Below are 57,671 nucleotides of genomic sequence, written 5' to 3' on the forward strand. Positions count from 1 at the left end.
GGTGTCTGGTTGAGGGTGTCGATGAGGTGCCAGTCGGTGAAGGGTGCCAGGGCGTGGTGGCAGGCCTCGATGTGCTCGGCGAAGACCGGGTTCGTACGCAGCAGCTCCACGGCCATGCCCGGCCACTGCGAGCCCTGGCCGGGAAAGACCAGCACCGTCTTGGGGGCGTCCGTCGGCGCCACGGCCTCGTAGACGTCGGAGGCGGGGTCGTCGCTGGCGAAGCGGTCCAGCGCGGTCGTCAACTCCCCGCGGGTGGAGGCGATGACCGCCGCACGGTGCTCGAAGTGCGTGCGCGTCGTGGCCGAAGCCAGCGCGATCTCCGCCAGTGCCGCCGCCGGCCGGGCCGCCACATGCTCGCGCAGCCGCCGGGCCTGCTCCCTGAGAGCCGCCCCGCTCCGCGCGGACAGCAGCACCGGAACTGCGGCGGCCGCTGCCGTGTCGCCCGCGTCCGTACCGCCCTCGGACTCCGCCGTCTCCACCGGCTCGGGGGCCTGTTCGAGGATGAGGTGCGCGTTGGTGCCACTGATGCCGAAGGACGAGACCGCGGCTCGGCGGGGGCGGGCGGGGGAGTCGGTGGACCACGGCAGGGGGTCGGTGAGCAGGGCGACCGTGCCGGAGGACCAGTCGACGTGGTGGGAGGGGGCGTCGACGTGCAGCGTGCGGGGGAGGACGCCGTGGCGCATGGCCTGGACCATCTTGATGACGCCGCCGACGCCCGCGGCGGCCTGGGTGTGGCCGATGTTGGACTTCAGGGAGCCAAGGCGCAGCGGGCGGTCGGCGGGCCGCTCGCGGCCGTACGTGCCGAGGACGGCCTGCGCCTCGATGGGGTCGCCCAGCGCGGTGCCCGTGCCGTGCGCCTCGACGGCGTCGACGTCCTGCGGGCCGAGCCGAGCGTCGGCCAACGCCGCACGGATCACCCGCTGTTGGGCCGGGCCGCTGGGGGCGGCGAGGCCGTTGCTCGCACCGTCCTGGTTGACCGCGCTGCCGCGGACGACGGCGAGCACGCGGTGCCCGTTGCGCTCGGCGTCCGACAGCCGCTCCAGCAGGAGCATGCCGACGCCCTCGGCCCACGCGGTGCCGTCGGCTCCGTCGGCGAACGCCTTGCAGCGCGCGTCCGCGGCGAGCCCGTGCTGCCTGCTGAACTCGATGAACATGCCGGGCCCCGCCATGACGGTGGCGCCCCCGGCCAGCGCGAGCGTGCACTCGCCGCGGCGCAGCGCCTGCACCGCGAGGTGGACGGCGACCAGGGAGGACGAGCACGCGGTGTCCACGGTGAGGGCCGGGCCCTCAAGGCCGAGGGTGTACGCGATCCGGCCGGACGCGACCGACGTGGTCGTGCCGGTGAAGATGTGGCCGTCGTGGCCGGCCGCGGACTCGTACAGCCGCGGGCCGTACTCCTGCGCGGTGGCGCCGACGAACACGCCGGTGTGGGTGCCGTGCAGCGTCGTCGGGTCGAGGCGGGCGTGCTCCAGGGTCTCCCAGGCGCTGGTCAGCAGCAGCCGTTGCTGCGGGTCCATGGCCGCTGCCTCGCGCGGGCTGATGCCGAAGAACGCCGGGTCGAACTCGCCCGCGTCGTGCAGGAACCCGCCGGACTTGACGTAGGTGGTGCCGGGCCGGTCCGGGTCCGGGTCGTACAACTCCGCCAGATTCCAGCCGCGGTTGGTCGGCATGGCGCCGATCGCGTCGCGGCCGTCGGCCACCAACTGCCAGAGCGCGTCCGGGGTGTCGGCGCCGCCGGGGTAGCGGCAGGCCATGCCGACGATGGCGATCGGCTCGTCGGCAACGGTGCCTGTACGGGTGCCGGGTACGTCGTCGTCGGGTCGGCCGCCCGCGCCGCCGTGCAACTCGGTGTGCAGGTGGGCCGCGAGGACGGTCGGGTTGGCGTAGTCGTAGGTGAGGGTCGAGGGCAGGGCGAGGCCCGTCTCGGCAGCGAGGCGGTCGCGCAGTTCCACCGCGCCCTGCGAGTCCAGGCCGAGATCGTTGAAGCTGCGGTCGGCGCGTACCTCCGCACCCGAGGCGTGACCGAGGACGACGGCCGCGTTGGCCCTGACCACGTCGAGCAGCGCATCCAGGCCGGAACGGTCCCCGGCCTGTGCCGATGCCGATGCCGCGGCGGGCTCCGGCTCGACTGCCACCGCCACGGGACCGTCCGCCGCCACGGGACCGTCCGCCGCCTCGGGAGCGGCCGCTGCCACCGGGCCTGCGGCCGCCGTCCCCTCGGCAGGACCTTGCCGCGTGATCTCCGCCAGCCAGTGCCGGCGCCGCTGGAAGGCATACGTCGGCAGGGCCACGTACGACGCGGCGGCCGCCGGCTCCCCGCCCAGGGCCGCCGGCCAGTCGAGGCCGACGCCGTGCGTGTGCAGGCGGGCGAGCGCGGTCAGCACCGTCTCCGTCTCGTCCTGGCCGCGCCGCAGCGTCGGCGTGGACACGGTCTCGGCGACCGGTCGGGGCTGCCCGGTCAGGCTGTCGCGCGCCAGCCCGGGCAGCGCCGCGTCCGGCCCGATGCCGACGAAGGCCGACGCGCCCGCCGCCTCGGCGGCCCGCACGCCGTCCAGGAACCGGACGGTCCGCCGGGCGTGCGCCACCCAGTAGTCCGCGGACGCGGTCTCCTCCGGAGCAGCCAGGGCGCCGGTCACGGTGGAGACGATCGGGATGCGGGCGGGTGCGTACGACAGTGACGCGGCGATCCGGCGGAATTCGTCGAGCATCGGCTCCATGCGCGGGGAGTGGAAGGCGTGGCTGACCCGTAGCCGCCGGGTGCGGCGGCCCCTGGCCTCGAAATCGCCGGCCAGCTCCAACACCTGGTCGGTGTCCCCGGCGATGACGACCGCCCGCGGTCCGTTGACGGCGGCGAGGTCCACCGCGGCGGCCAAGTCCGCCCGCTCGGCGAGGAGCTCGGCGACCTCGTCGGGGGACGCCTCGACGGAGGCCATCGCACCGCCGGCCGGCAGCGCCCGCATCAGCCGGCCGCGCGCCGCGACCAGCGTGCACGCGTCGGCGAGCGACAGCACCCCGGCGACGTGCGCGGCCGCCAGTTCGCCGACGGAGTGCCCCAGCAGCAGCCCCGGCCGCACCCCCCACGACTCCAGCAGCCGGTAGGTCGCGACCTCGACCGCGAAGAGGGCGGGCTGGGTCAGGTCGGTGCTGTCCAGGAGAGCCGCCTCGGCCGCCTCGACGCTCTCGGGGGAACCGAGCAGCAGGTCGCCGATCGGCCGCGGCAGCAACGGCGACAGCTCGGCGAGCGTGGCGTCCAGCGAGCGGGCGTAGGCCGGGTGGGCCGCGTAGAGCCCCGCCCCCATGCCGACCCGCTGGCTCCCCTGCCCGCTGAAGACGTACGCCACCTCGCCGGCCGGACCTGCCACCCCGTCGACCACCTGCGCCGCCCGCTCCCCGGCGGCGATCGCGGCCAGCCCGTCGAGCAGTGCCTCCCGCCCCTGCCCGACGACGACCGCCCGATGGGGGAAGGGCGTACGCGTACGGTGCAGCGCGACGGCGATCGCACGGTCGGTGGGGTGCGCCGTCCCGGCGGAGCCGGGAAGATCCGCGAACCGGTCGTGCAGCCGCTGTGCCTGGTCACGCAGCGCGGCCGCGTTCCGCCCTGACACGGCCCACGCCGTCCACCCGTCCTCCGCGCCGCCGTCCGGCGCGTCCTGGCCGCGTGACTGGTCGAGTGACTGGTCGAGCGCCCGGTCATCAGTGGGAGCGCCGAGTGCTTGCGCGGAGGCGCCCGGCGCCTCCGTCAGCACCACGTGGCAGTTCGTGCCGCCCACGCCGAAGGAGCTGACGCCGGCCGCGAGCGGGCCGTCGGTGGCGGGCCAGGGGCCGGCGGCGGTCGGGACGGTGAGGCCGAGGGCCGCCAGCGGGATGCGGGGGTTAGGGGTGGTGTGGTTGAGGGTGGGCGGGAGGATGCGGTGGTGCAGGGCGAGGATGGTCTTGAGGAGGCCGACGATGCCGGCGGCGCCCTCCAGATGGCCGACGTTGGTCTTCGCGGAGCCGACCGGCAGCGGGTGGCCGGGCGGGCGGAGGGCGCCCAGGGCCGCGCCGAGGGCGCCCGCCTCGATCGGGTCGCCGACGCGGGTGGCGGTGCCGTGCAGCTCCACGTAGCCGGCGGTCGCCGGGTCGAGCCGGGCGGCGAACCAGGCACGGCGGATGACGTCGGTCTGGGTGGGCCCGCCGGGGACGGTGAGCCCGTTCGTGGTGCCGTCGTTGTTGGTGGCGCTGCCGCGGATCACGCACACCACCCGGTCGCCGTCGGCCAGCGCCCGCGCGAGCGGCTTGAGCAGGACCATGCCGCCTCCCTCGCCGCGTACGTAGCCGTTGGCGCGGGCGTCGAGGGTGAAGCAGCGGCCGTCGGGGGACAGCGCGCCGAAGCGCGCGGTGCCCAGCGCGCTCTCGGGTGCCAGGGCAAGGCTCACCCCGGCCGCCAGTGCCAGGTCGGACTCGCCGCGGCGCAGGCTCTCGCAGGCCAGGTGGACCGCCACCAGCGAGGACGACTGGGCGGTGTCCACCGTGAGGCTCGGCCCGTGCAGGTCGAAGGTGTAGGAGACGCGGTTGGCGATGATGCCGCGGTTGAGCCCGGTCAGGGTGTAGCGGCCCAGCGACCGCGGGGCCGCGGCCCGGGTGAGGGCGGCATAGTCGTCGGCCATGGTGCCCACGAAGACGCCGGTACGGCTGCCGCGCAGCTCCGCGGGGCGGACCGCGGCGTCCTCCATGGCCTCCCAGGCCAGCTCAAGCACCAGCCGCTGCTGCGGGTCGGCCGCGGCGGCCTCGCGCGGCGACATGCCGAAGAACTCCGCGTCGAAACCGCTGACGTCGTCGAGGAACGCCCCGAAGCGGGCGGCCGCGTCCGGGCCGGTCTCCGCGATCAGCGCCGTGGTGAAGCCGCGCTCGGCCGGTGCGGTGGCCACGGCGCTGCGCCCGTCGCGCAGCAGGCGCCAGAAATCCTCGGGGCCGGGGGCGCCGGGCAGCCGGCAGGCCAGGCCGATCACGGCGATCGCGTCAGCTGCGTCGGCGGCCTGGGTGTCGCCGGCGTCATCGGGGGTCGCGTGTGCTGCGGTGTGGCCAAGTGACATCAGGTGTCGTCGCCCTTCTCCAGCGCGCCCGCGATGGGGCCGGCGGTGGCGGGACCACCGTCGATCTCACAGGGTTCGGGCGGTCCCTTAGGCGGGGCTTTCCGCACTCTTAAGCGCAGGCGCCCCCCGCGCCGCCCCGGGCGGTCCGCCGCGCGGGAATGCCACGTGTTGAGAAAACGGGGGCTGTCCCCGTATAATCGGTGAGGAGTCAACGGGACACGTCCGTAGGCCGATTGACGCCCCCATCTCGACTGCTTCCCGGCGTGCCTCCCCGGTGATCCGCCGGAGCCGAAGGAGAGCCATGAGCGACCAGACCAACTCCTCGCGGACGGCGGTGGCCGAGCCGCCCCCGGCCGACAACGGACCCAGCGGCCACCCCGGGATCACCCTCGCGCTCATCGCGACCGCCTATCTGATGGTGGGCCTGGACGCGACGGTGGTGAACATCGCGCTGCCCAAGATCCAGGGCGCGCTGGGGTTCTCCCCGATCGGCCTGTCCTGGGTGGTCAACTCCTACACCCTCGCGTTCGGCGGGCTGCTGCTGCTCGGCGGCCGGCTCGGCGACATCCTCGGCCGGCGGCGGATGCTGGTCGCCGGCACCGCGCTGTTCACCATCGCCTCCCTGGTCGGCGGCTTCGCCAACAGCCCGGGGCTGCTGGTGGCCGCCCGTATCGGGCAGGGAATCGGTGCGGCGATGGCCTCGCCGAACACGCTGGCGCTGATCGCCACCAACTTCGAGGAGGGCGCGGCGCGCAACCGCGCGCTCGCCGTCTACTCCGCCACCGCCGGCGCGGGCGCCTCGGTCGGCCTCATCCTCGGCGGCGTGCTGACCGACTGGGTCAGCTGGCGCGCGGTGATGTTCGTCAACGTGCCGCTCGGCCTCGCCGTCGTGCTCGGCGCCCCCCGCTTCATCCGCGAGCCCGAGCGCCACCAGGCCCGTATCGACTACGGCGGCACGATCACCGTCACCGCCGGCATGGTCGCGCTGGTCTACGCCTTCATCCGGGTGCCCACCGACGGCTGGGGCGACACCCTGACGGTGCTGTGCTTCGTCGCCGCGGCGTTGCTGCTCGCCGCGTTCGTCGTCATCGAGACCAAAATCCAGCAGCCGATCGTGCCGCTGCGGCTGTTCCGCAGCCGCAACCGCTCCGGCGGCTACCTGAACATCCTGCTGCTCACCGCGACGATGCTGGCGCTGTTCTTCTTCCTCAGCCAGTTCGTCCAGGACGCGCTGGGGCTGAGCCCGGCGAACGCGGGCCTGGCCTTCCTGCCGATGACCGTGGCGATGTTCCTCACCGTCTCGCGGGTGCCGAAGCTGCTGCCGAAGTTCGGCGCCAAGCCGCTGATGATCGCCGGTGCCACGCTGATGACCGTCACGATGGTGTGGCTGACGCAGATCTCCACCGACAGCAGCTACCTCGGCTCGGTGTTCGGCCCGCTGCTCATCTTCGGCGTCGGTATGGGCCTGAGCTTCATGCCGCTGAACGTCACGATCCTCACCGGCGTGGCCCGCGAGGACTCCGGCTCGGCCTCCGGCGTGCTGCAGACCCTGATGCAGCTCGGCGGCGGCCTGGGCCTGGCCATCCTCGTCACCGTGTTCGGCACTGCCTCGAAGAACGCGGCGGGCAGGCCGGCCGGCGCCGCGGCCAAGGAGCAGGCGAAGTACGCCTTCACCCACGGCCTGCAGTCCGCCTTCACGGTCGGCGTGGTCTTCGTGGCCCTCGCCCTGGTCGTGTCGGTCTTCGTCTTCGCCTCGAAGAAGGCGCCGGCCGCCGCAGCGGCCGCGCCCGCCCAGGCTGCCGCGCCCAAGGCGGAGTAAGCGGCTCACCCCGGGAGCAAGACCCCGGCGCGGTCCCGGTCGACGCGGGGCCGCGCCGGTCTGCGTACGCGCGTGCGCGCGGGCAATCCCGTGCGCACGCGGCTCCGTGCGCGTGCCGGGCCGCACGCCTGCGGTCCTGCGGGAGGGCGTACGGGCGCGCGCTCCGGCGTCGGGCGTTGGCGCCCGGGCCCAGCCGCCGGTCCCGACCTCCGGCGGTGGCGCCGCCGCCCCAGCCACGAGCCCTACCGCGGGCCCGAGCCTCGGGTCGCGTACCTCGCGCCGCGGCTTCGGCCGCGAAAAGCGTGCGTAAAGCGCCGCTTTAGAGGTGCGGCCGATCCTGGGAGCCATTTGCGATCGGCTTCAGCTTGGAGGCACTCGTGACCGACACCGCCGACTCGGCCGCACCGACCGAGGACACGGCTGAACTTCCCAGCTTTCCGATGCCCCGCCGCTGTCCGTTCGACCTCAACGAGCAGTACGCCGAGCTGCGGGAGGAAGCGCCGATCACCCCGGTGGACCTCGCCAGCGGCCGGGACGCCTGGCTGGTGACCAGCCACGAGCACGTCCGCACGCTCTTCCTCGACCCGCGGCTCAGCGCGGACGGCACCCACCCGACCTTCCCCATACTCGCGCCGCGCCGGAAGTCCTTCGACGAGCAGGCGAGGGGCTTCCTACCGTGGATGGACCCGCCCGAGCACACCCGCTACCGGCGGATGCTGATCAACGAGTTCACCGTGCGCCGGATCCGGGCCATGCGGCCGCGGGTCCAGGCGGTGGTGGACGGCTGCATCGACCGCATGGAGGCCGGGCCGCGCCCGGTCGACCTGGTGCGGGCGCTGGCCCTGCCGGTCCCGTCGCAGACCATCTGCGACGTGCTCGGCGTCCCCTACGAGGACCTGGACCACATCCAGGACCGCGCGGAGGTCATGGTCAGCAAGGTGCACCCGCCCGAGGAGCGCGCCGCGGCACTGCGCGACCTGCGCACGTATCTCGGCGACCTGCTGCACCGCAAGGGCCGCGAGCCCGGTGACGACACCCTCAGCCGGCTGGTGGCCCGGCACCGCGCGGTCGGCGCGGACGACCACGACCACCTCACCGGCCTGGCGCTGCTGATCCTCATCGGCGGCTACGAGAGCACCGCGAGCACCATCGCGCTGGGCACGGTGGCCCTGCTGGCGCACCCCGACCAGGCCGCGGAACTGCGCGCCGACCCGTCGCTGGCGCCCAAGGCGGTCGAGGAACTGCTGCGCTACTTCAGCGTCGCCGACAACGTCACCAGCCGGGTGTCGCTGGAGGACGTCGAGATCGGCGGGGTGACGATACGCAAGGGGCAGGGCGTGCTGCTGTCCAACGCGGCCGCCAACCGCGACGCCGCCGTCTTCCCCGACCCCGAGACCCTGGACATCCACCGGGACGCCCGCCAGCACATGGCCTTCGGCTACGGCATCCACCAGTGCCTGGGGCAGAACCTGGCCAGGCTGGAGCTGGACGTCGTCTTCAGCACCCTGCTGCGACGGCTGCCCGGGCTGCGGCTCGCGGTGCCGGTGGAGGACCTGCCGTTCAAGGACGACGCCATTATGTACGGCATCCACGAACTGCCGGTGACCTGGTGAGCGCCCCCGCCGTGCGGCGTGCCGTCGTCGACCGCGACGTCTGCGTGGGAGCGGGCCAGTGCGTGCTCGCCGCCCCCGACGTCTTCGACCAGAGCGACGAGGACGGCCTGTCCTACGTCCTGGTGGACCCGCTGCCGGAGGAGCTGACCCCGTCCGTGCGCGACGCGGCCACCCGCTGCCCCGCCCGGGCCGTCCAGCTCGAAGCAGGAGCAGGAGCAGGAGCAGAAACCGGAGCAGCAGCAGAAACCGGAACCGGAGCAGATCCCGCAGCCGACCGGCAGCCCACCGGCCCGTCCCCGGCCTAGCCCGACTCCGGCCCTGCCGGAGGACCCGCCCCGTCTGGAGGCCCTCACGTGACCGAAACCGCCGACGCCGCCGGACCGCCGGCCTACCCGATGCCGCGCACCTGCCCGTTCGCACTGCCCGAGCAGTACGCGCGGCTGCGCGAGGAAGAGCCGCTGGCCCGTGTCCTGCTGCCCACCGGGCGGGAGGCGTGGCTGGCCACGCGCTACGAGGACGTACGCCGGCTGTTCACCGACGCCAACCTCAGCGCCGACCGGGTGCACCCCGGCTTCCCCGCGCTGCTCAGCGGCCAGCAGGCCATCGACCGCAGGGGCTTCCTGCCGTGGATGGACCCGCCGGAGCACACCACCTACCGCCGGATGGTGATCAGCGAGTTCACCGTCCGCAAGGTCGAGACGCTGCGCCCCGCGGTGACCCGGACCGTCCAGGAGTGCCTGGACCGGATCCTGGCCGGCCCGCGAACGGTCGACCTGGTGCAGGAACTCGCCCTGCCGGTACCGTCGTTGACCATCTGCGAGCTGCTGGGCGTGCCGTACGGGGACCGGGAGGTCTTCCAGTCCCGGGCCCGGCTGATGACCGACCGCAACACCAGCGGACCGGACCGGCTCAACTCGCTGGTGGAGCTGCGCGCCTACCTGCACGGCTTGGTCCTGCGCCGGCAGGCGGAGCCGCGCGAGGACCTGCTCAGCCGGCTCGCGGTGCGGTACCGCGAGGCCGGTGTGGAGGACGCCGAGCACCTGACCGGGATGGCGCTGCTCATCCTGGTGGCCGGCCACGAGACGACCGCCAACATGATCGCGCTGGGCACCGCCTACCTGATCGAGCACCCGGATTTGCGGGACACGCTCGTCAAGGACCCGTCGCTGGTGCCCAAGGCGGTCGAGGAGATGCTGCGCTACTTCAGCATCTCCGACCACTCGACCGGCCGGGTGGCGCTGGCCGACATCGAGCTGGGCGACACCACCATCGCGGCGGGCGAGGGCGTCCTGCTGTCGAACGCCGCCGCCAACCGCGACGCCCGCGCCTTCGAGCGCCCCGAGGAGTTCGACCTCTCCCGCGAGTCGCCCTCCCACGTGGCCTTCGGCTACGGCATCCACCAGTGCCTGGGCCAGAACCTGGCCCGTCTGGAACTGGACGTGGTCTTCACCGCGCTGCTGGCCCGCCTGCCGGACCTGCGGCTGGCCGCTCCGCTCGCGGAGCTGCCGTTCAAGAACGACACGATCATGTACGGCCTGCACGAACTGCCCGTCACCTGGTGAAAACCGCTGCAGAGAGGGACACACAGCACATGTCCAAGACCATTGCCGTATTCGGAGCCGGTACCGGCCTGGGCCTGGGCGTCGCCCGGCGCTTCGGTCAGGAGGGCTTCCGGGTCGCGCTCGTCGCCCGTACGCAGTCCAAACTCGACGCCCTGCGCGCTGAGTTGGAGAGCGAGGGCATCGAGGCGGACACCTTCACCCAGGACCTGGCCGACCACAGCGCGCTCGCCGGCACCGTGGCGGCGATCAACGAGCGGTTCGGCCGGATCGACGTGACGGAGTACAGCCCCGCCGGTATCACCGAACGGCCGGTCGCCACGCTCGACCTGGACCTCGCGGGACTCCAGCCGCAGCTCGACGTGCGGCTGCTGGCCCCGATCCGCCTGGTGAACCTGGTGCTGCCGCAGATGCTCGAACGCGGCGACGGCGCCCTGCTGTTCGGCCTGGGTGCGGCCGGCACCAACCCGCTGCCGATGATGAGCAACGTCGGCATCGCCTTCGCCGGCCTGCGCAACTACCTCAAGACGCTCAACGAGTCGCTGGCACCCAAGGGCATCTACGCCGGCGGTCTGACCATCGGAGCGCTCATCGAACTCAGCGAGGCCCAGCGCCAGTTCGACGGGCGCCCCACCAGCGCGCAGGCCGTGGGCTTCGAGCCCGAGCGGGTCTGGCCGAAGGACCTGGCCGAGACCTTCTGGGACATGTACGTCAAGCGGGACCGCTACGAGGACACCATCGGCACGTACTGACGGCCGGCCTCGGCACGACGACGGGCGGCCGCACCCCACAGGCCAGTGGGGTGCGGCCGCCCGTCGTCGCTGTCAGCCCGCCTGCGGGGGCGTGTCGGGCGCCGCCGACCCCAGCGACGGCACCGCCGCGCCCAGCCGCAGCATCGAGCGCACCATCGCGTCGCAGCGCATGAAACCGATCGGGTTGAGCCGGGGGAAGCCGGCCGGGCCGAAGCCCGCCGTCCACGCGCCGACCGCGAAGAGCCGCGGGTGCGCGGAGCCATCGGCGGCCAGCACCCGCTGGTCGGTGGCGTGCACCGCGAGCTTGCCCGAGCTGAAGGCCGGCTGCCCCGGAGCGTCCCGCAACTGCTCCTCGGTACACGCCCCGCGCTCGTACAGCCGGCGGACGAGGGCGTCGCGGTTGCGTACGACGCTGGCGGTCGGCAGCCGCGCTTCGAGCAGTGCGGTCGCCGCCACCTCGACGGGCGCGTTGACCCCGCGCGCCACGAAGACCCCGCGGGCGGCGTCCGGCACGATCTCCAGGCCGCCGCCGAGGAAGCGCACCACGCCCGCCCTGCCCAGGGCGAGCAGCTGTTCGGCGCGCGGGCCGGGCGGGCCGCTGCCGATGTAGCCGAAGAAGTCGTGGAACCACGGGTCGAGTTCCTTGGTGCGCGAGCGCGCGGAGAGCCGGTTGGAGCTGAGCAGTTGGAAGATCGGGCCCATGCTGTTCATCAGGGCCTGGATCGCCGCGAGGTCCTGGCTGTAGCGCTGGTCGCCGCGCCGCGCCAGGTCGGCGGTGACGTGGTCGAGGATCAGCTCGTGCAGCCGGTCGGGACTGTCGACCCGTACGCCCTCCAGCGGGTATTGCAGCGCCGGCAGGTCGAAGCGGTCCGCGGGGTCGGGCACGCAGTCCGCGACCACCGCGTCGACACGGGCCCGGTCGGCGGGCAGGCCGCTGCCCAGCAGCTCGAAGACCTCCGCGACCTCCTGCCAGGGGCGGGTCACCCGGTCCGGGTGGCCGGTGAACAGCTCCTGGTAGTGGGCCAGTTCCATCTCCGCGTGGATCAACGGGCGGATGTCGAGGCCGAAGTCCACCGGCTCGGGCCGGGCGATCAGCTCCTTGGCGACCTGCGCGGTCAGGAAGTGCGGCGTGGGCTTCTCCCCGAGCAGCTGGTTGTAGCCCAGCTTGCTGCGGTAGGGCACCCCGCGCCGCGACCCGGCGTAGAGCACCGGCTCCCGCCCCGACGGCACGTACTGCAAGGTGCCGTCGGCGTCCCGCGTCCAGGAGCCGCCGCGGGCCTCGGTGAGCAGCACCACGTAGTCGACGAACGACAGCGCCAGGCCCCGGACGATCACCGGCTCGCCCGGCCGCAGCACGTCCAGGTCGGCGTCGGCGGCATATTGCGCCGACAGGTACGTCAGGCCGTGCTCCGCGGCGAAACGGGCCAGTTCGAGGGCCGGCGGCGCCGGCTCCACGTCGTGGTGGCCCTGCGCCAGCAGCACCGCGTCGGCGACCAGTTCGGCCCCGGATTCCAGCCGTACGGTGGTGCGGTGCGCGTCGTCGACCAGCTCGACGGCGGTGTCGGCGTGGGTGACCACCTCGACGTTGGAGGGCGCACCGGCCACCAACCGCCGTACGACGCTGGACAGATAGGCCGCCAGGGTGCGGCGCGAAGGGTAGAAGCGCGGGTGCGCCCTGGCCACCTCGTCGGCCACCACCGGGTCGGCCAGGTCCTCGGGGGCGGCCGTGCGGGCCCAGTCCAGGATCGCGGGACCCGGCGGCTTGGGGCCCTCGCAGGCCATGTTCTCGTCGGGGAAGACGGTGATCGCGGCCATCGGGGTGTTGGCCCACATCAGGGCCGACTGCTCCTGCCGCCACACCCGCCCGCCGCCGTGCGGGTGCGGGTCCACCAGGTGGACCCGCACCGGGCGGTCGGGAACCAGTTCAGGGATGTTGGCGCAGATCCGCTCCAGCAGCGAGGTGCCCGCGGGACCCGCCCCGACGACCACCACCGTGAAGGGCGCCGGGCCGTCGGCGCCGGTCGGCGTCGGGCTGCCTGTGGTGACTGCCGCCTCCGCGGTCCGCACCGCCGTCGCGGCGCCTGCCATGTCCGCCGTGCTTGCCTTGTCCGCCATTTCAGCGCGGTCCGCCTTTCCGTGGAGCGCCGGTCAGTTGGTGCGGGTGGAGCCCGACGGGATGTCGGCGAGTACGTCCGCGGCCGGTGCGACCTGGCGGTCGTCGTCCGGCGGGTAGCCTTCGAGGCCGTCCTTGATCGCGGTGAGCAGGTCGGCCGCCTCGGCGCCGTCGATCACCCGGTGGTCGAAGGCGAGGCTCAGCCGCATCACGGGGGCGACGGCCAGCGCGCCGTCCCGTACCACCGGCCGGTCGGCGATCTGGCCGACGCCCAGGGTGACGGTGGTGCCGCCGACGGAGTGGAAGCCGTTGACCGGGCGGTGCCCGAGGGAGGTGATCGCCACCGTGCCCAGCGTCTGCGGGCGGCGCCGCAGCGAGCGGGTGGTCAGCCGGAACAGCGGCAGCCCCACGAACCGCGGCAGCTTGTGCAGCACGCGGACCGCGCCGAACTCCGGCATGGTCTGCGGGTCGCCGTCCCTGAAGTGCGAGATCCGCTCCTGGATGGCGGGCAGGCCCGCGGTGTCCACGTCGGGCACCACCGTCGCCAGCACCACCCGGTGGCCGTCGAGCGTCTTGTCGAGGGTGATCTTGGCGTGCACGCCGTCGTAGCGGGCCAGCCGCGGCCACAGCCGGCCGCGCAGCGCCGCGTTGGCCTCCGGGTGCGCGGCCAGCGCGTGCCCGGTCGCCTCGGCGACGTAGCTGACCACCGAGTAGCCCGGATGGGCGGCCCGGTGCCGCAGCACCCGCCCCATGTCGACGTCGGTGTCGAGGAAGACCGGCGAGAAGGCGCGGATGGTGCCGGTGAAGTACTGGGTGTGGCGGCGCTGGCGGACCTCGGGACCGATCTTCACCGCCGCACCTCGCACCCGGTCGCACGGACCTGCATCGTGGGTGTATCCCTTCGTCTCAGACCGTCTCGACCGCGAAGCCGGCCTTGATCCACTTGCTGGACTCCACCGACACGCCCACCGCCCGGCTGCCCGGGGTGGCCTGCGCCAGCAGCTGTTCGAGCTGGAAGAACGGGGTGGCGTTGCCGTTGTTGCCGACGTCCCGGACGCAGGAGACCTCCGTCGCCGACGGCAGCGCCAGCAGGTCGACGATCTTGGTCGTCATCCGCCCCGACAGCTGCGGCGGCAGCAGGAAGTCGACCTCGTCGCGGTCCCAGCCGGTCTCGTCCAGCAGGTCGTCGAGGATCTCGGCGGCCATCACCGGCACCGACTCCTCGATCGCCTTGTAGTCCTCCTCGGCCGGCGGCCGCGTCGAGTCGCGGTCGGAGGGACCGAACCAGTGCACGATCTGCCCCGGCGCCCGGTCCAGCCCGGTCAGCTGGGTGAACAGCCGGCGCACGGCCAGCGATCCGGGCACCGGCTGCGTGTCGAGCACCATCGCGCCCGCCCCGTCGCCGAACAGCACGTAGTGCACGAGGTGTTCGGGCGGCAGCGTGGCGAAGTCGACGTCGAAGTCGTAGAAGCGGGCGGTCACGTCGCCGCCCAGCACGAGCGCGTTGCGGTACGCACCGGTCGACAGCAGCTGCTGGGCCACGTGCATCGCCTGGAAGGCGCCGGTGCAGCCGGACTGCAGCTGGTAGCTGGGCACGCCGTTGATCCGCAGCCGGTCGGCCACCACGTTGACGGTGGCGGGCATCAGGTCGTCGGGGGACGCGGTGCCCATCACGACCAGGTCGACCTGCTCCGGCGCCAGGCCGGCCCGGTCCAGCGCCCGGCGGCCCGCGGTCTCGCACAGGTCGGCCAGGGTGGCGGCGGGCTTGCCGCTGTCCAGGTCGATCGCCAGGTGGCGGGTCCTGGTGCCGATGAAGGTGTCCACCCACTCCTCCCACTGGCCCGGCATCCGCAGCCGCTGCCCGAGAGTGGCGTTGTCGACGGCCGGGCCGGGCAACGCGGTGCCCACCGACCGGATGTGGACGGCGCCGGCGCCCGGCGCACCCGTGTTCTCACTCAGCGCGGCCATCGCCGTCAGCCGCACAACGTGATCTCGACCTGTGCCTTCTCCGTGGGCACCGGCGGGTTGGACAGCGGGGGCAGCAGGCGCCAGCGCCGGTAGCCGACCTTGCCGGCGAAGTCCCCGCTGGTGCCGGTCGCCGCGAAGTTCAGCCACTCGCCGGCGATCATCCCGTTGCGGTCGAGCCGCCTCGCGCTGTCGCTGAGGGTGCCCTGCGGCAGCTGCACGGTCTCGTGGTAGTCCGTCAGCAGGTGCCCGTCGGAGGGCCGGATCGCCACGATCGTGACGTATCCCAGTGCCTTGCCGACCACCGAGCCGTCGGCGCCGAAGATGGTGTCGGTGTAGACGGCGGTGTCGCCGACCTTCTGCATCGGCGGGGTGCCGGCGGCGTCCGAGCCCACCGTGTCGTACTTCACGGTCTGCTCCAGGACTCCCCGCACGTTCACGCACGACGAGTGGTGGCCGTTCAGGCCGACCGCCGCGCTCGCGGCGGACGACTCGGACACCACCGCGACCGAGCAGCCGAGCAGTGCCGTGGCCAGGACGATGTTCGTACGACGACTGGCTGACCAGAGCCTCATGGGCATCCTTAGGACGGGCCGGTTCGAGTCCGGCGGTCGGTAGTCGGGCGGGAGCCGGGTGTGTGGCCGGGCGGGTCCATGGTCGAAGCGGCGGCTTGGGCAGACCTAAAGCGCCGGCCCGAGGCGGTCAGCCGTCGACGGCCAGCGTGTAGATGTGGCCCAGCGTCGGGGCCTCCAGGACCGCGGGCAGCGGGATGCGCCGGCCGGTCTCGCGCTCCAGCACCGCGAGCAGCGACAGCAGGTGGACCGAGTCCCAGCCGGGCACCTGGTCCAGGTGCAGGGCGGCGTGCTCGGCGGTGACCGGCAGGCCGATCTCGTCACGTAGCAGCGTGACGAAGTCGTCGATGTCGTTCATGGGACGCGTCCTCCAGGTGCCGGAGCCGTGGGCATGGGCCGACGGCAGCTTCGGCGCCCCGGCTTGGGCGGTGCTGAAGCCCCTGCCCGCGGCGGCTTCCGGGAGGCGGCGTTCCGGAACGCCCGTACGTGTCCCGAACGGACGTAGGTACTTTCTCGGATGTGGCCCTGCCGGGGGTCTGCGATCGTGGCCGGGTGGAGCGGGGCGCGGCCGGCGGGTCTCGCTCCGCACCAGACCACCGTTCGCGGGGCGCGGGTAAGCCGAAGCGGGGGACCCGCCGGCTCTTTGTGTGCCCTGGAAAGTCAGGAGTGCGCCATGAGATTCGAGATGCTGGGCAGTCTGCGCGCCGTCACCAGGGAAGGACCGGAGTCGGTCAGCGCGCCGAAGGTCGAGACGCTGCTCTCGGTGCTGCTCATCAGAGCCGGCCAGGTGACGTCGACCAGCCAACTGGCCGACGAGATATGGGGCGATCTCCCGCCCCGCCGCTTCACCGCCGCGGTGCACGTGTACGTGTACCAGGTGCGCAAGTCGCTGGCGGCCTGGTCGGGAGCGGCCGAGCCGGACGAGGAGCGGCTGACCACCCGCCCGGCCGGGTACGTACTGCGAGTCGACCCGGGCGAGCTGGACGTGGCGGACTTCCGCGCGCTGGCCGCCGACGGGCGGGCGCAGGCGGCCGCGGGGCGCCACGAGGCGGCCTCCCGCAGCTTCGCCCGGGCGCTGTCGCTGTGGCGCGGCCCGGCACTGGACGGCCTCGCCGGCGGCCCGATCGTCGAGGAGTTCGTCCGCTGGGCGCAGGAGGCCCGGCTGGAGTGCGAGGAGCTGCGGATCGAGCAGGAGCTGGCGCTGGGCCGCTACGACCGGCTGATCGCGCCGCTGCGGACCCTCACCGCCGAGCACCCGCTGCGGGAGGGCTTCGCCCGGCAGCTGATGCTGGCGCTGCACCTGGCCGGCCGCTCCTCCGAGGCGCTGACCACCTACCGCGAGGTCAGCCGCACCATCGACCGCGAGCTGGGCCTCGAACCCGGCCGCGGCCTGCGGGAGTTGTACGCCACCGTCCGCGACGCCGACCAGCCGCTGGCGCCCGTCGCCTGAGCGGCGGCAACCGGAACGCCCCGGCGGCCGCCAACCGGAACAGCGGGCGGCCGCCGAACCGGAACGTCCCGGCGGGCGCCAAGCGGAGTGACGGGGCAGGGGCCGACGGAACGGGCCGGACGGTGCGAACACCGTCCGGCCCGTTCCGCGTGCGGTGCGCCACCGGGGCGCCGCGGGGGAGCGCGGCTACGCGGTCCTAACCGCCGTGGCCAGCCCGCCGTTCGGGCGGCCGGTCACCGGGCGGCCGTAGCCGGCGGCGGCCTCGGCGCGGTCGTGCAGCGCGGGGTCCCAGCCGTGCTCGGCCAGCCACTCCAGGGTCTGGTCGCCGAGGCCACCCTTGACCAGCTCGTTGAGCTTGGCCAGCGCCGGCACCGCCTTGGCCTCGGTGGCGGCCGAGGCGCGGCCGGTGTTGGCGTGCTCGAAGGTGATACGGCTGCCGGCCGGCGACAGCGCGCCGATCGTCTCCAGCAGCGCCGCCGCCTCCTGCGCCGTCAGGTAGATCAGCAGCCCCTCGACCAGCCACGCGGTGCGCACCGTGGGGTCGTACCCGGCGGCCTTGAGGTCGTCCTGCCAGGACTCGCGCAGGTCGGCGGGGACCGGGACGCGTATGCAGCCCGGCTTGGCGCCCTCGGCGTCGAGCACCTCCTGCTTGAACTCCAGCACCTCGGCGAGGTCCACCTCGAACACCCGCGTCTCCGGCGGCCACTCCAACCGGTAGGCCCGCACGTCCAGGCCCGCGCCGAGTATGACCACCTGCCGGCAGCCGGCCGCCGCGGACTCGGTGAGGTAGTCGTCGAAGAAACGGGTCCTGATGACCACGTTGAACTCGATGACCGCCTTCCACGCCGCCAGTTCCGGCGTCTGCTCTTCTGCCTCCGGCTCGTCGCCGAGCGCGGTCCGCAGGAAAATCCCGGCGAACTGGTCATCGAATAGCCGGTCCTCGCGGGCGGATTCCTTCGCCCGAACCTGTGCGACTTCGATCGCGGTACGTGCCAGACCTGAACGCATTCTCAATCCTCCGGGAAGGGAACGGGGAAGAGGGCATGAAGGGGTGGAAAAGGTGTGGGGAAACGGCGTGGCGGGAGAATACCCGCGCCGGAACGGCACAACGGGAATAGCGACGGTTGTCGGTCGTGCGGCAGAGCGCCGAGCCGTTCGGCGCCGCGCCGCGTCCAGCGGCATGGTGGTCGGGTTCTCGCGGCGCGGACGCGTCGCGAGACGGCCGGGCCGGGCGCCGGGTGCGGCGCCGGGCGTCTTCGCCCGGACGCACCGCATCGGCGGCGGGGCTCATGACGATACAGGGACTGCCCCCGTTTACTCAAGGCCCAAGCTGAGAAGCCTCTACGGGCCCGGTCCGTCTATCATGGGGGCAGCGCCGAACCGGCGGGATCGCCGGCCCCGGCGGGGCCTTTCCAGCCCTCCGGCCCGTTCCGGAGCCACGCAGCAGGGGAAGTGCACATGACGCCCACCACCGGCACCGCGGGGCCCGCGACCCCGCGACCGATGCGGGCGGACGCGCGCCGCAACTACGAGCGGCTCCTGGCCGAGGCCGGGCTGGCCTTCGCCGAGCACGGCGCGGACGCCTCGCTCGACGACATCGCCAAGCGCGCCGGTGTCGGCAATGCCACCCTCTACCGGCACTTCCCGAACCGGGAGACGCTCCTGGAGGCGGTCTACCGGGACGAGATCTCCCAGCTGCGCGACCTGGCCTACACCTCGGCGCCGGAGCAGGGCGACGGCGCCCAGGAGGCGGTCGACGCCCTCACCGGCTGGCTGCGGGCCTCGATGTCGCGCAGCAGCGCGCACAACGGACTGAAGGGCCTGTTCGTGCTGGTGCTGCGCGACCAGGGCGCCGAGCTGGGCTCCTGGTGCCGGGACACCATCACCTCGGCCGCCGAGTTCCTGCTCAGCAGGGCCCAGGGCACCGGTGCGATCCGCCCCGACCTGGACGCCCTGACCCTGCTGCGGCTGGTCAACGCGATCACCATCGCCTCGGAGCAGAGCGGCGGGTTCGATCAGGCCGACCAGATGATGTCGCTGGTCATCGACGGGCTGCGGACCCGCTGACCGCGCCGGTGTCCGTATCGCCGGCCCCGGCTGCCTTTTCCGGCATGAGCACGTCGGCCAGGATGCGGTAGGAGCGGACCCGGGTGTCCAGGTCGTGCACCATCGTCAGCGCCATCAGCTCGTCGGCGCCGGTCGCCGCCAGCACCTCCTGCGCCTTGTCGTGTACGGTCTGCGGGCCGCCGACCAGGTGGGAGGCGAGCCGGTCCTCGATGAAGTCGGCCTCGTCGCGCGAGTAGGCGAACCGCGCGGCCTGCTCCGGCGTCGCGTGCAGGTCGCTGATGCCGCGGGTGCGCTGCAGCAGCGAGGTGAGCATCATCGGCCCCGCCAGCCACCGCGCCTCCTCGTCGGTGTCCGCGGCCACCACCATCGAGGAGACCGCCACGTAGGGGCGTTCCAGTACGGCCGACGGGCGGAAGCGCTCGCGGTAGAGCTGCACGGCCGGGCCCGCGAGTGCGGGGGAGAAGTGCTGGGCGAAGGCGAACGGCAGCCCGAGCAGCCCGGCCAGCTCGGCGCTGTAGCCGCTGGAGCCCAGCAGCCACACCTCGGGGTCGGCGCCGAGGGCCGGCAGTGCCCGCACCGGCGGCTGCGCGCCGGCCTCCTCGTCGTCGGCGGCGTCCGGGCCCGCCTGCGAGGGGCCGAAGTAGCTGAGCAGCTCGCCCAGCCGCCCGGTGAAGTCGTCGGCGTCCGCGGTCCTGCGCAGCGCGTGCGCGGTGATCCTGTCGGCTCCCGGCGCGCGGCCGAGCCCCAGGTCGATACGGCCCGGGTGCAGCGCCTCCAGGGTGCCGAACTGCTCGGCGACGATCAGCGGGCTGTGGTTGGCCAGCATCACCCCGCCGGAGCCGACGCGCAGCCGGGAGGTCGCGGCGGCGATCTGCCCGATCAGCACCGGGGGCGAGCAGCTGGCGATGTTGTCGATGCCGTGGTGCTCCGCCACCCAGAACCGGTGGTATCCCAACGCGTCGACGTGCCGGGCCAGTTCGACGGTCTCGCGCAGCGCGCGGGCCGGTGAGGAGCCCACGAAGACGGGGGAGACGTCCAGGACGGACAGGCGCGGGGCGGGGCGGGCGTTCATGCGGTCGGTCCTCCACGGGTGCGGAGCGGGGGCGGTGCCAGAGGCGGCGGCACCGGGGCGTACAATACGGGGACAGTCCCCGTTAACGCAATCGGGGCGTTTACCCGTCCGACTTTGGGCAGTGTTGCTGGTACGCCAGGCGGAGCCGGCCCGCAAAGCGGTGTAAAAGCCGCGGACGGTCCCGACCTGGCGGTACCGCGGCGACTCCATACGGGGAGGAGGCGAGTCTGCTGCTGACGTCCATCCATGGGTACGGCGGCGATCTCTGTGAGCCTTCCGGAGTCCGCTGTTCCGGATGGGGCAGCAGACCGTCGGCCCGTCCCGCTCCGGCATATCGCGCCCGCGCGGGGCAGCGGCTGAAAGCCGGTCAGGAATTGGACGTCCTGAACGCCGACGATGGGCAGTGTTATCCTTCATAGGGTTTTGAGAACATAAGACAACCTGCCGAATGATCACTCTGTGAGCCGACCGTCGACGTCGCATCGGAGGATTTGAAAATGCTCTCCACCATCCCTGGTGAGTCGAGCCACGGCCGTATGGTCCGCAGCAGCGAATATCACAGACTGACCGGAATCCTCCAGGAGTTGGCGGACGGCAGAGGCTCGGTCTCGGCGATTACCGGCGATCCCGGAACGGGCAAGACCCGGCTGCTGACGGCGCTGAGCGAGGAGGCCAAGCGGCGCGGACTGGTCGTCCTGCGGGCCGGCTGCGGCGGTACGAACGCCGCCGACATGCCCTACCAGGCCTTCATCGAGGCCCTCGGCGGCTGGCGCGGCACCAAGCCGGTCGTGCTGCACCCCTCGGCCGCCCGGCTGGTCGCCCGCCTCACCGAGGGCTACGGCGCGGACGTCCAGGGCGCCAACTGGTCGAAGTACGGCGGCGACCGCTGTCGCTTCTACGCCGGAATGCGCCGGATGCTGGCCGAGGTGCTCGCGACCGAGGCCCACCGCGGCGTCCTGCTGCTGCTCGACGACTTCCACAGCGCCGACCAGGGTTCCCTCGACCTGGTGGAGACCCTGCTGGACTGGCCGGTGGAGGAGCCGCTCGCGGTGGTCCTCGCGCACCGCCCCCGGCAGAGCCCGCTGCGGATGCACGCGCTGCTGGAGCGCGGCGCCGAGACCGGAGCGCTGCGGAAGGTCGAACTGGACGCGCTGTCACTGCCGCAGAGCGCCACGCTGCTCGACATCCCCCTGCGCGCACCCGAGTTGCGCGAACTGCACCGCCGCAGCGAGGGGATACCCCTGTACCTGACCGCGCTGGCCGCCGCCGAGACCTCGGTGTCCGAGGCGCCCGCCTGGCAGCGGATCAGCGCCCGGCTGCTGGCCGAGACCGAGCAACTGGCCGACCGCGACCGCGAGGTGCTGGCCGCGGCGGCCGTCCTGGGCGACCACTTCGTCACCGACACCGTCGCGCAGGCCGCCGGCATCCCCTTCGGTCTGACCTGCGACAGCGTCACCGCCCTCGTCCAGCACGACCTGATCCGCACCGCCGAGGACGGCACGCTGGTCTTCCGCCACCCGCTGCTGCGCCAGTGCGTCTACGAGACGATGGACGCCTGCGAGCGCAGCGTCGCCCACCGCAGGGCGCTGGACTGCCTGAGCCGGCGCGGCGAACCGCCGCTCGAACTGGTCAGGCACGTCGAGGGCGCCGGTAGCGAGATGAAGCCCGCGGACGCCGTCATCCTCGCCGCGGCCGCCGAGGAGGCGCTGCACCGCGAGCGGGTGCGGGACGCCGGCCGCTGGCTGGCGATGGCGATGCGGCTTTCCCGGCGGGGCGGGTCCGGCGACGTGGCCGAGCGAATACGGTTGCCGGTCGCGCGGGCACTGGCCGCCGAGGGCCGGCTGGCGTCGGTGCGGGAGGTGCGGCGCGAGACGCTGCTCACCGTACCCGCCGACGCGCACGGCGAACGCGCGGCGGCCGTCGCCTGGTTCGCCACCGTCGAGACCCTGCTGGGCAACCCCGAGGAGGCCAGGTCGCTGGTCACCGGCGAGGTGCACCGGCTGCGCGGCCTGGACGGCGGCTCGCCGACCGACGCGCTGCTCGGCATTCAGCACGCCCTGGCCCGGGCGCTGCGGGGACTGACCCTGCTGCCCGGCGAGTTGGACGCGGTGCTGCGCGGCGCCGCGGCCGACCCGCGCGCCCACGGCGGCGCGCTGGCGCTGCGCGGCCTGGTCGAGGCGCTGTCCGGCGGCGACCGGGTGCGCGCCGCGGCCACCTTGTCGGAGTGCGCCCGGGCCGTGGACGCCACGCAGGACGAGGGCCTGGGCCTGGGTCCCGAGCGGCTCGGCGTCCTCGGCTGGGGAGAGGCGCTGATCGGGCGGCACAGCGCGGCCGCCGGCCATCTGGAGCGGGCCGTCGCCGCCGCGCGCGGTGCCAACGATGTCCACCTGCTGCCGATCCTGCTCACCGGTCTCGCCCTGGTGCGCTGCCGTCTCGGCGGTGTCGCGTCGGCGCATGAACTCGCCGGCGAGGCGCAGAGCGTGGCCGCCGCGACCGGCGCCGCCGAGCACGCCGGCCTGGCCCGCGTGCTGAGCGCTGCCTCCGGCGCGTTACTGCGCATCCCCGACGTCGGCGGCATCACCTCCGAGATCGACGACCTGTGCAGCCCCGAAGTGTGGTGGCGCCCGCTGATCGCCCTGCTGCTGGCCGACGCGGCGGCGGTCAAGGGCGACCTGGCGGTCGCGCAGGACCTGGTGCTCGCGGGCGGTGGCGGGGCCACCCTGCCGACCATGATCCCGTGCATGGCGGCGCACGCGTACGAGGTCTTCGCCGCGGCGGCCGTGCACGGCGTCGACTGCAGCGAGGAGTGGGCGGAGCGGGCCGCGGCGGTCGCCGCCGACCTGCCCGCCGAGCGGGCGTACGCGCTGATGGCCTCCGGCCACGCTCGCGCCGACCTGCCCGCCGAGGCTCTGCGCGACTACGAGACGGCCTTCGAGCTTTTCGCCGAGGCGGGCATGGTCTGCGAGCAGATGCGGGCGCTGCTCGCCGCCGCCCCGCACGCCGCCCGTACGGGCCAGGGGCCGCGGGCACTGCGGATGCTGGACAATGCCGAGCGGCTGGGCCGGCGGCACGGCGTGGTGGCGATGTGCGAGGAGGCCAGGCGCCGCCGCCGAGAGCTGGGCCGGGACGGTGTCGGCGTGCTGGCCGGCGGCACCGCCGCGCTCGGCGAACTGACCCAGCGCGAGCGGGAGATAGCCCGGCTGGCCGGCGAGGGGCTGAAGACCAGGGACATCGCGGTGCAACTGCAGATCAGCCCGCGCACGGTGGGCGTCCATCTGACCCGGATCTACGCCAAGTTGAACGTGGGCTCGCGCGCCGCGCTGGCCCGCTTCATGGCCCAGGTGGCCTGACGGGAGGGCCGCGGGAGCGGCCGGCACCACCGTACGGCCGCCGGCGGCGGCGTACCCGCGGTCGGCCGCGGGTACGCCGCGCCTGAAGTGCCCCCGCCTACACCGCCGTCGGCACGTCGAGCGCCCGGTCCGAGGACAGGATCGCCTGGTGCAGGTCACGCAGCTGCTGCGCGGGCTCCAGGCCGAGGTCGGCGCGCAGGACCGCCCGCGCCGACCGGTAGACCTGCAGCGCCTCGGCCCGCCGCTCCGAGCGGTAGAGCACCAGCATCAGCTGCCGGTAGAAGGTCTCCCGCAGCGGGTGCCGCGAGGTGAGCGAGGTGAGCAGGTTGACCATCTCCCGGTGCCTGCCGAGCGCGATGCACGCCTCGACCATCAACTCCAGGCACTCCAGCCGCTCCTGCTCGACCCAGGTCGCCATGCCGGTGACCGCAGGGCCCTCGCCGAGCCCCTCGATCAGCGGACCGCGGTAGAGCGACAGCGCCGTCTCGAACGAGGTGACCGCCGCCTCGTGCCTGCCCTCCCGCAACTGCTGCCTGCCCTGCTGCGCCGCTTCCTGGAAGTCGTTGAGATCCAGGCCGCGTTCCCCGACGTGCAGCAGGTAGCCGGGCGCCCGGGTCACCAGGGCGCAGGCGGCCGCCGGTTCGCCCTCCTCCGTGTCGGCGACCGAGTTGAGGAACTTGCGCAGCTGGGACACGTACACATGGAGTGACGCGGCCGCCCGGCGCGGCGGGTTCTCGCCCCACAGCTCCACCGTCAGCTGCTCCTTGGACACCAGCCGGCCGGCTCTGATCAGGAGCGCGGTCAGCAGCACCTCCATCTTCGGGGCACTGGGTGAGAAGCTTCCGTTCGGCCCCCAGACCTGGAGCGGACCGAGTACCTCGTAGCGCATGGACACCTCCGTCTTCCGCCGGCGCCGGGTGCCTGAGAGAACCCGGCGGACTTTCGTGCCGTGACCACTGTTTCCCGTGGGACGACGGGGCCGCATCGTCAGAAGTGCCTACATCGCTGATAGCGGCTGGAAAGCAGCGGAAACGGCTGAGAAGCGCCGAAGCGGTGTCGGTCGTCGCACAGGCGGCAATAGGGGCGCAACACGATGGCAATGTGCGGCAACAAAACCGACGGGAACGGCCTGGTGGAGGCCCCGGGAGGGCTGTGGCGGGGCGGCGCCGTAAGAGTGTTACGACCGGTAATAGCGGGGTACGGCGCGGATCGATGCGAAACGGCGTGAAAAACGCTGTGGCTTAACGCCTCTTTTAGCGCCGGGTCGCACCCTCATGCGATGTCCACTCCCCGTTGTGCGCGAAACGCGCCCCCTCCCCGCGCCCGCCTCCTGCGAAGACGGCCGAATCGCCCGATTGCGCCTCCTGCGCCGAGCGGGTGCCGGCTGTGCGGCGCCGCCCCCGCACAGCGCCCGGCACCCGCGCGATCCAGCCGTCCCCCCGCCCGCCGCCCGGCCCGTCGAACCGGAGACCCCCGCCATGTCTGACACCGCCGCACCGCCCTACCCGTCGCCGCGCACCGAAGGGCACCCGCTGGACCCGCCCCCCGTCCTGGGCCGGTTGCGCGAGCGCGCCCCCGTCAGCCGGGTGACCCTCTTCGACGGCAGCCAGGCGTGGCTGGTCACCCGGCACGCCGAAGCCCGCCAAGCGCTGCGCGACGACCGGCTCAGCGTCGACTCCCGCACACCCGGCTTCCCCTTCCTGTCCGCGGCGCAGACCGAGATCCGCGACATGCCGCCGACCTTCCCGCGAATGGACCCCCCTGACCACAGCGTCTTCCGGCGGCTGCTGGCCCCCGAGTTCACCATCAAGCGGATGGAGGCGCTGCGCCCGCTCGTCGAGTCCGACGTGGCCGACATGCTGGACCGCCTGGAGGCGGCGGGCCCGCCCGGCGACCTCAGCGCGATCCTCACCCTGCCGCTGGCCTCGCTGGTCATCTGTCGGCTGCTCGGCATTCCCTACGAGGACGCCGAGCTGTTCCAGACCCGCGCCGCGGTGATGACCGACCAGACCGCCACCCCCGAGCAGGTGCGCACCGCGCGGATGGACATGCTCGGCTACCTCCAGCAGTTGCTGGCGCACAAGGCCGAGGAACCCGCCGACGACCTGCTCAGCCGGATGGTCGCCCAGGAGGACGAGGCGGCCGGGGTCAGCCGGCGCGACCTGGTGGGCGTCGCCATGATCCTGATGTTCGGCGGCCACGAGACCACCGCGCACAGCATCGACCTGGGCGTCCTGGCCCTGATGGAGAACCGCGACCAGTGGGAGCTGCTGCGCGAGCGACCTGAGCTGATCCCCGGCGCCGTCGAGGAGGTGCTGCGCCACCAGACCATCCTGGAGACCGGCCTCCCGCGGATCGCCAGGGCGGACCTGACGCTGGGCGGTGTCGCCATCAAGTCCGGCGAGGGCGTGCTGGTCTCCCTGGTGGCCGCCAACCGCGACGAGAGCGCCTACCCCGACCCCGACCGGCTCGACGTCACCCGCCCGGTCACCGCCAACCGGCACCTCGGCTTCGGCTTCGGGGTGCACCAGTGCCTCGGGCAGCCGCTGGCCCGCATCGAGATGCAGGTCACGCTGGCCGCGCTGCTGCACCGCTTCCCCGACCTGCGGCTGTTCAAGGAGCCCAAGGAACTGGACTTCCGCGGCCAGATGGCGGTGTACGGTCCGACGTCGCTGCCGGTGACGTGGTGAACGGACGCGCGCGCGAGGGCCGGTGGTGAACGGACCCGCGCGCGGCGGCCGGTGGTGAACGGGCCGGCGTGGAGCGGCCGGTGGTGAACGGGCCGGCGTGGAGCGACCGGTGGTGAACGGGCCGGCGTGGAGCGGCCGGTGAGCTGACGACCGCCGGCCGGACCCGGCCCCGTCGCGCGGACGCTGTGTGCGCCGCGACGGGCCGGGCACGCGCCGTCGTGCCCGGTGAAGAGCGCGTGGAAGCCGTGCCGGTGCGACCGCTCGGGGGGCGCGACTCCGCGAAGGCCGGCGACGCGCGCGACGGGCGGCCGATCCGCCGCACCGACTGCGCCGGGCGCGCACCGGCGCCGATAATGGTCTCCATGACGGTTTCTGATGGACGATCATCCACGGCCGACGCGACCGCCGAGGAGACGGTCCTGCCCTTGGAGGGCGGCGACGTCCACGTACGCCAGGACGGCCCCCGCGACGCGCCGGTCCTGCTGCTCATCCACGGCTCCGCCGCCTCGACCGGCTCATGGGACGCGATGGTGCCGCTCCTGACCGGGTCCCACCGGGTGATCCGGATCGACCTGCTCGGCCACGGGCGGTCCGCGAAGCCCGTCGACGGCGACTACGGCATCCCCGAGCAGGCGCGACGGGCCGGCCAGGCGCTGGAGCGGCTCGGCGCGGAACGGGCTGTCGTCGTCGGCCACTCCAGCGGCGGCTACACGGCCGTCGCCCTGGCCGAGCGGCGCCCCGAGCTGGTGACCGGTCTCGTCCTGATCAACACCGGGCCCCGCCTCGACGCCTTCCTCGCCCGGGAGTCGGGCACGATCGGCCCCGAGCAGTGGCCGCCGAGCGACGACCAGCTGCGGAAGTTCGCGAGCGGCGCCTTCCGTGCGGGCTACGAGATCCCGCAGGACCTCGTCGACGAGCTCCGCGGCCTGTCGTACCACGCGTTCACCGCTGCTATGCGGGCGTCCCTGGCCTACGTGGGACAGTCACCCGTGCCGGACCGGCTGGCGCCCCTCGGCATCCCGCTCCAGGTGATCTTCGGCGACCAGGACACCCGATGGCGCCCCGCGTCCTTCGGTGACTACGGCGCCCTGCCGGGCGCCCGCGTCGACGCGCTGCCAGGCATCGGCCACACCCCGATCCTGGAGGATCCGGCCGGCACCGCCGGCCTTCTGCTGCGCTTCGCCGCGCAGAGGTGAGGACGCGGGGGCGCGATGCGGTCCGGTGCCGTTCCGGTCGGCCCGCCGGCGGCGGCGTCCTCGGGAAGACAGCGTGGTCCCCGAGCTGTTGAAGGCGTCGGCACGCTCGATGGGCGACATCCCGCGCGTGGCCGTCCAGGCTTGTCCGAACGACGAGATGCGGTGGTCACGCCATGAAGGCAGTGCGGTTCCACGAGTACGGCGAGCTGGAGGTGCCGATCGCCCGCTCCTACCCGCTGGAGAGCGTGCAGGACGCCTTCCGCGAGTTGGAACGGGGCCACACCCACGGCAAGATCGTGCTCCGCCCGTAGCCCGGACCGGCCCTGTCCGGCCCCGGGGCGGCGCCCGCGGGCCGGGGCGGCCGGTCGCGACGTTCGCCGGGTTCCATCTGCATTTACCGCGAGTAATTCGGATATCCCCCGCGTGCAACGACGCAGGAATTCAATGGTGAAAACGTCGGCCGCCTCTTTCCGGCCAAGGCGGCTGCGAGAAAGCGCTTGCTGAGTGAGTGATCCGTCCGGGGCCCCGGGAGGCGGGCCGGACCGCCCGTCCGGACCGGGGGCGCTGGACCGGACGGACGGGTGGACGGTCGGTGCGGCCGGAGGGGCTAGCCGGCGTAGGTCTCGAACTCGGCGACCTGCGGCGTGCCGCTCGCTCCGGTGATCTGGAAGGTGATCTTCTTCAGCGAGGTCCGGGGGACGGTGATGGCGCCCGCCCCGCTGCCGGAGGTCAGGACCGCGCCGGTGTCGCCGTTGACGACCTGCCAGGAGCCGATGCGGCCCACGGCTCCCGAGGCCTCGCGGATGACGACCGAGGAAACCGTGGTGGCGGAGCCCCACTTGACCGAGACGGAGCCGGTGGTGCCGCTCGGCGACCAGTAGGTGCCGAGGTTGCCGTCGATGGCGTTGCCGTAACTCGTCCCGCTCGCCTTGCTGGAGCCGTCGGCGCCGGCCCCGAGGCTGAGGTTGGTCCCGCCGGGAGGAGCCGAGGTGGGGGGAGTGGTCGGCGGGGTCGTCGGCGGCTTCGTGGTCGGCGTCTGGGTCGGTGACTGCGTCGGCGACTGCGTCGAGCAGTTGCCGTCCGAGACCCGCAGCCCCTTGTCGGCTCCCGCGCTCGCGGTCACGATGCTCGGCACGCAGCTCGCGTTGTCCAGGCTGTAGGAGTACGGGATGCTCACCGTCGTGTTGGACTGCGGGTTCGGCCCGGCGGGGTGGTTCTCGCTGCCCGCGCCGGTCCACGTCACGTTGTCGTAGATGTTGCCGCTGACCTGCCAGTATCCGGTCAGGTCGGTGTAGAAGGTGCCCAGGACGTCCTGCGAGTCCTTGAAGTAGTTGTTGTCCACCTTCGCGTGCGCCCCGACCCGGGAGTTGATGCCGGACTTGTTCAGGCTCACGTAGTAGTTGTTGTACATGTGCGCGGTGCCGCCGCGCAGCAGCGGCGTGCGGGAGTCGATGTTCTGGTACAGGTTGTGGTGGTAGGTGATGAAGCTGCTCGCGAGGTCGGTGTCGCTGCTGCCGACCAGGCCGCCGCGTCCTGAGTTGCGCAGGGTGCTGTAGGACAGCGTCACGTACCGGGTGTTGTTCTTCAGGTCCATGAGGCTGTCGTAGCCCTGGTCCTCGCCGCCGGACGCCAGCAGGCTGACGTGGTCGACCCAGACGTTGTGGACGTCGCTCTCCATGCCGATCGCGTCACCGCCGTTGGACGTGGGGGAACCGGACTTCTTGACGTTCTGGACCGTCACGTTCTGGATGATGATGTTGCTGGACTCGCGGACGTGGATGCCCAGCTGGTCGAAGACGGCGCCACTGCCGACGCCGACGAGCGTGACGTTGCTGACCTGCTTGAGATCGATGACGTCGGCGGCGGTGTTGCAGCTGCTGCCCGACACCTTGGCGGTGTTGCCGTGGTTGATGGTGCCCTCGACCTGGATGATGATCGGGGTGCTGCTGCTGGCCCGGTTGCACAGGGCCGCGTTGATCTCGGCCCCCGTGCCGGCGTGCACCGTCTGGCCGCCCGCACCGCCGGTGGTCCCGCCGTTCACGCTCGCGTAGCCGGTGGCGCCACTGGTCGCCGCCGACGCCCCGGGTACTAACAGGACCGCTCCGGTCGCGGCCCCGAGGGCCATCGCGGCCAGCGCCGTGCTGAGTCGCAGTGCGACTGCTCGTCTCATCGTTCGTTTCCCCTTGTCGTCTTCGGATGCCGGGTGCTGCTGCCGCTCCGCGGAACTCCGGCGCAGGATCGATGGCTGCTCCTGTGCGGGGTGCCGATCGGGTGCCGCGGAGATCGCTTCGAGTACAACGATCCCCGGATCATCGGGAAAGCGCTTTCTGTCCGCGAGGATAGGATGGCATCTGCGGGACTGGCAAGAGTCGTGCCGGGACGAAATGGTGCGCTGCCGCCTCATGCGGCACCCGCCGCTATTGATCGTTCCCGGAATTCGCACTCGCCCGGTGGAGCCGGAATCGGGGCGGTGTCTCGCTCCGCCGGACGGTGCCCGACGCGGCGCGTCGGGCGGCCGGGACCGGCCGGCAGGGGAGAAGTGCGGGGGCGGCGCCGATGCCGCGGACGTCGACCGTCAGCCCAGCGCCGGGGGCGGGGCCGCGGCCTCGGCGGGCAGGGCCTGGGTGCACGCCGGCCGGCGGGAGGCGGCGGCCGGGTCGAGGGGGACGCCGTTGGAGCGCAGCACCTCCTTCAGGCGCAGGATCAGCGGGAAGACCTCCTGGTTCCAGTCGCCGCCCTGCTCGTCCCATGCGCGCTGCTCGGCCTCCACGGCCCCCCGGTCCTCGGCGAAGACCCGTTCGGTGAAGCGCCGGATCAGCGGCCACGCCAGCTGGAGCGTCCCGGGCACGCGGGGCTTGGCGATGGTCAGCAGCCCGTGCACCCGGCTGGTGCGCTGCTCCGCGTCCAGCGGCACGTACGCGGCCCACAGCGAGAACGCCGGGACGGTGGCGCCCTCGGGCACCAACTGGAGCGTCTGGTACGGATACTGCGTACGGATGGTCAGGACGTCCGGGGTGTCCCGGCCGTTCTTCCCCTCGCCCGACAGCAGCCCGGCGCCGCGGTCCTTGCGCCCGCCGCCCGCCGTGAACCGGTAGCGCGCCTGGAGGAAGTCAGGACCGTCGTCGTAGCCGAGCAGTTCGGGCCGGATGGTGCCGAGCACGCCCCGGTGCAGGAACTGGTGGTTCATGTCGAGCAGGTTCTCGTGCATGAAGGAGTAGTGGCAGCCCACCGTGCGGGAGAAGCGCATCGTCCGGTGCGTGGAGGAGCCGTACGCCGGCAGGTCGGGGAGCGGCGCGGCGGCGGCCTTGTCCGCGGCGCCGGGATAGACGAACACCAGGCCGTATTTCTCCCGCACCGGATACGCGCGGACGCCCCGCGGCGGCCGGCTGGTCCCCTTGGGCAGGTAGGGGATCTGGCTGATGTGCCCGTTCCCCCGGTAGGCCCAGGCGTGGTAACAGCAGCGCAGCGTCTCCCCTTCGACGACACCCATGCTCAGCGGCACCTGCCGGTGCGCGCACCGGTCCTCCAGCGCGTGCACGGCACCGGACGCGGTGCGGTAGACCGCGATCCGCTCCCCGGCGAACTCGGCGGCGAGCACCTTGCCCGCGCGCACCCGGCGGGACTCCGCCACCGGATACCAGTGCTCCGGGTGGATGCCGACGCGCCGCAGGTCGGTCAGCTGTCCGGACCCGTCCTCCGGCCGCGGCCGCCACGGATCAGTCATCACTGTCCTCCTCACGCTCGCGCCACACCCGCCGGACCCAGCCTTCCCCGCGAACGGCCCGCCGTCGTTCCCAGCGGCGCACCCGGGTGACGCCGCCGGGTGGAGCGCCCGACGAGGCCCGCGGTGGCGCGACAGCACACCGGCCCGGGCCGTGGGCGAACCACGGTCCCGGGCCGGTGCGCTGACGGTGGGACGGTCAGCCCTGGAAGGCCGTCACCCCGTTGGGGGTGCCGAGGCCGGTCGGGCCGTCGTAGCCCGGACCCGCGGTGCACAGGTACGAGCCGCTGCACGAGCCGTTGGAGCCGCTGGTGACGTCGTTGAGCGCCGAGGTGTGGGCGTACGGGAACGACGACGGGTAGGAGCCGGCGGACGGCGTGCCCGCGAGGGCGTAGACCGCGGCGATGATCGGCGAGGAGACGCTGGTGCCGCCGAAGACCTCCCAGCCCGGGTCGCCGCCGTAGGTGTCGTAGACCGCGACACCGGTGGCCGGGTCGGCGACGGCGGAGACGTCCGCGACCGTGCGCTTAGCGCAGCCGGTGTCCTTCTGCCAGGTGGGCTTGGCGTCGTAGCGGGAGCAGCCGGAGCCCGCGCCGGACCACGCCGTCTCGGTCCAGCCGCGCGTGGTGCTCGACTTCTTCAGCGAGGTGCCGCCTACCGCGGTGACATAGCGCGAGGCCGCCGGGTACTCGACGCCGTAGCCGCCGTCACCGGAGCTGACGGTGATGGCGACGCCGGTGTGGTTGAAGTACGAGCTGTCGTAGGAGGTGTCCGAGGAGGACTCGCTGCCGCCGTAGCTGTTGGAGACGTACTTCGCGCCGAGGGAGACCGCGGTGTTGACGGCCTTGCCCAGGTTCGCCATGGACGCCGAGGTGGCCTCGACCAGCAGGATGTGGCACTGCGGGCAGATCGCGCTGGCCATGTCGATGTCGAGCGAGATCTCCTCCGCCCAGCCCGCGTTCGGCGCCGGCAGCGAGCTGGTGCCGCTCTGGCCGACCTTCTTGAAGCATCCGTTGGCGGTGGTGCAGGCGGTCAGCCCGTACGTCGACCGGTACGTCGCGAGGTTCGACTCGGCGTTGGGGTCGTCGTACGCGTCGACGATGGCGACGGTCGCGCCGGAACCGCCCGTGCTGGGCAGGGCGTAGGCGCTGTGCAGGTCGGCGGGGCCGAAACCGGACGGCGCCGCCGCCGGGCTCACCGCGGCGGACCTCGGCAGCGTGGAGTGGGCGAGCGTGTCCGCGCCGCCGGTGACCTTCAGAGCCGCACAGGCCATCATGCCGGGCCTGGTGCTGACCGCACAGGAACGTGTGGTGGTGAGCTTGTGCGTGGCCGTGGTGCCGGCCGCGTCGGCCGCCGGCGCCGCGAGTGCGGCTCCGGACAGGACGAGGCCGGTGACGGCGGCGAGCGCCAGTCCGGCACGGCGGAGGGAGAGGGGGGCGGTGGTGAGAGTGGGGCGCAACTGGTGCCTCCTGTCGGGGTGGTGCGGAGGGCTTGCGTGTCGCATGACCACTGGGCTGCATGGTGTGAGCCGAGTGACGAGATGAAGGTAGCCTGACGCGTTCGCGTCAAGTTGCTCCAAGGTGCGGATTTGGCAGAGGCAATACGCTCGCTTTGCCAACGCGGGGTGCGGGCGGGCCGGGAGGCGTACGGGCCGGGGACGCGGGAGCGTACGCGGCGTCAGACCGGCGGCGGCGGGCGGCAGTCACTATCATCGGCGGGTGCACATCGAGCCCTACGCCGTGGCGGTGCCGGACGCGGTGCTCGACGACCTGCGGCAGCGACTCCGCCGCACCCGCTGGCCCGAGCCGGCGCCGGGCGAGGCCTGGAGCCAGGGCGTCGACCTGGACTACCTGGACTGGCCGCCTGGGTGCTGGACAAGTGGCGCTCCTGGTCCGGCAGCGGCGGCGACCTCGACGGCCGCTTCGGCCGTGACGCCCTCCTGGCGATGCTGACGCTCTGGTGGGCCTCCGGGTCGATCACCTTCTCGATGCGCGACTACTACGACAACCGCCGGCACGGCACGCCGATCGGCCCGGCCGACGCCGTACGCGTCCCGACCGCGATGGCGGTCTTCGCCAACGAGTTCGTCCCCGAGGGCCGGCCGCCGCGCTCCTGGTACGAACGGCTCTACGCGATCCACCGCTGGACCGTCTTCCCCCGCGGTGGCCATCTCGCGGCGGCGGAGGAACCCGACCTGCTGGCCGGCGACATCGCCGCCTTCTTCACCAGCCCGCGCTGAACCCGGTGTCATCACGACCGCGTTGCCGGACCTATTGCCGTGGGAGCGCTCCCACATATTCTGGGGTGTCAGCTCACGCGACCCAGCAGTCCCTCACCACCCGGCCGCGCACCCGTGCGCGGCCGGCTCCCCCCACACCGGGCCCCTCGGGGCCGTTGAGAAGGAGACCATGCGTACAGCATCCAAGGGCGCCCTCGCGGCGCTGGTCCTCGCGGTGGTCGCCGCCGTGCCGGCCGGCCCCGCCGGGGCGGCCGCGGCGCCGCGCTCCGCGCCGGCCGCCCGCGCGGCCGCCACCGCGGGCCCGGCGCTCAGCGTCGACACCACCACCGGACGGCATGCCATCGACCCCCACGTCTACGGCATGAACTTCGCCGACGAAGCCCTGGCCAAGGAGCTGCGGCTGCCGGTGAACCGCTGGGGCGGCAACGCCACCACCCGATACAACTACAAGCTCGACACCCACAACACCGGCTCCGACTGGTATTTCGAGAACGTCGCCTCCGCCAACGACCCCGCCGCGCTGCCCGACGGCTCAGAGGCGGACAAGTTCGTCGACCAGAACCTGCGCACCGGCAGCGACACCCTGCTGACCGTGCCGATGATCGGCTGGACCCCCGCGGCGCGCGACAGCTCCTGCGGCTTCAGCATCGCCACCTACGGCCCCCAGCAGGGCAGCGACTCCCAGTGGCGGCCCGACTGCGGCAACGGCGTCAAGCCCGACGGCACCCAGGTCACCGGCAACGACCCGACCGACACCAGCGTCCCGATCGGCGCCGACTTCACCAAGGGCTGGGTGCAGTACCTCGACAGCGCCTACGGAGCCGCCGGACACGGCGGGGTGCGCTACTACGACCTCGACAACGAGCCCGACCTGTGGCACTCCACGCACCGCGACGTCCACCCCACGGGCGCGAGCGATGACGAGCTGCGCGACAGCACCTACGCCACCGCGGCCGCCGTCAAGGCCGCCGACCCCGGCGCGCAGACACTCGGCCCGGTCGGCTGGGGCTTCAACTCCCTGACCTACTCCGGCCTCGACCAGGACGTCTGCAACAGGCAGGGCGGCAGCTGCTGGTCCAACCCGCCCGACCAGGCGGCACACGGCGGCCTGCCCTTCGCGACCTGGTACCTCCAGCAGATGCGGGCCTACCAGCAGGCCCACGGCACCCGCATCCTGGACTACTTCGACGAGCACATCTACCCGCAGCAGTCGGGCGTGGCGCTCGGCGGCAGCAACGACGCGGCCACCCAGGCGCTGCGGCTGCGCTCCACCCGGCAGCTGTGGGACCCGTCGTACGTCGACGAGAGCTGGATCAACCAGCCCATCCAGTTCATCCCCCGGATGCGCTCGCTGGTCGACCAGAACTACCCCGGCACCAAGGTCGCCATATCCGAGTACAACTGGGGCGCGCTCGACCACGTCGACGGCGCCCTCGCCCAGGCGGACGTCCTCGGCATCTTCGGCCGCGAGGGGCTCGACCTGGCCACCCTGTGGTCGCCGCCCAAGGCCACCGACCCCGGGGCGTACGCCTTCCGCATGTTCCTCAACTACGACGGCGCGGGCGGCACCTTCGGCAACACCGCCGTCACCTCCGGCAGCGCCGACCAGGACAAGCTCGCGGTCTACGCGTCCGAGCGCAGCAGCGACCACGCGACCACCGTCATGGTGATCAACAAGACCACCGGCGACCTGACCGCCCCGGTCTCGCTGACCTCCGGCACCACGCTGCCCGCCGCCGCACAGGTCTACCGCTACGGCCAGGACGCGCCCACCGCCATTCAGCACCCGGCCGACCAGCCGCTGTCCGGCGGGCATTTCAGCGCGACCTTCCCCGCGTATTCGATCACCGAATACGTCATCCCCGCCGGCTCCACCACGGCCAACCCGCCGTCCGCGCCCAGCACCCCGACCGCCTCCGCCGTCGGCTCCGACCGCGCCACGCTGACCTGGGCCGCGTCCACCGCCGGCTCCGCGCCGGTGGCGTCCTACCAGGTCTACTCCGGCGACCCGGCGACCACTCCCGCCGTCGCGACCGTCGCGGCGCCGGCCACGAGCACCACCGTCACCGGGCTGAGCCCGTCCACCGCCTACACCTTCCGCGTCGTCGCCAAGGACACCGCCGGCCGCAGCTCCCCGGCCTCGTCCCCGGTGACCGTCACCACCACCGCGGGACCGGCCACCGGCTGCACCGTCGCCTATTCCGTCACCACCGACTGGGGGAGCGGCTTCGGTGGCAGCATCACCCTCACCAACAAGGCGGCACCGCTGAGCGGCTGGCAGCTCGGCTTCTCCTTCGCCGGCAACCAGAAGGTCACCCAGGGCTGGAACGGCACCTGGTCCCAGACCGGCGCCGCGGTCACCGTCAAGGACGCCGGCTGGAACGCGTCACTGCCCACCGGCGCGTCCACCACCATCGGCTTCAACGGCTCCTACACCGGTAGCAATCCGGCCCCGCACGCCTTCACCCTCAACGGCAAGCCGTGCGGCGCCGCCTCGGGCGCCGCCGCCGGGACCGTCCCCGCGGCCCAGGGCCGCGCGCCCGGCGCGCACGCCGTGTCCTGACCGCGAGCCGGGTCCGTGACGGCCGAGGCCGTCACGGACCCGGCTCCTTCCCCGCGGCCCGGCGGCGCCGTCAGGGTGTGACGATGGCGAAGTCGGGGTCGGGCGCGCCGAGGTAGCCGAGCAGTTCGGTGAGCTTGCCGGGGTCGCCGGCGACCTCGGCGCGGCCGCGGGCCGCGAGGTCCCGCAGCTTGGCGGTGCCCAGCAGCACGGCCCGCAGATCGGCCTCGTCCAGGGTGATGTCGGCGTCGGGGTCCGTCGCCTCGGGTGTCGTGCCGGTGGTGTGGACCAGGACGCCGTTGTGCAGGCGCACCGCGACCGGGTCCGCGTCGCGCAGGCTGAAGCGGATGGTGAGGTCGGCGTCCCAGCAGCGGGGGCCGTCGACGCGGATGGCGAGGGCGTCGAGGACCTGGTCCAGGGTCAGGGCCGCCAGCAGGTCGGGGGCCACCGAGGAGGCGGGGGTGCCCACCGTGCCCTCGCGCAGCTCGTAGGCGCCGGTGAGGTAGAAGTTCCGCCAGGTGCCGTTCTCGCTGCCGTAGCCGAGCTGCTCGAAGGCGTCGGCCTGCAGGGCGCGTGCCTCGGTGTTGCCGGGGTCGGCGAACAGGACGTGGTTGACGACCTGGACGACCCAGCGGAAGTCGCCGGCCGCGAAGGACTCGCGGGCCCGCCGCAGGACGGCGTCGGCGCCGCCCATGAAGTCGACGTAGCGGGAGGCGGCCTCGGCCGGCGGGTGCTCCCACAGGTGGGCGGGATTGCCGTCGAACCAGCCCATGTAGTGCTGGTAGACCGCCTTGACGTTGTGGCTCACCGAGCCGTAATAGCCGTGGGTGTGCCAGGCGCGTACCAGCGCCGGGGGCATCTCGACGGTCTCGGCGATCTCCAGCGGGGTCATGCCCTGGTTGATCATCCGCAGCGTCTGGTCGTGCAGGTACGCGTACAGGTCGCGCTGCTCGGTCAGGAACGCCAGGACGCGGTCGCGGCCCCACACCGGCCAGTGGTGCGAGGCGAAGGCCACGTCGACCGAGCCGGCGAACAGCGCGACCGCCTCGGTCAGGTAGTGGGCCCACACGTGCGGGTTGCGGACCTGGGCGCCGCGCAGGGTCAGCAGATTGTGCAGGTTGTGGGTGGCGTTCTCCGCCATGCACAGCGCACCGCGGTTCGGGAAGTGGATGTTCAGCTCGGCCGGCGCCTCGGTGCCCGGGGTGAGCTGGAAGACCATCTGGATGCCGTCGACGGTCTCCGTCTGCCCGGTGGCGGTGACCTCCCGGGTCGGCTGGATCAGGCCGGCGGTGCCCGTCGAGGTGGTCTGACCCAGCCCGGCGCCGATCTGGCCGCGCTCGCCCTTCGGCAGCGCGGCGCCGTACATGTAGGCGGCACGGCGGTTCATGGCGGTCCCGGCGTAGACGTTCTCGGTCACGGCGTGGTCGAGGAAGCCCTCGGGGGCGAAGACGGGCACGCCGTCGGCGATGTCCTGGTCGGTGACGACACCCCGCACACCGCCGAAGTGGTCGACGTGGCTGTGCGTGTAGAGCACGGCGGTGACGGGCCGGTCGCCCCGGTGCCGGCGGTAGAGGGCCAGCGCCGCGGCGGCCGTCTCGGCGCTGATGAGCGGGTCGATCACCAGTACCCCGCGGTCGCCCTCCACCAGGGTCATGTTCGACAGGTCGAAGCCGCGGACCTGGTAGATGCCCTCGACCACCTCGTACAGCCCGTGCTTGGCGGCCAGCCGGCTCTGCCGCCACAGGCTGGGATTGGCGGTGTCCGGGCAGTCCTGCTCCAGGAAGCGGTAGGCGTCCAGAGCCCATACGGTCCCGCCGTCGGCCCCGCGGACCTCGGTCTCCTCGGCCGTACCGATGTAGCCGCGGTCGGCGTCGGCGGCGTCCTGGGTGTCGTCGAAGGAGTAGCGCTCGCGCACCGCCGCGTTGCTCGCGGCGACGCCTGGCTCGGCTGCCTTGGGCTCGGTGGACTCGGCCATGCTCGGCTCCTCACGCTCACGCTGCGCACGTCGGGCCCGCCGCGCGGACGGCGGCCACCGCCACACTTACGGGAAGGACGTGCCGCGGGCCACCCGCGTGGACCGTCCGGGGGAGCCGGGAGGAGTCGCGGGCCGGCTCCGGCCGGTATACGAACCGGCGAAAATCCGTTTGCGGGCTCCGTTAACATGTTCGAACTCACGGCGATCACCCGGGTCGCCGCCCTTCGCCGGAAATAGCGAGCCGTACCGGCATGAAGGGGGACCGAGCCAGTCAGAACCGAACAAATCGACCAGATAACTGATGACTATACCGTCGCGAATACTTTCGCGAATACCTTCCGGGACGACGTCCACGGCACGGCGTCGGCCACGGACGACACTCTGGGCCGCTGTGGGCGCGGCGGCCCTCGTCTTCCTCGTCGCGCTGGAGTTCGCCGCACGTCACTACGACCTGCCGGGGCCGATCACCACACAGGCGCAAGAGGTGATCCTCGCCCCCAAATCGGGAGCCCTGCTGTACGCCAGCTTGGCACTGATGACAGTGGTGCTCACCTGGCGGCAGCGCCTCGTCGCTTTCGCCGCCGCGATCGGTATCGACGCCGTATTCCTGCTGGTGCGTTGGGCGGCCGGTGCCGGGCCGACTTTCGGCAACGGTCCGCTGTGGGTGATTCTGGCTTGTGCGGTCATCGCTGTCACCCGTCGAAGCGGGCGGGAACGTGAACTGCTGTTGAAAGGTGTCGGTCTCGGCCTGCTGCTGGTGACCGGCCGCAAGACCGGCGACACCTGGCTGCTCATCACGTCGAAGACCCGCACCGCGGTGCTCGACCAGTACGCGGCGACCGCCGACCACGCGCTGGGCGACCCCTCGTGGCTGGCCGGGCGCCTCGTCGCGGCCACCGGCCCGGTCGGCACGCACCTGCTCGACTACGTCTACATACAGCTCGCGGTCGGCGCGGTCGTCGTGGCGCTCTACCAGCTGCGCCATGTCGCGGTCGAGCGCGGCTTCCCGCGCCACCACCTGGTGCGCACCTTCCTGGTCATCGGCCTCATCGGCCCGGCCGTCTACATGATCTTCCCCACCGTCGGACCGGTCTTCGCCTACGGCGCCGACGGCGGGCACTGGGCGATGGCGAACATCTGGCCGGACACACCGCCGGCGCTCGCCACTCCGCGCCCGATGGACTTCGACGCGGTCACCCCGCGCAACTGCATGCCCAGCCTGCACACCGCGTGGGCCACCGCGATCTTCATCCACTCCCGCAAGGGCCCACGCGCCCTGCGGTACGCCGGCGCCTTCTGGCTGGTCGCCACGCTCGGCGCGACGCTCGGATTCGGCTACCACTACGGTGTGGACCTCATCGCCGGTGCGGTCTTCGCGCTGACGATCGAGGGGGCGCTGCGCGCCTACGACCGCGGCTGGGACCGCTCGGGCATCCAGCAGGTCGCCTACGGTGCGGCGGTCTTCGTCGTGCTGCTGCTGTCCTACCGCTACCTGGCCGTGCAGATGGCCGGCCACCCGTGGGTGTTCGGGCCGCTCCTGGTGCTGGCGCTGGTCTCGGTGATCCACGGTTACCTGCGCGCCACGAGACCGCGGGAGCAGAAGGCCGCCGCGCCGGCCCAGCAGCCGGAGGCGCAGCCCGAACCGGTCTGAGGCGGGCCGCCCACGAGGGAAGGGTGCGGGCGCCGGACCGGTCAGGGTGCGTCGAGGCCGCCGTCGGGGTGGCGCACGCCGGCCGCCCACCGCTCGTGCAGGAACTTCACCGGCGCGTACCGCGCGGCTGCCCGCTCGTCGAGGTCGACGCCCCAACCGGGGGCGTCCGAGGGAGCCAGGTGCCCGTCGCGCACCATCGGGGTGCCGGGGAAGACCTCGTGCGTCGCCTCGTTGTAGGTGTGCGCCTCCTGGTAGCCGAACGCGGGCGTGGACACGTCCACCGCGAGGTTCGCCGCCACCCCCACCGGGGAGATGTCGCCGGGGGAGTGGAAGGCGGTCCGCACGCCGAGCAGTTCGGCCAGCGCCACCAGCTTGCGGGTGGGCGTCAGGCCGCCGATCGCCGAGGTGTGCAGGCGCAGCAGGTCGATGCCGCCGTCCCGGATCAGCCGCACCGCGTCGGTGACGTTGCCGATCTGCTCGCCGACCGCGATCGGCACCGGTGAGGCGGCCCGCACCTCCGGCAGCAGGTCGTAGAATTCCGGCGCGATGACGTCCTCCAGGAACGACAGGGCGTACGGCTCCAGCGCCCGTGCCAGCACCACGGCCTGCTTGGGCGTGAGCCGGCTGTGCACGTCGTGCATCAGGCTGACGTCCTCGCCCAGCCGTGCCCGGGCCGCCTCGAACAGCCGGGGCGTCGCCCGCAGGTACTGCGCGGTGTCCCATCCGTCCGGGTGCGGCGAGCGCGGGTAGCCGCCGCGCGTGCCGGGAGCGCCGTAGGTGCCCAGGCCCGGCCCGCCGACCTGGAGCCGGACGTGCCGGTAGCCCTGTTCGAGCAGCGCTTCCGCCTGCTCCAGCGTCTCCTGCACGGTGGCGCCCGCGGCGTGCGAGTAGACCTCGACGGCGGCCCGGCTGCGGCCGCCGAGCAGTTCGTACACGGGCATACCGGCCCGCTTGCCCGCGATGTCCCACAGGGCCTGGTCGATCCCGGAGAGCGCGTTGCCGAGCACCGGGCCGCCGCGCCAGTAGGACGAGTAGTGCACCAGCCGGGTGATGTCCTCGATGTCGGCCGGGTTCCGTCCGACGACCAGCGGACCGACGTGCTCGTCCACCGCGGCCGCGACCGCCGCGTAGCGCTGGGTGAAGGTCGCGCAGCCCAGACCGTACAACCCGGGTTCCGAGGTGTCGACGCGGACCACGACCAGCGGCAGCCCCTCGGGCGCGGTCACCACCGCGCGGACCGCGGTCACCCGCAGCCCGTCCGGGCGGTGCCACGGCGGGAGTGCCTGCGGCAGGCCGCCCCCGCTGTCGAGCAGGGCGTTCGGGCCGGATCCGGTCATCGTCATCTCCTTCGCCGGGGGGACTGCGGTACGGGCCCCGCGCCCGGTCCGTGCGCCCGGCCGGCGGCCCCCGCGCGAGGCGGTGGCGTACGGCGGTCAGCTGCCGATCAGTCAACCACGGCAAGCGACGGGCTGGAAGGGAGTAAATTTATGAGCGATCTCTGCAATTATCCTGTCGACTCGTTACGGGTATGCGCCGCCGGACGGTCCGGGAAGCGGCGGGGCGGCGCGCGTCAGTCCGCGCCGCTCTGGAAGGGGTTCACCGTGAAGGTCCTGGTCACCGGCGCAGGCGGCACCCTCGGCCGCGAAGTGGTCGCGCACCTGCGCGACGAGGGTTGGTCCGTGCGCGCGCACGACCGCACCCCGCCGGATCCGGCCGTCGCGGACGAGGTGCTCACCGGGGACCTGCGGGATACCGGGGTGCTCGCCCGCGCGGTGCACGCCGTGGACGCCGTGGTCCACGCGGCCGCCCTGCCGTCCCCGACCGCCGCCCCCGAGGACGAGGTCTTCCTCAACAACGTGACCGCTTCCCACCTCGTGCTGGCCGGCGCCGCCCGGGCCGGGGCCGGCCGCCTGGTGAACGTCTCCAGCCTGTCCGCGCTCGGTTTCGCCTTCTCCCGGCACGGGATCTCGCCCCCCGGCGTGCCGGTGACCGAGGAGCTGTCCTTCACCGGTGACGACGTCTACGGGCTGTCGAAACACGTCGGTGAGGAGATCGCCGCGCGGGTCAGCAGCCGCTGGGGCGCGACCGCGGTCAGCCTGCGGTTCCCGTTCATCGGCACCGGCGACCGGCTGCGGCGGCACCTGGAAGAGGTGCACGCCGACCCGGAGGTCGACCGGGGCTCGCTGTGGGGCTGGCTGGACACGAGGGACGCCGCCCGCGCGATCGGCCTGGCGCTGACCGCCCCGCTCGCCGGCCACACCGTGGTCAACGTGGCCGCCCCCGACACCACGGCGCTGGAGCCGACCGAGGACCTCGTCCGCCGTTACCACCCCGGCACCCGCTTCGACGCCCGCCTCGAAGGCTTCGCGGTCCCCTTCACCACCCGCCGCAGCCGCGAACTGCTCGGCTTCACCACCCGCCACGCCTGGCGGCTGTGAACGGCGCCGGGGAACGGCCGTGACCCGCACGGCGTCCGCCGACCTCGGCCGTCTCGGAAGCGCTCGCCCCCGCGTCGCGCGTCTCAGCCGGGCCGCCGCGGCGTCGGCCAGGGCGATCTGGTACGCCGCGACGGATGCGTGGCGGCGGTGGATGTCTGCCAGGGTCACGGTGCCCTCGCGGGTGCCGGCCTGCGCGGCGAGGGCCTGCCAGAGCCCCGCCAGGCAGAGCGCGATGCCGCCGCCGATGAGGAGGCTGACCGCCGTGCGCCAGCCGAGGGTGAGCTGGGCCACGTGTCCCGGCCCTTGATCACCGCGCCCGTGGTGACCAGCGTGACGAAGGCGGCGAGGCCGTTGCGCCAGGCCTCCGCGCTGGCGCGGACCGTTGGCAGGGACGCTTCGGCGAGGGCTGCGAAACGGTCCCGCTCGGTCAGGTCCGCCGGCGTCGGCGGGCGCTCGGGCAGCCTCGGCCGCAGCGGCGTTTCGCTCACGGCCGTCCGCCGTCGGGACCGTGGCCGGCGGCGAGCTCGATGCGGAAGCTGACTCCGCAGCCGCCGGCGCCGGCGTCGGTGGCCCCGGGTTCCCGCGGCGGGTGCGCGAGACCGCACGAGCAGGTGACGTCCAGCACCACCGCCTCGTACACGACGGCAGGATTCCCCAGGCCGGTGCCGCCGCTGCCCGGCAGGCCCGCGCGGCTCCCGCCCAGCCCGTTGGTGACGGCGGTGAGGTCCGGTGACGTCTGCCGCAGCCCGAGGAAGAACCCGACGGCGTCGTCCGCCTCGACCTGCCCGGGGGCGGTACCGGACACCACGCCACGCCAGAAGCGGAACCGGGTCAACTCCGCCAGTGTCGCCACGTCGCATTCGGTTTCACCTGCCCGGCCCGCGCGGACCGTGGCGGTCATGGCCGCGGCGAGCTCGGCGTCGGCCCGACGATCCGTCAGGTACCGGGGATCCCTCTCCGTCCGGAACAGGGCGAGTCTCCGCCGGATGGCCGAGGCCGGGTCCGGCGCGGCATCGGACGTGCGTTCCTCCCCCACCTTGCCAGACTACCGAGTAGGCGCTTTCACGTACGGCAGTACCTGCCTTCCGGTGAAGTGAACAAGCCGGTCCTGAACCAGGTCACCCTGGTCCTCACCGGGTGTCGACGCCGAACTAGTCTTCGGACCATGGCCTTGCGACCTGACGAGTTCTACGACCACGCGCTTGCCGCTGCGGACGGTGAGCATCGGCTCCCGCTCGCGCGCATGACGGGATGGGACATCAGCCCGTTCGAGCCGGACGGACTGCGCGTCGCGCCACTGCGACCTCCGGTTCTGCCCGAGCCTGCGCGACACGGCGAGGACCCGTCGAACTGCAGGGCGTGCCGCCACCGAGACGATGGGATCTGGTTCAACGACAGTTGGCGGCTTACCCGGATCACGGGAGTCGGTGTGCCGCTGGTGCTCATGCTGCATCCGCGCGAGCACTGTGACATGGCTGACCTGCCTGATGAACTGGCGGCCGAGCTGGGGGTTTTGTCCACTCATATCGTCCGCCATGTGCAGGCCCTGCCGCACATTTCGCGAGCCCACGTCTACCGCATCGGCGATGGAGGCGCACACCTGCACATCTGGTTCTTCGCCCGGCCCGAGGGGCAGACCCAGCTGTACGGATCATGGATGCCCGTCTGGGACGATCTGTTGCCGGAATACCCGGCAGATGTTGCAGACGCAGACGCGGCGATCGTGGCAGACGCACTGGTCGTCTCCGTCGGGGGGCGCCGCTCGGCTGCCGGCGAGTCGCCACAGGACTGATCTCCCAGCGAAAGCCGGCGCTCGACCTCGACGGCTTTCAGCGTGATGCCGGAGCGACGGTAGCGCTCGGCAAAGCCCTCGATCTGTTCGGCGAACGTCCTGCGCACACAGGAGCCCCGGTCGCAGAAGAGCCTTGCGGACCGACAGGTGTACCACCACGGGTAGCGGGCCCATCGGCTGCTCGGTGAGCCGGCGTTGATACGTACGGCGAACCGACGCGTCTGTCAGCTCAGTGCTTGTTCCGCAGCAGCCTCACGATGACCGCGAGCGAGAAGACGATCACCAGCACGGTCATGAAGGCGAACACCGGCCCTCCGCTGGGGGACCCCTTGTAAGCCACGTCCACTAAGTTCTGCACCTCGACCTCACGTTGTCTCTTGGGGAGCCGGCGCCGCTCATCGGTGGCGGCGCCGATTCCGGTCTCGTACGGGCGGTGTGCCGCCCGACCGACCGTCTACCCGCGAGTCGCGCTCCCAGCCGGGGCCGCAACTCGCGAGGCGGGTGCCCCGGGACGGGGGCGGACCGGGGTCAGCGGCGGGATCGGGAGTCGCCGAACAGCACGCGGTAGACGATCAGCAGCACCAGCGATCCGGCGATGGCGGCCAGCCAGGTCTTGCCGTCGTAGAAGTCGTGCGGGATCGGCTTGTCCAGCAGCTTCGCCGACAGCCACCCGCCGAGCAGCGCGCCGATGAAGCCGATCAGCGTGGTGCCGACGAGGCCGCCGGGGTCCCGCCCCGGAAGGATGACCTTCGCTACGACGCCGGCGACCAGTCCGAGAACGATCCAACCTATGATGCCCATGCCGACCTCCTGCCCTGGGCTTGCGACAACACGCCTGTTCGAAAGCCGGGCGCGCCGGCCGGTGCTTCTCCGCGGCGCCGGCGTCGACGGCCTTTCCCGGGGGCCGTTCCGCGATGGCACCGGCCGGTGACCGGGCCGGCCCGACCCGGCTACGCGCCGTCACCTCCGCGGGACGGCGGTCGCGGAAGGCGATAACCCGGCGAGGTGGGGTAGTCGGCAGGCACACAGCAGTTCGACGCCAGGACCACCGAGGAGAAGTATGTTCGCACTCTCGTCCCGACGGCTGCGTGCCACCGCGCGCCGGGTCTTCGGCTGGGAAGAGCTGCGCCCGGCCCAACTGGCCGCGATGAAGTCGGTGATGAAGCGGCGCGACGTGATCGCCGTGATGCCGACCGGGGCGGGGAAGTCAGCGATCTACCAGGTGCCTGCGGCGCTGCTCGGCGGGCCGGTCGTGGTGGTCTCACCGCTGATCGCCCTGCAACGTGACCAGATGCAGGGCCTGCTCGCCTCCGGAGCCCTGCGCGCCGCGGCGGTCAACTCGGCTCAGCGCCGTAGCGACAACGACAGCGCCTGGGAGCGGATCAGTGCCTCGTCCATCGACGTGGTCTTCCTCGCCCCGGAACAGCTGGCCAAGGCCGACGTGCTCGACAGGCTCGCCGCCGCCCGGCCCCGGCTGCTCGTGGTTGACGAGGCGCACTGCGTCTCGTCGTGGGGCCACGACTTCCGCCCGGACTACCTGCGGTTGCGCCACGCGCGCGAGCGGCTGGGCAATCCGCCGGTGCTCGCGCTGACCGCGAGCGCGGCCGCACCGGTCCGCCGCGACATCGCAGAACGCCTGGGCATGAAGGACCTGGTGGAGATCGTGTCCGGCTTCGACCGGCCGAACATCGGTCTTGAAGTGGCCGCCTTCCAGGACGAGGCCGACAAGAACCGCTTCGTGGTGGAGCGGGCGGCCGTGGAGGAGAAGCCGGGAGTCGTCTACGCGGCGACCCGCCGGGCCGCCGACACCTTGGCGCAGGAGCTCGCCGGCCTCGGGCTGGACGCGGAGAGCTACCACGCCGGCCGGACGGCCGCCGATCGCGGCGACGTGCAGGACCGCTTCCTCGCGGGCGATCTGGACGTGGTCGTGGCGACGTCGGCCTTCGGGATGGGCATCGACAAGGCGGACGTGCGGTTCGTCCTGCACGCGTCCGTTCCCGGGTCGCTGGACGCGTACTACCAGGAGATCGGCCGGGCGGGCCGCGACGGCGCCCCGGCCCGGGCGATCCTGGCCTACCGGCAGAAGGACCTCGGCCTGCAGCGCTTCTTCGCCGCGGGGGCGCCGGACGCGGAGGCGCTGGGGCGGGTCGCCGAGCGGCTGCGGGAGGCCGGGGGGACGGTGCCGACGAGCGCCTTGCGGGCGGACTGCGACCTGTCCGCGACCCGGCTGTCCGCCGTCCTGAACCTGCTGGAGGAGGCGGAAGCCGTCCGTACGGCACGCGACGGCAGCCGCTGGACCGGCGGCGACGGCCAGGACGCGGTGGACCGCGCCGTCCAGGCGGCGCTGGCCGTCGACGCCACGCACCGAAAACTGGAGCAGTCCAGGGTCGACATGATGCGGGGGTACGCCGAGACCGTCGACTGCCGGCGCCGCTTCCTGCTCGGCTACTTCGGCGAGACCGTGTCCGACTCCTGCGGGTCGTGCGACAACTGCGCCGGCAGGCCGACCGGTCCCCTCGACGCACCGGCCCCACGGGAGGAGGTGCACGGCGCGGACGAGCCGGCGACCGCCGCGCGCGGGCGCCGCATGCGCCTTCGCAGGTCCGACCGGAGGTCCGTCCCCGCCGCCGGCGGGAGCCGGGTTCCCGCCGGGAATGCCGGCCGTTCCGCGCCGCGCGACACGGCGGCCCACCCCTACCGGCCCGGGGTCCGCGTGCGCCACGAGCAGTGGGGCGACGGCGAAGTGATGAGCGAGGGCGACGGCAAGGTCACCGTGCTGTTTTCCTCCGTCGGCTACCGCACCCTGTCGGTGGCAGTGGTGACGGACAAGCGCCTGCTCGCCGAGCTGCCGGAACAGAGGCGCTGAGGATGTCCGCGATCCGAAGCCCCGCGACGACGGCGGTCCCAAGCTCCGTCACCACAACCGACTGGGGGTGCGCGCCATGGGTGATCTCGTGAAGGGCTTGGGGCTGCTGGCGCGGGGCCAGCACTGGGCGCTGCGGCACAGGTCGGACTGGCGCTACGGGATGGCGCCCGCCCTGATCACCCTGGTCGGCTACGCCGGCGCGCTGGTCGCACTGGTGGTCTGGTCGGACGATCTCGCGAGTTGGGCGACGCCGTTCGCCGACGGCTGGACGTCGCCGGTGCGCGGCGCCTTCCGCGAACTGGTGACCGCGATGCTCGTCTGCGGCGGGCTGCTGGTCGCGGTGATCTCCTTCACCGCGGTGACGCTGCTGGTGGGCCAGCCGTTCTACGAGTCGCTCGCCCACCGGGTGGACGTCTCCCAGGGGAACGCCCCCGAACCGCCCGACCGTTCGGCGCTGCGGGAGTTGTGGACCGGTGTGCGGGACAGCGTGCGCGTGCTGCTGCTGGTCGGCGCCTTCGGCGTGGTGCTCTTCGTGCTGGGCTTCGTGCCCGTGGTCGGGCAGACCGTCGTGCCCGCGGTCGGCTTCTGCGTGTCCGGCTTCTTCCTCACCGCCGAGCTGTCCGCGGTGTCCATGCAGCGCCGCGACATCGCACTGCGCGAGCGTCTACGGCTGTTGCGCGGCCGCCCGATGCTGGTGCTGGGCTTCGGGGTGCCACTGGTGCTGACCTTCCTCGTACCGTTCGCGGCGGTCGTGCTGATGCCGGGCGCGGTCGCGGGCGCGACCCTGCTCACGCGTGAACTGCTGCACGCTGCCCCGCCCGGGCGCTCGGGACCGACCGTCGAATGACCCGCTCCGCGCCGGGTTTGTCCGGCCTACCGGAAGCCTCATATCGTCAAGAGCGGGCAGGCGGACAGTGAGCTGCTCGGCACGCCAGGGTGCGCGGGAGCAAGCGCCGTTCGGCTTCACGAAGTGGGGAGCATGGCGATGGGTGAAGGATCGCTGAAGGCCGTGGGATGGGCAAAGTCGTTCCCTGTCTCAGGCGGAGTAAAGGCAGGCAGGCAGTGGGCACGCCGGCATCTGGAGTCCCTGCCGTGGACTCGCGACGCCCCGGAGACCGTCGACGCGATCGTCCTGACGGTCTCTGAACTGATCACCAACGCGCATGTCCACGCCCATAGCGGCGCGCAGTTGGTCCTGGCCTGGGACAGCCGGTGCCTGCACGTCAGCGTCCACGACTCCGGCAGCGGTGAACCGGTCCCCCCTTCGCAGGACCCGGACCGCACCTCGGGAAGGGGGCTGATCCTGATGGACGCGCTCGCCGACAGCTGGGAGACCCGTCACCAGGCGGACGGCAAGACCGTGACGGCCTGCTTCAGCCCGCCGGACCGCCCCGACCCGCACGGCTCCGGCACGCGGTGAGCGGACGGCGCCTTCGCGGGACCCGCCGCGGCGTACGGCATCACGACGGCTCCGGTCGCCCGCCGGCGTCGAGCATCAGGCGGGTGAGCGCGACGCGGTTGGTCAGGCCCAGCTTGCGGTAGATGCGGTTGAGGTGGGTGTCGACGGTCCGCTGGCTCAGGAAGAGGGCGCCGGCGATCTCCTTGCTGGTCATGCCGGTGCTGGTGAGGCCGGCTATCTGCCGTTCCCGGGAGGAGAGCGCGGCCAGGGGGCCGGTTGAGCCGCCGCGGCCGGCTGGTCCGGCGAGCCGGCGGCGCTCGTCGGCGACCTCCTCGGCCAGCCGTGCCGAGCCGCACTGGCCGGCCAGTGCCGCGGCGCGGCCCAGCCACCCGTCCACCTGCTGTCCGCGTCCCGCGTCCAGGGACAGGGACGCGACCGCCAGCAGGGTGCGGCACACCTCGATGCGCTTCCCGCCCGCGGAGAAACCCTCCACGGCCTGCTCGGCGGCCTCCACCGCCTCGTCGGCCTCGCCGCGCAGGGCGTGGACCCGCATCCGGGCGCGCAGCGAGAAGCCCCGGCGGCCCGCGGTGGAAAGCTGCGCGACGGACTCCTCACCCAGCCGCGCCCACCGCTCCGCCGCCGCCAGGTCACCTCCGAGCGCCGCCGCCTCGGCCAGCACGTCGCACCACCGCGGCCTGCGCAGGGCCGTGAGCAGCGGCAGCCCGGTCCCGCCCGCGGCTTCCAGCAGCAGCCATCCGCCGCGCTCCGGGTCGCCGGCGAGCAGCACGATCTCGGCGTGCAGGCAGCGGACCACCACGGCCCAGGCCGTCGGCGCGGAGCCGGCGATCCCGGCTGCCTGCCCGGCCAGCAGGAGCGCGTCCCGGCCATCGCCCTGCGCGCCCCGCCACAGCAGCGCCTTGGCGCGCAGCGACAGGGCGATGGCCCGCGTGGCGGGACTGCCGCCGGGCCGGGCGAGGACCTCGTCGAGCGTCGCGAGCGCCCCGGGGACGTCTCCCGAACGGAGCTGGACCTCTCCCAGGGCCTTGAGGATCGCGGGCAGCACGTGGTGCTGCCCGGACCGCCGGGACAGCGCCGCGCCGCGTGCGAGGTGGCGTTCGGCCTCCGGCAGCTGCCCCAGCAGGGACTCGGTGAGGCCCAGTTGGTAGACGGACTGCAGATTGGCCAGCAGCGAGGTGTCACCGGCCGCGTCGACGAGTTCGGCGGCCCTGGCGGCCGCGGCCTGCGCACCGGCCCGGTCGCACAGGTGCAGGCGCGCGAGCGACGCCTGCGCGAGGGCGTTCGCCTCACCGGCGCGGTCCCCGTAGCCGCGGGCGGTCGCCGCGGCGATGCCGGCGTGCCGCTCGGCCGTCGCGTACTGGCGCTGGTCGAGGGCGGCGTCCGCCAGCTCGGTGTGCAGGGCGGCAGCCGCCGCGGTGTCGTGGTCGGACAGCGACGCCAGGCCGGACCGCGCGATGGCGGCGGCCTCCGCATAGTGGCCGAGCCGCTGCGCGGCCCGGCTGGTGTCGGCGATCACCCGGGTCCGGAAGGGGCTGCCGGGCAGATCGGCTCCCAACGTGTCGAGCAGCGCCCGGCTGTTGGCGGCGTCACCGGTCAACAGGCGGGCCTGTGCCAGCAGGACACGGGCTTCGTGCCAGAAACTCCCGCTCTGCGGGATCAGCGAGACGGCTGTTTCCAGGTAGCCGGCCGCGATGTGCGGGGCGGAGTGCAGGCAGTCGCGCGCCATGTCGACCAGGGTCGCGACGTGGTCGGGCCGGCTCGGGTCGGCGGCCTGTGCGACGTGCGGCGCGCGCCGGGCGATCGGGGCGCCGCGCCGGGCCAGCGCGGCCTCGGCGCGGCGGTGGAGGGCGAGCCGCCGTCCCGGATCGAGCCGTCCGTGGACGACCGCGCCCAGCACCGGGTGACGCAGCGCGAGTTGCGGCCCGGGGCCGACCGGCCTGAGGAGATCCGCGCGGGTGAGCGTGTCGAGTGCTCCCATCGCGTCGGCGACATCGAGGCCGGCGACTTCGACCAGCAGTTCCGGGTGGAAGGGCTCGCCCAGCGCGGCAGCCGCCTGGGCGACGGTAAGGGCGTCGCGGTCAAGGCCGGCGAATTCGCCGAGGATGGCCGTCGCGGCCTCGGTGACCGCCTCGCCGTCGCCCGCGATCGCTTTGAGGTACAGCGGATTCCCCTCGCCTGAACGGTGGATGTCGTCCAGGTCGGGTCGATCGCCCAGCAGGGCGCGGGTCTGCTCCAGGGACAGCGGGCCGAGCCGCCACAGGTCGAGCCGGCCCGAACTCAGGGCTCGGGAGAGGACTTCGGCCATTTCGAAGGAGAGCTGGCGCTCCCGATAGGCCATGACCAGGAGCAGCGGGCTCGCGGAAGCCGCGTGGATCAGCTGTACGACGCCGGGGATGCTGTCCGCCGGCAGCCGGTGGAGGTCGTCCAGCACGGCCGCCGCCGCGGCGGGAGGTGCTGCGGGCCCGGCGGATTCCTCCTGCCGGGCGCCGGGACCGCACTCCAGGAGGGTGGTGAACGGCTTGAGGGGTTCCGCGGCATCGGCATGCGTGGAAAGGACCGGTAAGCCGGCATCGCAGGCCAGGGCGGCCAGCGCGGACATGAGCGCGCTCTTGCCGACACCGGGTTCGCCGACGAGCGCGACCGCCCGCCCCCGGGCGCCGATCAGGCTTTTCAGCGCCGAACGCAAGGCGTCGACCTCGCTGTCCCTGCCGACCAGTACGCGGTGGCCGAGCGCGGTGCCGGTCTCCGGCGCGGAGGCATCCACGGCGCCCCCGCTGCTCGCGGACGCCTCGGCCGACCCGCCGCTCACACACATCCCCCAAGGCAAACGTGGCCCGGTCCCGCGATTCGATCATCCTAGGCGGGCCCGACTTTCCGGCGCAATGAAGAAGCCGCCGGTGGGGAGTTGGGCAACGGGCCGGTCTCCCGGGGCGGTTGCGTACGTGGTTTGCGTATTTCTACCGATGTCGGGGAAAGCCGCGGGCCGGAAGGTGGTCGTGCGGTGGCACCTCACGTCGCGTGCCGTATCCCACCACCAGCGGATTGGACAGCCATGCGCCAGACGACGGACGACCACGAGAACAGCACCACCAAGGAGGCGTTGGACTTCGGAGACCTCGACTTCAGCGACCTCGACCTCAGCACCCTGTCGGTGATCAGCATGGACGGTCCGGCGGCGAAGACCGACTTCGGCGCCGCGGACTCCTGGCCCCCGTCGTGCTGCTGTTACCCCAACTGACCGCACTGCACGGGCGGGCGGGTGCCCACGGCAACCGCCCGCCCTCCGCCGCCCGCGCAGGCGCTACGGGAATTCCCCCGGGTCGGTGAGGTCGTAGCAGAAGTCCAGGGCGCGGGGGCGGCCGATGAGCAGCATGTAGACGATGTCCTCCCCGGGGTCGGCCCGCATCGCCGCCTCCGCGGCCGGCTCGTCGAAGCTGCGCACCGGCCGGCAGAAGAGGCCCGACACGGCGGCCGCGGAGCAGACGTGCTGGGCGGCCGCCCCCGCCGCCAGCAGCATGTCCCGGTAGGCGTCAGGGCCCTGCTCGCGGACCGCGCCCTCGACGTCGCCGCTGATCGCCCAGACCACGTTCATGCCCGGCACGTCCACGGCTGCCCGGCCGAACCCGAACGCCGGTCCGATCCACTCCGTCGCGCGCCCCGGCCTGATCAGGTCCGGGCCCCCTTCGCCCAGCTCGTAGAGACCGTCCCGGACGCCGACGATCCCGCGGACGGCGAGCCGGTGACGCAGCCGGACCGCGCCGCGCCGGCCGGCGAGCGAGCCCGCGGGCGGGCGGCTGTCCCGGACCACCCGGCCCAGGGTCCCGGCGGGCAGCGGCCGGGGGTCCGCGGACAGGCCCCGCGGGGCCAGCGCTCCGCTCCGCTCCGCGACGGCCTGCCGCCAGGGCCGGTCCGCCACCTCGCCCTCTTCGAACGTCACTTCCGCCACGACGCCGGACCGCCCGCCGCCACCCCGGGACGAGGCGTGGCCGACGAGCCCCGCGGTGCGGCCCGCCTCGATGAGGCAGGAGGTGACGTGGCCGGCCTCCAGCAGGGCGAGCGCGTCGCGCAGGGTGCCGTACCCGTCGGGCAGCCGGTGCGGGGCGACGGTCAGTTCGACGGTGGCGGAGCCGACCGCGGCGGGGTCGGGCAGCGGCCGTTCGCCTTCGAGGACGAGCCTGACCGGATCGACGGGCCAGCGCTCGCCGCCGAGCCGCAGCGCCGCGTCGGTCGGGTACACGCAGCGCGGTGACGGGTAGCCCCGGTGGTCGTTGTGCGGATTCCAGGGCTCCCACCGGCGGGGGGCCAGCGCCACGGACAGCGTGCCGGCCAGGGCCGCGCCGAAGGACGGGTCGTCGGCCAGGTGGCTCAGCGGTACGGAGCGGGTCGGCCGCGGCCTGCCGACCCGGACGGCTCCGCCCACGGGCCCGAGCGATTTGCCCGGGCCGTGCGCGTGGGCGGCGGCGAGCGCGGTGCGGACGGGGTCGGTCATGGACGGTGCCCGTTCACGGGAAGGGGTGGGGGTCGAGCGGCAGGTCCCGGTAGCGGGGACGGGCCGGCAGGCGGCCGAGCCGCCACGGCACGTCCAGCAGCCGGGGCAGGCCGCGCGTACGGCGGTGCACATGACCGAAGGTCATCGGCAGCGCGCCGGGGACGAGGACCTTGGCCGCGTGCAGGCCCAGGGTGTCGCGAACGACCGGGTCGCTCTGGTCGACGAAGACGACGTCCATACCGGCCCGTACCACACGCGCGGCTGTCTCGGCGAGCAGGGCCCCGAGGTCCCGGACGGGCCGCGGACTTCCTGGCCAGACCCGCTGCCAGGGGCGCGGCGGCCCGGTGCCCGCCAGCAGGAAGTCGAAGCGTGACCGGGCCTCGGGCAGCGTGTACAGGGCCGTGTGGTCCTCCATGGAGACCACCCGCCGCGGTTCGTCCAGCATCCGCAGCAGCCGGTCCCGGTCGAGCTTCTCCGGCGACGTGAGCGCCGTCTGCGTGACCGCTCCCACGCTGACGACGGCCTCCACGACGGCGGACCGGATCGCCTCCCGCGGATCGGGATGGGCTCCGGCCGCGAAGAACGCCTGCGGGGCGGCGGACGCGGCGTCCTGGCAGAGCACGAGGGACACCACCGCCGGCACACCGAAGTCGTTGGTGGAGTCGAAGAGCCGCAGGTCGTAGCCGAGGGCGTCCAGGAGGTCGGCGCAGTGGCCCACCAGCGGGTCGTCGTCAGGCGGCGCGACCGGGGCCAGCGGGGTGCGCGCGTACCAGGCCATGAGGAAGGCGTCCCGCTCGGCCACCTCGAACAGGCCGTGGAGTACGGCCTCCTCCAGGCTGTTGCCGAGACCGCAGCCGCTGGAGGTCTCCCGGACGAAAGGGGACACCCCGGCGCCGGCCCCCCGTCGGGGCAGGCCCCAGTAGGCCATCTGCTCGGGCACCGCGACCGCCCGGTCCTCGCCCGTCGACCAGCCGTACACCCAGTCCGTCACCGTGTCGGGTGTGTAGCGGGCGATACGGGCCTCCGGCAGGTCCGCCGCATGCGGTTCGTACAGCCCGAACCTGGCGGGGTCGACCGCGCGCCGCGGGCCGATCTCCGCGAAACTGCCGCGCAGCGCGGTGCGTTTGCCGCGCGGGGCGGTGCCCGCCATCCGCTCCACGGCCTCGAACAGCGCGACGCGTTCGGCTTCGGCGAAGGTCAGCGCGCGGCCGTAGCCGGCGTCACGCTCCTCCCGGTCGCCGACCACCGCGGCCCCGGCGAAGGCCAGCGGATACGTCTCCCGGCGGGACACGCTCGCGACGGGGCCCAGCCGCCAGTCGTACAGCGCCGCCCTCAACCCCGCCCGCGTGGTGGCCGGATTGTCCTGGCGCAGCCGGCGGGGATCGGGCAGCGGCCGCGCCGCCGGGACGAACCGGGCGAGCTCCGGCGTGTCCTCGGGCAGCGGCCCGCAGATCGGGCAGCCGCCGCGGCGCGGCCTGGCCCGGTGCGTCGAGCAGGTCCCGTCGTCCGTGCGGACCGCCCACATCGTGCCCGACCAGCGCGCCGTGTCGGCGAGGGCGTCCGCGGCGAGGGCGGCGAGCAGCGGCACCGCGGTCGGAGCGGGTACGCCGCCCAGCACCAGGTCACCCTGGTCCCGGGGAGTACGGCCGCCGGCGGTCGCCAGCCGCTCCGCCTCGGCGCAGCCCAGGCAGGCGGGCGCGCCGCGGTGCAGCAGCGGTCCCACCAGCGCCGTGGAACCGTCGACCCGGACCGGGAGCAGCGTGCTCCCGCCGCGCCAGGCATGAGCCGAGAGGGCCACGGCCTGATCGGGGGTCCACCGGTCGAGTGCCACCACCGCGGGCTGTCCGGTGGAGGCCAGTGCCGCGTCCAGGGCCAGCACCGGCCAGGGCAGTCCCGCGTCCGCCATCGCCGCGGCGAGCAGACCGCCCCCCTGCTCGGCCTCCCGCACGGCGCCGGTCACGGGGAGACGTCCAGGGCGGCGAAACCGGCGACGGCCAGGGCCCGGCGCAGGCCGTACTCCGGCGCCACCCGCCTTGCCGACCCGGCGCGGGCGCCGAGCAGCTCGCGCAGCCCTTCCTGCAAGGCGTCCTCGCGTTCCGACGCGCCCGCGGGCCGTATCCAGGCATCGGCCCGCGGCGCCGCGGTGCCCGGCGCGTCCGCCGCCCGCACCGGAAGGGCGCCGCAGGGCGCGTGGACCGGTGCGGACGGATCACCGCCGGCGGCTCGCCACTGCAGGGCCCCCGCGGCCGCCAGCGCGCAGAAGGCCGCCGCGTCCGCCGCGGTGCTCTCCACCGCCCAGCCCAGGAGCGCCGTCCCGCTGCGCAGTTCGGCGTGGAAGACGCCGGGTGCCAGCCCGTGCACCGCAAGGTCCGCGGGGGCGCCGAAGCGCAGCGTCACCGCCTTGAACCAGCGGCGGGCGCCGGGGGACAGCGCCCACTCCTGGGCGGCCGCGGCGTCCGGGCGGGGCACCCCCGCGTGGACCAGCCGGCGCAGCCGCACGCCCTCGGCGTGCCTGGCGTCCGCGCCGACCACCGCGGGGATGCCGCCGTCCGCCAGGATCAGGCGTTCCGCGGCGCCGACGGCGCAGCACAGCCGGGCCATGGCGGTGTCGACGCCGACGCCGCAGACGACGGTGCCGCCGGCATCGCACCGGGCCAGGCCGGCCGGCAGCTGCGGGAGGTCGTCGACCGCGACGGCGGGCAGCACGCCGGTCTCGGGGTCGCTCAGGGCCTCGACCAGGCCCGGCAGGGCGTCCGCGTCGGCCGGTCCGCCGCCCGCCGGGTCGTGCTCCGCCGTGTCCCACCACGGGTGGTAGCCGGCGCCCAGCGGGTCGAGGCGCGCGATGAGCGCGGTGGGGCGGCCGAGCACGGGCGACGCGGCCGGCGACGCGGCGAGGGTGTCCTCGCCGGGGTCGGGGAGCCCGGCGAGTGCGCACACCAGGCGATGCGCCGCGGCGCCGCCGACCAGCGCGGCGAGCACGGCCGCGGAGGGCGGACCGGCCGGCAGCCCGATCCGGTCGCCGATCAACTGCGCGTCGCGGTACGCCGATACGGGCGACCCCGCCGGGGTGACGAAGCCGGCCCCGCCGCCGGCAGCGGCCGCCACCGCGACCTCGCCGGTGAAAAGCAGGCAAGGCGGCGCGGGCAGCGCGGGCGAGACGGGCGGCGCGGCAAGGGCCGGCAGGGAGGGCGGCAGGACGGGCGGGACGGACAGGGCGGGCGCGCCCGGCCTGCGGCCGGTCCTCCCGCCGCGGCCGTCCGGCCGGAGGATCCGCACCCCGGCCGCCGCCAGCGCCCGCGCGGCGGCGGCAGCGACCGGCCCCGTCCCGCCGACGCCGACCGCGGCGGACCGGATCCGCTCCCAGGCGTCCACCGGGTCCGGTGCGACAGCCGCGAGCCAGGCGGCGATCCGCGGGGGAGGGCCGGCGGGATCACCCGACTCGCCCCAGCCCCGCGGCACTTCGACCAGCATGTCGTGCGCGCGCAGCTGCTGGGTCAGCAGGGCCGTCGCGGTGCGGACCGCCGGACCGCGGGCCGCGTCCAGCAACTCCTCGTACGAGCGTCCGTCCGCCAGGGCCGCCGAGACCGCCTGCCAGAGCCGCCACAGCCCCGCGGAGCCGTCCATGGTGAAACTGGACCGCGCCCCCCGCACGTGGATGCCGTCGGGGACGGGGCTGGCGTGCACGATCGGGCGCAGGCGCAGCACCCGGGTACGGACCACCGCGGCAGGTGTCATGGCTGGCTCCGGTAGGTTTCGGCGACGAACTCGACGGCACGGGTGCCCGGCCTCGGGACGGGCAGGGCTTCGCTGACGACCACACCGCCGGGGTAGCGGGCCAGGACGCGGGACAGCCAGCGCAGGTGCAGGGCGCTGCCGAGGTCCACGTACTGGGACCTGGGCCGCGCGAGGTAGGGCAGCAGGGCGCCCGTCCCGGCGGCGTCCCCGGGGTCCGCGGCGATGAAGACGTGCTCGGGGATACCGAGCAGGGCGCGCCGGCGGGACGCGGCCGACACCGGCGGATCCCGGTCCAGTTCGGCACGCCAGGCGTGCACCATCTCCTTCGGGAGCCGCCACTGGGCACGGGAGACGATCACGTCGCGATACCGCAGCCGGGGGCGGTGGCCGACCGGGCCGAGGGCGGTCCCGAGCGGCCGGCTCGGCGCCAGCGCGCCCCCGAGGTCCACGGGACCCGACCCGAGGTCGTCCACCAGCGGCATCCAGCGGTCGGGCAGGACGGACGGCATGAGGAAGCCCAGGTAGAGCACGCTGAGCGGTCGGCCCGTGGCGGTGACGCGCAGGCGCACCTGGTCGGCCTCGGCGTCGTGGAAGAGCTGCAACTGCTCCGGCCTGAGCGTCCCTCCGGCCGCTGCCTCGGACACCTCGTCGGCCACCAGCCGGGGGTGCAGGTTGGCGTTGAAGCCGCCCACCGGGCGGACCTGCGCGACGCGCTCTCCCTCGCCGAGCGCGTCGGCTATCCGCGCCGACACCTGCCGCCCCGCGGCCGGGTCCAGCTGGTCGAGGAAGCGGCTGGTGAACCGGCCCCAGCCGCCGTAGACGTGGTTGACGCACAACCGGGTGGAGTCGCCGTCCGGGACCGGCTGGACGAACACCGCGTAGGAGGCGGGGCGCCGGCGGATCCAGGCGGGCGTCCTGCGTGCGGCCTCGTCGAGCAGTTCCTGCGGCAGGACCGCTTCCGCGCCGGGGCCCGCGGCCGGGACCAGGCGGGCCAGCTCGGCACGCAGGCGCAGCAGGCCGTCCGTCTCCCGGGTGCCGGGGCCGAGGCGCGTACCGCCGGGGGCGGCGCCGTCGCACTCCTCCCGGACGGCGACCATCTCGTCGGCGAAGTCGGCGAGCGCGTCGCACGTCCCGCCGACGCCGAAGCGGGCGACGAAGCGGTCGCGGGTCGTCCGGCGGAGCATCGTGCAGCCGTCGAAGAGCTCGAACAGCGGGCCGAGCCGGGCGATGTCGGGCAGGCAGTCCTTTCCGTGGTCCCTGCCGAGCGATGCCACCGAGGGAAGGACGACATCCTCGGTGAGCGGCGTCCGCAGGCTCACGGGTTCCGCCCCGGCCAGCGAGAAGGCCGCGGACCAGCGGGATCGGATACGGTCCAGGCGCGCGGGCCGTGCGGCCGCGGGAAGGCGCGGGTAGCTCTCGGTGTCGGATCCGATGCCCGCCAGCGTCCCGGCCAGTTCGGGGAGCCCGAGGCCGGCCAGCCAGCGGCAGGCCTCCGGGA

General features: G+C 73.5%; 42 protein-coding genes (1 of these 42 running past the window's edge). 21 read left to right on the forward strand and 21 right to left on the reverse strand.

Annotation, left to right across the window (positions count from 1 at the left end):
- On the reverse strand, positions 1–5,072 hold a 5,072-nt coding region (locus BUE44_RS14365), incomplete at its 3' end, for a type I polyketide synthase (protein WP_073498093.1).
- A 301-nt stretch (positions 5,073–5,373) separates the two neighbouring features.
- Between BUE44_RS14365 and BUE44_RS14370 the strand changes: the two genes are divergently transcribed.
- The 5 genes from BUE44_RS14370 (at position 5,374) to BUE44_RS14390 (ending at position 10,815) form a co-directional block, all read left to right on the forward strand.
- Positions 5,374–6,891: an MFS transporter gene (locus BUE44_RS14370; protein WP_073498096.1), complete on the forward strand. Its 1,518-nt coding sequence runs from the start codon at positions 5,374–5,376 to the stop codon at positions 6,889–6,891.
- Between the two features lie 440 nt (positions 6,892–7,331).
- Complete coding sequence (locus tag BUE44_RS14375; protein WP_073498462.1) at positions 7,332–8,504, forward strand: cytochrome P450; 1,173 nt, start codon at positions 7,332–7,334, stop codon at positions 8,502–8,504.
- Positions 8,501–8,809 carry a ferredoxin gene (locus tag BUE44_RS39530; RefSeq protein ID WP_073498098.1) on the forward strand — a complete coding sequence of 103 codons (309 nt, stop codon included), beginning with the start codon at positions 8,501–8,503 and terminating at the stop codon, positions 8,807–8,809. The genes BUE44_RS14375 and BUE44_RS39530 overlap by 4 nt, the downstream gene beginning before the upstream one ends.
- A gap of 48 nt (positions 8,810–8,857) precedes the next feature.
- Entirely contained in the window at positions 8,858–10,066 is a 1,209-nt protein-coding gene (locus BUE44_RS14385) for a cytochrome P450 (RefSeq protein ID WP_235002154.1), read from the forward strand.
- Between the two features lie 29 nt (positions 10,067–10,095).
- Positions 10,096–10,815: an SDR family NAD(P)-dependent oxidoreductase gene (locus tag BUE44_RS14390; RefSeq protein WP_073498100.1), complete on the forward strand. Its 720-nt coding sequence runs from the start codon at positions 10,096–10,098 to the stop codon at positions 10,813–10,815.
- A 72-nt stretch (positions 10,816–10,887) separates the two neighbouring features.
- On the opposite strand, the gene BUE44_RS14395 is transcribed toward BUE44_RS14390, so the two are convergent.
- The 5 genes from BUE44_RS14395 to BUE44_RS14415 form a co-directional block, all read right to left on the reverse strand.
- The gene (locus BUE44_RS14395; protein ID WP_107415725.1) at positions 10,888–12,930 is read right to left on the reverse strand and encodes an FAD/NAD(P)-binding protein; all 2,043 of its coding nucleotides are present in this window, start codon (positions 12,928–12,930) and stop codon (positions 10,888–10,890) included.
- Positions 12,931–12,963: 33 nt separating this feature from the next.
- Positions 12,964–13,779, reverse strand: coding sequence for a 2-oxo acid dehydrogenase subunit E2 (locus BUE44_RS39535; RefSeq protein WP_073498102.1), 816 nt, complete (start codon positions 13,777–13,779; stop codon positions 12,964–12,966).
- Between the two features lie 55 nt (positions 13,780–13,834).
- Entirely contained in the window at positions 13,835–14,896 is a 1,062-nt protein-coding gene (locus BUE44_RS14405; RefSeq protein ID WP_073498468.1) for a 3-oxoacyl-ACP synthase III family protein, read from the reverse strand.
- A gap of 5 nt (positions 14,897–14,901) precedes the next feature.
- A complete protein-coding gene (locus BUE44_RS14410) occupies positions 14,902–15,468 on the reverse strand; it encodes an allene oxide cyclase barrel-like domain-containing protein (RefSeq protein WP_073498104.1) in 567 nt (188 codons plus the stop codon).
- Between the two features lie 127 nt (positions 15,469–15,595).
- A complete protein-coding gene (locus BUE44_RS14415) occupies positions 15,596–15,823 on the reverse strand; it encodes an acyl carrier protein (RefSeq protein ID WP_073498106.1) in 228 nt (75 codons plus the stop codon).
- A 315-nt stretch (positions 15,824–16,138) separates the two neighbouring features.
- Here BUE44_RS14415 and BUE44_RS14420 point away from each other — a divergent pair, with 315 nt between their 5' ends.
- Entirely contained in the window at positions 16,139–16,915 is a 777-nt protein-coding gene (locus BUE44_RS14420) for an AfsR/SARP family transcriptional regulator (RefSeq protein WP_073498108.1), read from the forward strand.
- A 186-nt stretch (positions 16,916–17,101) separates the two neighbouring features.
- Here the strand turns inward: BUE44_RS14420 and BUE44_RS14425 are convergent, their stop codons facing one another.
- A complete protein-coding gene (locus BUE44_RS14425; protein ID WP_073498110.1) occupies positions 17,102–17,923 on the reverse strand; it encodes an SAM-dependent methyltransferase in 822 nt (273 codons plus the stop codon).
- Positions 17,924–18,373: 450 nt separating this feature from the next.
- On the opposite strand from BUE44_RS14425, the gene BUE44_RS14430 reads away from it, so the two are divergent.
- The gene (locus BUE44_RS14430) at positions 18,374–18,982 is read left to right on the forward strand and encodes a TetR/AcrR family transcriptional regulator (RefSeq protein ID WP_073498112.1); all 609 of its coding nucleotides are present in this window, start codon (positions 18,374–18,376) and stop codon (positions 18,980–18,982) included.
- Here the strand turns inward: BUE44_RS14430 and BUE44_RS14435 are convergent.
- Positions 18,957–20,054: an LLM class flavin-dependent oxidoreductase gene (locus tag BUE44_RS14435; RefSeq protein ID WP_073498114.1), complete on the reverse strand. Its 1,098-nt coding sequence runs from the start codon at positions 20,052–20,054 to the stop codon at positions 18,957–18,959. The two genes, BUE44_RS14430 and BUE44_RS14435, sit on opposite strands and share 26 nt — an antisense overlap.
- Before the next feature lie 497 nt (positions 20,055–20,551).
- Between BUE44_RS14435 and BUE44_RS14440 the strand changes: the two genes are divergently transcribed.
- Positions 20,552–23,404, forward strand: a complete 2,853-nt coding sequence (locus BUE44_RS14440) for a helix-turn-helix transcriptional regulator (protein ID WP_073498116.1) — start codon at positions 20,552–20,554, stop codon at positions 23,402–23,404.
- 97 nt (positions 23,405–23,501) lie between these two features.
- Here the strand turns inward: BUE44_RS14440 and BUE44_RS14445 are convergent, their stop codons facing one another.
- Entirely contained in the window at positions 23,502–24,293 is a 792-nt protein-coding gene (locus BUE44_RS14445; RefSeq protein ID WP_073498118.1) for an AfsR/SARP family transcriptional regulator, read from the reverse strand.
- A gap of 589 nt (positions 24,294–24,882) precedes the next feature.
- On the opposite strand from BUE44_RS14445, the gene BUE44_RS14450 reads away from it, so the two are divergent.
- The 3 genes from BUE44_RS14450 to BUE44_RS14460 all read left to right on the forward strand — a co-directional run bounded on the left by BUE44_RS14450 (position 24,883) and on the right by BUE44_RS14460 (position 27,601).
- Positions 24,883–26,094 (forward strand): cytochrome P450, encoded by a 1,212-nt coding sequence (locus BUE44_RS14450; protein ID WP_073498120.1) that lies wholly within the window; start codon positions 24,883–24,885, stop codon positions 26,092–26,094.
- A gap of 362 nt (positions 26,095–26,456) precedes the next feature.
- A complete protein-coding gene (locus tag BUE44_RS14455) occupies positions 26,457–27,290 on the forward strand; it encodes an alpha/beta fold hydrolase (RefSeq protein WP_073498470.1) in 834 nt (277 codons plus the stop codon).
- A 173-nt stretch (positions 27,291–27,463) separates the two neighbouring features.
- Positions 27,464–27,601, forward strand: coding sequence for a zinc-binding dehydrogenase (locus BUE44_RS14460; RefSeq protein ID WP_235002156.1), 138 nt, complete (start codon positions 27,464–27,466; stop codon positions 27,599–27,601).
- Positions 27,602–27,897: 296 nt separating this feature from the next.
- On the opposite strand, the gene BUE44_RS14465 is transcribed toward BUE44_RS14460, so the two are convergent.
- The 3 genes from BUE44_RS14465 to BUE44_RS14475 all read right to left on the reverse strand — a co-directional run bounded on the left by BUE44_RS14465 (position 27,898) and on the right by BUE44_RS14475 (position 32,515).
- Positions 27,898–29,460: a pectate lyase family protein gene (locus BUE44_RS14465; RefSeq protein WP_073498123.1), complete on the reverse strand. Its 1,563-nt coding sequence runs from the start codon at positions 29,458–29,460 to the stop codon at positions 27,898–27,900.
- 405 nt (positions 29,461–29,865) lie between these two features.
- Positions 29,866–31,014: an aromatic ring-hydroxylating oxygenase subunit alpha gene (locus tag BUE44_RS14470; protein WP_073498125.1), complete on the reverse strand. Its 1,149-nt coding sequence runs from the start codon at positions 31,012–31,014 to the stop codon at positions 29,866–29,868.
- Positions 31,015–31,210: 196 nt separating this feature from the next.
- Positions 31,211–32,515, reverse strand: coding sequence for a S53 family peptidase (locus BUE44_RS14475; protein ID WP_407640027.1), 1,305 nt, complete (start codon positions 32,513–32,515; stop codon positions 31,211–31,213).
- Between the two features lie 214 nt (positions 32,516–32,729).
- Here BUE44_RS14475 and BUE44_RS39770 point away from each other — a divergent pair, with 214 nt between their 5' ends.
- From BUE44_RS39770 to BUE44_RS14485, 3 genes are all read left to right on the forward strand, one after another.
- Positions 32,730–32,963 (forward strand): epoxide hydrolase N-terminal domain-containing protein, encoded by a 234-nt coding sequence (locus BUE44_RS39770; protein WP_200804417.1) that lies wholly within the window; start codon positions 32,730–32,732, stop codon positions 32,961–32,963.
- Positions 32,879–33,250 carry a hypothetical protein gene (locus BUE44_RS14480; RefSeq protein WP_200804418.1) on the forward strand — a complete coding sequence of 124 codons (372 nt, stop codon included), beginning with the start codon at positions 32,879–32,881 and terminating at the stop codon, positions 33,248–33,250. The genes BUE44_RS39770 and BUE44_RS14480 overlap by 85 nt, the downstream gene beginning before the upstream one ends.
- A gap of 169 nt (positions 33,251–33,419) precedes the next feature.
- On the forward strand, positions 33,420–35,813 hold the full coding sequence (locus BUE44_RS14485) for a glycoside hydrolase family 44 protein (protein WP_073498129.1): 2,394 nt from the start codon (positions 33,420–33,422) through the stop codon (positions 35,811–35,813).
- Positions 35,814–35,883: 70 nt separating this feature from the next.
- Here the strand turns inward: BUE44_RS14485 and BUE44_RS14490 are convergent, their stop codons facing one another.
- Positions 35,884–37,785, reverse strand: a complete 1,902-nt coding sequence (locus BUE44_RS14490; RefSeq protein WP_073498131.1) for an alkyl/aryl-sulfatase — start codon at positions 37,783–37,785, stop codon at positions 35,884–35,886.
- Positions 37,786–38,086: 301 nt separating this feature from the next.
- Between BUE44_RS14490 and BUE44_RS14495 the strand changes: the two genes are divergently transcribed.
- A complete protein-coding gene (locus BUE44_RS14495) occupies positions 38,087–39,436 on the forward strand; it encodes a phosphatase PAP2 family protein (RefSeq protein WP_079189729.1) in 1,350 nt (449 codons plus the stop codon).
- 41 nt (positions 39,437–39,477) lie between these two features.
- Here BUE44_RS14495 and BUE44_RS14500 read toward each other — a convergent pair whose 3' ends face one another.
- On the reverse strand, positions 39,478–40,773 hold the full coding sequence (locus tag BUE44_RS14500; protein WP_073498135.1) for an enolase C-terminal domain-like protein: 1,296 nt from the start codon (positions 40,771–40,773) through the stop codon (positions 39,478–39,480).
- 264 nt (positions 40,774–41,037) lie between these two features.
- Here BUE44_RS14500 and BUE44_RS14505 point away from each other — a divergent pair, with 264 nt between their 5' ends.
- Positions 41,038–41,874 (forward strand): NAD-dependent epimerase/dehydratase family protein, encoded by an 837-nt coding sequence (locus tag BUE44_RS14505; RefSeq protein WP_073498137.1) that lies wholly within the window; start codon positions 41,038–41,040, stop codon positions 41,872–41,874.
- Positions 41,875–42,358: 484 nt separating this feature from the next.
- Here BUE44_RS14505 and BUE44_RS14515 read toward each other — a convergent pair whose 3' ends face one another.
- Positions 42,359–42,727, reverse strand: coding sequence for a hypothetical protein (locus BUE44_RS14515; RefSeq protein WP_143172506.1), 369 nt, complete (start codon positions 42,725–42,727; stop codon positions 42,359–42,361).
- A 312-nt stretch (positions 42,728–43,039) separates the two neighbouring features.
- Between BUE44_RS14515 and BUE44_RS14520 the strand changes: the two genes are divergently transcribed.
- Positions 43,040–43,666: a hypothetical protein gene (locus tag BUE44_RS14520; protein WP_073498144.1), complete on the forward strand. Its 627-nt coding sequence runs from the start codon at positions 43,040–43,042 to the stop codon at positions 43,664–43,666.
- 528 nt (positions 43,667–44,194) lie between these two features.
- Here BUE44_RS14520 and BUE44_RS14525 read toward each other — a convergent pair.
- The gene (locus BUE44_RS14525) at positions 44,195–44,467 is read right to left on the reverse strand and encodes a GlsB/YeaQ/YmgE family stress response membrane protein (protein ID WP_073498147.1); all 273 of its coding nucleotides are present in this window, start codon (positions 44,465–44,467) and stop codon (positions 44,195–44,197) included.
- Between the two features lie 259 nt (positions 44,468–44,726).
- Here BUE44_RS14525 and BUE44_RS14530 point away from each other — a divergent pair, with 259 nt between their 5' ends.
- The 3 genes from BUE44_RS14530 to BUE44_RS14540 all read left to right on the forward strand — a co-directional run bounded on the left by BUE44_RS14530 (position 44,727) and on the right by BUE44_RS14540 (position 47,952).
- Positions 44,727–46,532: a RecQ family ATP-dependent DNA helicase gene (locus BUE44_RS14530; RefSeq protein ID WP_073498149.1), complete on the forward strand. Its 1,806-nt coding sequence runs from the start codon at positions 44,727–44,729 to the stop codon at positions 46,530–46,532.
- A 76-nt stretch (positions 46,533–46,608) separates the two neighbouring features.
- Positions 46,609–47,379, forward strand: a complete 771-nt coding sequence (locus BUE44_RS14535) for an EI24 domain-containing protein (protein ID WP_073498151.1) — start codon at positions 46,609–46,611, stop codon at positions 47,377–47,379.
- A gap of 138 nt (positions 47,380–47,517) precedes the next feature.
- Positions 47,518–47,952 carry an ATP-binding protein gene (locus tag BUE44_RS14540; RefSeq protein ID WP_073498153.1) on the forward strand — a complete coding sequence of 145 codons (435 nt, stop codon included), beginning with the start codon at positions 47,518–47,520 and terminating at the stop codon, positions 47,950–47,952.
- 40 nt (positions 47,953–47,992) lie between these two features.
- On the opposite strand, the gene BUE44_RS14545 is transcribed toward BUE44_RS14540, so the two are convergent.
- Entirely contained in the window at positions 47,993–50,758 is a 2,766-nt protein-coding gene (locus tag BUE44_RS14545) for a LuxR family transcriptional regulator (protein WP_073498155.1), read from the reverse strand.
- 243 nt (positions 50,759–51,001) lie between these two features.
- Between BUE44_RS14545 and BUE44_RS14550 the strand changes: the two genes are divergently transcribed.
- Positions 51,002–51,187 (forward strand): hypothetical protein, encoded by a 186-nt coding sequence (locus tag BUE44_RS14550; RefSeq protein ID WP_073498157.1) that lies wholly within the window; start codon positions 51,002–51,004, stop codon positions 51,185–51,187.
- 63 nt (positions 51,188–51,250) lie between these two features.
- On the opposite strand, the gene BUE44_RS14555 is transcribed toward BUE44_RS14550, so the two are convergent.
- The 4 genes in view from BUE44_RS14555 to BUE44_RS14570 are tightly spaced (at most 13 nt apart) and all read right to left on the reverse strand, a layout consistent with a single transcriptional unit that may run on beyond the window.
- A complete protein-coding gene (locus tag BUE44_RS14555) occupies positions 51,251–52,438 on the reverse strand; it encodes a hypothetical protein (RefSeq protein ID WP_073498159.1) in 1,188 nt (395 codons plus the stop codon).
- Positions 52,439–52,451: 13 nt separating this feature from the next.
- Complete coding sequence (locus BUE44_RS14560) at positions 52,452–54,398, reverse strand: TOMM precursor leader peptide-binding protein (RefSeq protein WP_235002158.1); 1,947 nt, start codon at positions 54,396–54,398, stop codon at positions 52,452–52,454.
- The gene (locus BUE44_RS14565) at positions 54,395–56,173 is read right to left on the reverse strand and encodes a hypothetical protein (RefSeq protein ID WP_073498162.1); all 1,779 of its coding nucleotides are present in this window, start codon (positions 56,171–56,173) and stop codon (positions 54,395–54,397) included. The genes BUE44_RS14560 and BUE44_RS14565 overlap by 4 nt, the downstream gene beginning before the upstream one ends.
- A protein-coding gene (locus BUE44_RS14570; RefSeq protein ID WP_073498164.1) for a lantibiotic dehydratase crosses the window boundary here: on the reverse strand, positions 56,170–57,671 show its 3' portion. 1,096 nt of this gene lie beyond the right edge of the window; 1,502 of the gene's 2,598 nt are visible here — the last part of the coding sequence; the start codon falls outside the window, past its right edge; it ends in the stop codon at positions 56,170–56,172. The genes BUE44_RS14565 and BUE44_RS14570 overlap by 4 nt, the downstream gene beginning before the upstream one ends.

Source organism: Actinacidiphila paucisporea (genome assembly GCF_900142575.1).
In the GTDB taxonomy this organism is placed as follows: Bacteria; Actinomycetota; Actinomycetes; order Streptomycetales; family Streptomycetaceae; genus Actinacidiphila; species Actinacidiphila paucisporea.

Excerpts from the sequence above, each read along its gene's own strand:
- BUE44_RS14370 (WP_073498096.1), top strand. The coding sequence starts at position 5,374 with ATGAGCGACCAGACCAACTCCTCGCGGACGGCGGTGGCCGAGCCGCCC.
- BUE44_RS14375 (WP_073498462.1), top strand. The coding sequence starts at position 7,332 with ATGCCCCGCCGCTGTCCGTTCGACCTCAACGAGCAGTACGCCGAGCTG.
- BUE44_RS14390 (WP_073498100.1), top strand. The coding sequence starts at position 10,096 with ATGTCCAAGACCATTGCCGTATTCGGAGCCGGTACCGGCCTGGGCCTG.
- BUE44_RS14395 (WP_107415725.1), bottom strand. The coding sequence starts at position 12,930 with ATGGCGGACAAGGCAAGCACGGCGGACATGGCAGGCGCCGCGACGGCG.
- BUE44_RS14405 (WP_073498468.1), bottom strand. The coding sequence starts at position 14,896 with ATGGCCGCGCTGAGTGAGAACACGGGTGCGCCGGGCGCCGGCGCCGTC.
- BUE44_RS14410 (WP_073498104.1), bottom strand. The coding sequence starts at position 15,468 with ATGAGGCTCTGGTCAGCCAGTCGTCGTACGAACATCGTCCTGGCCACG.
- BUE44_RS14415 (WP_073498106.1), bottom strand. The coding sequence starts at position 15,823 with ATGAACGACATCGACGACTTCGTCACGCTGCTACGTGACGAGATCGGC.
- BUE44_RS14420 (WP_073498108.1), top strand. The coding sequence starts at position 16,139 with ATGAGATTCGAGATGCTGGGCAGTCTGCGCGCCGTCACCAGGGAAGGA.
- BUE44_RS14425 (WP_073498110.1), bottom strand. The coding sequence starts at position 17,923 with ATGCGTTCAGGTCTGGCACGTACCGCGATCGAAGTCGCACAGGTTCGG.
- BUE44_RS14430 (WP_073498112.1), top strand. The coding sequence starts at position 18,374 with ATGACGCCCACCACCGGCACCGCGGGGCCCGCGACCCCGCGACCGATG.
- BUE44_RS14435 (WP_073498114.1), bottom strand. The coding sequence starts at position 20,054 with ATGAACGCCCGCCCCGCCCCGCGCCTGTCCGTCCTGGACGTCTCCCCC.
- BUE44_RS14440 (WP_073498116.1), top strand. The coding sequence starts at position 20,552 with ATGCTCTCCACCATCCCTGGTGAGTCGAGCCACGGCCGTATGGTCCGC.
- BUE44_RS14445 (WP_073498118.1), bottom strand. The coding sequence starts at position 24,293 with ATGCGCTACGAGGTACTCGGTCCGCTCCAGGTCTGGGGGCCGAACGGA.
- BUE44_RS14450 (WP_073498120.1), top strand. The coding sequence starts at position 24,883 with ATGTCTGACACCGCCGCACCGCCCTACCCGTCGCCGCGCACCGAAGGG.
- BUE44_RS14455 (WP_073498470.1), top strand. The coding sequence starts at position 26,457 with ATGACGGTTTCTGATGGACGATCATCCACGGCCGACGCGACCGCCGAG.
- BUE44_RS14460 (WP_235002156.1), top strand. The coding sequence starts at position 27,464 with ATGAAGGCAGTGCGGTTCCACGAGTACGGCGAGCTGGAGGTGCCGATC.
- BUE44_RS14465 (WP_073498123.1), bottom strand. The coding sequence starts at position 29,460 with ATGAGACGAGCAGTCGCACTGCGACTCAGCACGGCGCTGGCCGCGATG.
- BUE44_RS14470 (WP_073498125.1), bottom strand. The coding sequence starts at position 31,014 with ATGACTGATCCGTGGCGGCCGCGGCCGGAGGACGGGTCCGGACAGCTG.
- BUE44_RS14475 (WP_407640027.1), bottom strand. The coding sequence starts at position 32,515 with ATGCGACACGCAAGCCCTCCGCACCACCCCGACAGGAGGCACCAGTTG.
- BUE44_RS14485 (WP_073498129.1), top strand. The coding sequence starts at position 33,420 with ATGCGTACAGCATCCAAGGGCGCCCTCGCGGCGCTGGTCCTCGCGGTG.
- BUE44_RS14490 (WP_073498131.1), bottom strand. The coding sequence starts at position 37,785 with ATGGCCGAGTCCACCGAGCCCAAGGCAGCCGAGCCAGGCGTCGCCGCG.
- BUE44_RS14495 (WP_079189729.1), top strand. The coding sequence starts at position 38,087 with ATGACTATACCGTCGCGAATACTTTCGCGAATACCTTCCGGGACGACG.
- BUE44_RS14500 (WP_073498135.1), bottom strand. The coding sequence starts at position 40,773 with ATGACCGGATCCGGCCCGAACGCCCTGCTCGACAGCGGGGGCGGCCTG.
- BUE44_RS14520 (WP_073498144.1), top strand. The coding sequence starts at position 43,040 with ATGGCCTTGCGACCTGACGAGTTCTACGACCACGCGCTTGCCGCTGCG.
- BUE44_RS14525 (WP_073498147.1), bottom strand. The coding sequence starts at position 44,467 with ATGGGCATCATAGGTTGGATCGTTCTCGGACTGGTCGCCGGCGTCGTA.
- BUE44_RS14530 (WP_073498149.1), top strand. The coding sequence starts at position 44,727 with ATGTTCGCACTCTCGTCCCGACGGCTGCGTGCCACCGCGCGCCGGGTC.
- BUE44_RS14535 (WP_073498151.1), top strand. The coding sequence starts at position 46,609 with ATGGGTGATCTCGTGAAGGGCTTGGGGCTGCTGGCGCGGGGCCAGCAC.
- BUE44_RS14540 (WP_073498153.1), top strand. The coding sequence starts at position 47,518 with ATGGGTGAAGGATCGCTGAAGGCCGTGGGATGGGCAAAGTCGTTCCCT.
- BUE44_RS14550 (WP_073498157.1), top strand. The coding sequence starts at position 51,002 with ATGCGCCAGACGACGGACGACCACGAGAACAGCACCACCAAGGAGGCG.
- BUE44_RS14555 (WP_073498159.1), bottom strand. The coding sequence starts at position 52,438 with ATGACCGACCCCGTCCGCACCGCGCTCGCCGCCGCCCACGCGCACGGC.
- BUE44_RS14565 (WP_073498162.1), bottom strand. The coding sequence starts at position 56,173 with ATGACACCTGCCGCGGTGGTCCGTACCCGGGTGCTGCGCCTGCGCCCG.